This is a genomic window from Thiofilum sp. (genome assembly GCF_016711335.1).
Lineage (GTDB): Bacteria > Pseudomonadota > Gammaproteobacteria > Thiotrichales > Thiotrichaceae > Thiofilum.
On record NZ_JADJTF010000001.1, the window covers coordinates 1 to 55,932 of the forward strand.

The 55,932-nt window shown below is 44.8% G+C and carries 66 protein-coding genes and 1 pseudogene (1 of these 67 only partly in view); 39 read left to right on the forward strand and 28 right to left on the reverse strand.

Annotation, left to right across the window (positions count from 1 at the left end):
• The 3 genes from IPL34_RS00005 to ndhC form a co-directional block, all read right to left on the reverse strand.
• Positions 1-495: NADH-quinone oxidoreductase subunit C (locus IPL34_RS00005; protein WP_296835772.1), on the reverse strand; the 495-nt coding region annotated here is incomplete at its 3' end.
• Positions 496-503: 8 nt separating this feature from the next.
• Positions 504-980, reverse strand: a complete 477-nt coding sequence (locus tag IPL34_RS00010) for an NADH-quinone oxidoreductase subunit B family protein (RefSeq protein WP_296835775.1) — start codon at positions 978-980, stop codon at positions 504-506.
• Positions 971-1,327, reverse strand: a complete 357-nt coding sequence (gene ndhC, locus IPL34_RS00015; RefSeq protein ID WP_296835778.1) for an NADH-quinone oxidoreductase subunit A — start codon at positions 1,325-1,327, stop codon at positions 971-973. Before ndhC ends, IPL34_RS00010 begins: the two co-directional genes overlap by 10 nt.
• A gap of 390 nt (positions 1,328-1,717) precedes the next feature.
• Here ndhC and IPL34_RS00020 point away from each other — a divergent pair, with 390 nt between their 5' ends.
• The 7 genes and pseudogenes from IPL34_RS00020 to IPL34_RS00050 all read left to right on the forward strand — a co-directional run bounded on the left by IPL34_RS00020 (position 1,718) and on the right by IPL34_RS00050 (position 7,017).
• Positions 1,718-2,701: a tripartite tricarboxylate transporter substrate-binding protein gene (locus IPL34_RS00020; RefSeq protein ID WP_296835781.1), complete on the forward strand. Its 984-nt coding sequence runs from the start codon at positions 1,718-1,720 to the stop codon at positions 2,699-2,701.
• A 17-nt stretch (positions 2,702-2,718) separates the two neighbouring features.
• Positions 2,719-3,159: a tripartite tricarboxylate transporter TctB family protein gene (locus IPL34_RS00025; RefSeq protein WP_296835783.1), complete on the forward strand. Its 441-nt coding sequence runs from the start codon at positions 2,719-2,721 to the stop codon at positions 3,157-3,159.
• Positions 3,160-3,171: 12 nt separating this feature from the next.
• A pseudogene (locus tag IPL34_RS00030) lies at positions 3,172-4,643 on the forward strand (tripartite tricarboxylate transporter permease).
• Positions 4,644-4,717: 74 nt separating this feature from the next.
• Positions 4,718-5,041, forward strand: a complete 324-nt coding sequence (locus tag IPL34_RS00035) for a hypothetical protein (RefSeq protein WP_296835786.1) — start codon at positions 4,718-4,720, stop codon at positions 5,039-5,041.
• Positions 4,957-5,574, forward strand: a complete 618-nt coding sequence (locus IPL34_RS00040; protein WP_296835789.1) for an IS4 family transposase — start codon at positions 4,957-4,959, stop codon at positions 5,572-5,574. Before IPL34_RS00035 ends, IPL34_RS00040 begins: the two co-directional genes overlap by 85 nt.
• Positions 5,571-5,855 carry a hypothetical protein gene (locus tag IPL34_RS00045; RefSeq protein ID WP_296835791.1) on the forward strand — a complete coding sequence of 95 codons (285 nt, stop codon included), beginning with the start codon at positions 5,571-5,573 and terminating at the stop codon, positions 5,853-5,855. Before IPL34_RS00040 ends, IPL34_RS00045 begins: the two co-directional genes overlap by 4 nt.
• 130 nt (positions 5,856-5,985) lie before the next feature.
• Entirely contained in the window at positions 5,986-7,017 is a 1,032-nt protein-coding gene (locus tag IPL34_RS00050; RefSeq protein WP_296835793.1) for an AbrB family transcriptional regulator, read from the forward strand.
• A 2-nt stretch (positions 7,018-7,019) separates the two neighbouring features.
• Here the strand turns inward: IPL34_RS00050 and IPL34_RS00055 are convergent, their stop codons facing one another.
• Both IPL34_RS00055 and IPL34_RS00060 read right to left on the reverse strand, forming a co-directional pair.
• A complete protein-coding gene (locus IPL34_RS00055) occupies positions 7,020-8,216 on the reverse strand; it encodes a hypothetical protein (protein WP_296835795.1) in 1,197 nt (398 codons plus the stop codon).
• A 180-nt stretch (positions 8,217-8,396) separates the two neighbouring features.
• On the reverse strand, positions 8,397-9,452 hold the full coding sequence (locus tag IPL34_RS00060) for a cupredoxin family protein (RefSeq protein WP_296835797.1): 1,056 nt from the start codon (positions 9,450-9,452) through the stop codon (positions 8,397-8,399).
• 193 nt (positions 9,453-9,645) lie between these two features.
• Between IPL34_RS00060 and IPL34_RS20695 the strand changes: the two genes are divergently transcribed.
• The 3 genes from IPL34_RS20695 (at position 9,646) to IPL34_RS20705 (ending at position 10,772) form a co-directional block, all read left to right on the forward strand.
• A complete protein-coding gene (locus IPL34_RS20695) occupies positions 9,646-9,774 on the forward strand; it encodes an NAD(P)-binding protein (RefSeq protein WP_366931010.1) in 129 nt (42 codons plus the stop codon).
• A 40-nt stretch (positions 9,775-9,814) separates the two neighbouring features.
• Entirely contained in the window at positions 9,815-10,048 is a 234-nt protein-coding gene (locus IPL34_RS20700; protein WP_366931011.1) for a hypothetical protein, read from the forward strand.
• A 208-nt stretch (positions 10,049-10,256) separates the two neighbouring features.
• The gene (locus tag IPL34_RS20705; protein ID WP_366931012.1) at positions 10,257-10,772 is read left to right on the forward strand and encodes an FAD-dependent oxidoreductase; all 516 of its coding nucleotides are present in this window, start codon (positions 10,257-10,259) and stop codon (positions 10,770-10,772) included.
• A 32-nt stretch (positions 10,773-10,804) separates the two neighbouring features.
• Here IPL34_RS20705 and IPL34_RS00070 read toward each other — a convergent pair whose 3' ends face one another.
• Positions 10,805-12,361 carry an ATP-binding protein gene (locus tag IPL34_RS00070; protein WP_296835802.1) on the reverse strand — a complete coding sequence of 519 codons (1,557 nt, stop codon included), beginning with the start codon at positions 12,359-12,361 and terminating at the stop codon, positions 10,805-10,807.
• 99 nt (positions 12,362-12,460) lie between these two features.
• Here IPL34_RS00070 and IPL34_RS00075 point away from each other — a divergent pair, with 99 nt between their 5' ends.
• Both IPL34_RS00075 and IPL34_RS00080 read left to right on the forward strand, forming a co-directional pair.
• Positions 12,461-12,868, forward strand: coding sequence for a PaaI family thioesterase (locus tag IPL34_RS00075; protein WP_296835805.1), 408 nt, complete (start codon positions 12,461-12,463; stop codon positions 12,866-12,868).
• A gap of 52 nt (positions 12,869-12,920) precedes the next feature.
• The gene (locus tag IPL34_RS00080) at positions 12,921-14,300 is read left to right on the forward strand and encodes an FAD-linked oxidase C-terminal domain-containing protein (protein ID WP_296835808.1); all 1,380 of its coding nucleotides are present in this window, start codon (positions 12,921-12,923) and stop codon (positions 14,298-14,300) included.
• A gap of 166 nt (positions 14,301-14,466) precedes the next feature.
• Here IPL34_RS00080 and moaB read toward each other — a convergent pair whose 3' ends face one another.
• The 5 genes from moaB to corA form a co-directional block, all read right to left on the reverse strand.
• The gene (gene moaB / locus IPL34_RS00085) at positions 14,467-15,012 is read right to left on the reverse strand and encodes a molybdenum cofactor biosynthesis protein B (RefSeq protein WP_296835811.1); all 546 of its coding nucleotides are present in this window, start codon (positions 15,010-15,012) and stop codon (positions 14,467-14,469) included.
• Between the two features lie 236 nt (positions 15,013-15,248).
• Entirely contained in the window at positions 15,249-15,482 is a 234-nt protein-coding gene (locus tag IPL34_RS00090) for a hypothetical protein (RefSeq protein WP_296835815.1), read from the reverse strand.
• 118 nt (positions 15,483-15,600) lie between these two features.
• Complete coding sequence (locus tag IPL34_RS00095) at positions 15,601-16,923, reverse strand: ATP-binding protein (RefSeq protein WP_296835818.1); 1,323 nt, start codon at positions 16,921-16,923, stop codon at positions 15,601-15,603.
• On the reverse strand, positions 16,923-17,576 hold the full coding sequence (locus IPL34_RS00100; protein WP_296835821.1) for a response regulator transcription factor: 654 nt from the start codon (positions 17,574-17,576) through the stop codon (positions 16,923-16,925). Before IPL34_RS00100 ends, IPL34_RS00095 begins: the two co-directional genes overlap by 1 nt.
• A gap of 64 nt (positions 17,577-17,640) precedes the next feature.
• Positions 17,641-18,594 (reverse strand): magnesium/cobalt transporter CorA, encoded by a 954-nt coding sequence (corA, locus tag IPL34_RS00105; RefSeq protein ID WP_296835826.1) that lies wholly within the window; start codon positions 18,592-18,594, stop codon positions 17,641-17,643.
• Positions 18,595-18,827: 233 nt separating this feature from the next.
• On the opposite strand from corA, the gene IPL34_RS00110 reads away from it, so the two are divergent.
• The 4 genes from IPL34_RS00110 (at position 18,828) to IPL34_RS00125 (ending at position 21,315) form a co-directional block, all read left to right on the forward strand.
• Positions 18,828-19,481, forward strand: a complete 654-nt coding sequence (locus tag IPL34_RS00110) for an outer membrane beta-barrel protein (RefSeq protein ID WP_296835832.1) — start codon at positions 18,828-18,830, stop codon at positions 19,479-19,481.
• Between the two features lie 109 nt (positions 19,482-19,590).
• A complete protein-coding gene (locus tag IPL34_RS00115) occupies positions 19,591-20,298 on the forward strand; it encodes an outer membrane beta-barrel protein (protein WP_296835838.1) in 708 nt (235 codons plus the stop codon).
• 213 nt (positions 20,299-20,511) lie between these two features.
• Complete coding sequence (locus IPL34_RS00120; protein ID WP_296835841.1) at positions 20,512-20,904, forward strand: DUF333 domain-containing protein; 393 nt, start codon at positions 20,512-20,514, stop codon at positions 20,902-20,904.
• 96 nt (positions 20,905-21,000) lie between these two features.
• The gene (locus IPL34_RS00125; RefSeq protein WP_296835846.1) at positions 21,001-21,315 is read left to right on the forward strand and encodes a metalloregulator ArsR/SmtB family transcription factor; all 315 of its coding nucleotides are present in this window, start codon (positions 21,001-21,003) and stop codon (positions 21,313-21,315) included.
• On the opposite strand, the gene arsN2 is transcribed toward IPL34_RS00125, so the two are convergent.
• From arsN2 to IPL34_RS00140, 3 genes are all read right to left on the reverse strand, one after another.
• Positions 21,312-21,773, reverse strand: coding sequence for an arsenic resistance N-acetyltransferase ArsN2 (arsN2, locus tag IPL34_RS00130; RefSeq protein ID WP_296835850.1), 462 nt, complete (start codon positions 21,771-21,773; stop codon positions 21,312-21,314). The two genes, IPL34_RS00125 and arsN2, sit on opposite strands and share 4 nt — an antisense overlap.
• A 56-nt stretch (positions 21,774-21,829) precedes the next feature.
• Positions 21,830-22,306: an ArsI/CadI family heavy metal resistance metalloenzyme gene (locus tag IPL34_RS00135; protein ID WP_296835854.1), complete on the reverse strand. Its 477-nt coding sequence runs from the start codon at positions 22,304-22,306 to the stop codon at positions 21,830-21,832.
• A 253-nt stretch (positions 22,307-22,559) separates the two neighbouring features.
• Entirely contained in the window at positions 22,560-23,426 is an 867-nt protein-coding gene (locus IPL34_RS00140; protein ID WP_296835860.1) for an AraC family transcriptional regulator, read from the reverse strand.
• Between the two features lie 178 nt (positions 23,427-23,604).
• Between IPL34_RS00140 and IPL34_RS00145 the strand changes: the two genes are divergently transcribed.
• The 4 genes from IPL34_RS00145 to IPL34_RS00160 all read left to right on the forward strand — a co-directional run bounded on the left by IPL34_RS00145 (position 23,605) and on the right by IPL34_RS00160 (position 27,509).
• On the forward strand, positions 23,605-23,826 hold the full coding sequence (locus IPL34_RS00145) for an aldo/keto reductase (protein WP_296835865.1): 222 nt from the start codon (positions 23,605-23,607) through the stop codon (positions 23,824-23,826).
• A gap of 78 nt (positions 23,827-23,904) precedes the next feature.
• Entirely contained in the window at positions 23,905-25,182 is a 1,278-nt protein-coding gene (locus IPL34_RS00150) for a transposase (protein WP_296835870.1), read from the forward strand.
• On the forward strand, positions 25,163-25,921 hold the full coding sequence (locus IPL34_RS00155) for an aldo/keto reductase (protein WP_296835875.1): 759 nt from the start codon (positions 25,163-25,165) through the stop codon (positions 25,919-25,921). The genes IPL34_RS00150 and IPL34_RS00155 overlap by 20 nt, the downstream gene beginning before the upstream one ends.
• A 367-nt stretch (positions 25,922-26,288) precedes the next feature.
• A complete protein-coding gene (locus IPL34_RS00160; protein ID WP_296835881.1) occupies positions 26,289-27,509 on the forward strand; it encodes a DUF1615 family protein in 1,221 nt (406 codons plus the stop codon).
• Here IPL34_RS00160 and rsmD read toward each other — a convergent pair.
• From rsmD to IPL34_RS00175, 3 genes are read right to left on the reverse strand one after another with little or no spacing between them, the layout of a single operon-like run.
• Positions 27,506-28,096, reverse strand: a complete 591-nt coding sequence (gene rsmD, locus IPL34_RS00165) for a 16S rRNA (guanine(966)-N(2))-methyltransferase RsmD (RefSeq protein ID WP_296835885.1) — start codon at positions 28,094-28,096, stop codon at positions 27,506-27,508. The two genes, IPL34_RS00160 and rsmD, sit on opposite strands and share 4 nt — an antisense overlap.
• Positions 28,074-29,540 (reverse strand): pitrilysin family protein, encoded by a 1,467-nt coding sequence (locus tag IPL34_RS00170; RefSeq protein WP_296835890.1) that lies wholly within the window; start codon positions 29,538-29,540, stop codon positions 28,074-28,076. Before IPL34_RS00170 ends, rsmD begins: the two co-directional genes overlap by 23 nt.
• 27 nt (positions 29,541-29,567) lie before the next feature.
• Positions 29,568-31,010, reverse strand: a complete 1,443-nt coding sequence (locus IPL34_RS00175; RefSeq protein WP_296835893.1) for a pitrilysin family protein — start codon at positions 31,008-31,010, stop codon at positions 29,568-29,570.
• A gap of 49 nt (positions 31,011-31,059) precedes the next feature.
• Here IPL34_RS00175 and ftsY point away from each other — a divergent pair, with 49 nt between their 5' ends.
• From ftsY to ftsX, 3 genes are read left to right on the forward strand one after another with little or no spacing between them, the layout of a single operon-like run.
• Positions 31,060-32,100 (forward strand): signal recognition particle-docking protein FtsY, encoded by a 1,041-nt coding sequence (gene ftsY / locus IPL34_RS00180; protein ID WP_296835896.1) that lies wholly within the window; start codon positions 31,060-31,062, stop codon positions 32,098-32,100.
• On the forward strand, positions 32,097-32,744 hold the full coding sequence (gene ftsE, locus IPL34_RS00185; RefSeq protein WP_296835899.1) for a cell division ATP-binding protein FtsE: 648 nt from the start codon (positions 32,097-32,099) through the stop codon (positions 32,742-32,744). The genes ftsY and ftsE overlap by 4 nt, the downstream gene beginning before the upstream one ends.
• Positions 32,745-33,767, forward strand: a complete 1,023-nt coding sequence (gene ftsX, locus IPL34_RS00190; RefSeq protein WP_296835902.1) for a permease-like cell division protein FtsX — start codon at positions 32,745-32,747, stop codon at positions 33,765-33,767.
• On the opposite strand, the gene IPL34_RS00195 is transcribed toward ftsX, so the two are convergent.
• The 5 genes from IPL34_RS00195 to IPL34_RS00215 are packed head-to-tail and all read right to left on the reverse strand — an operon-like array spanning position 33,764 to position 41,159.
• Positions 33,764-34,786, reverse strand: a complete 1,023-nt coding sequence (locus IPL34_RS00195; protein ID WP_296835905.1) for a hypothetical protein — start codon at positions 34,784-34,786, stop codon at positions 33,764-33,766. The genes ftsX and IPL34_RS00195 overlap by 4 nt on opposite strands.
• Before the next feature lie 13 nt (positions 34,787-34,799).
• Complete coding sequence (locus tag IPL34_RS00200; RefSeq protein WP_296835907.1) at positions 34,800-36,593, reverse strand: ABC transporter ATP-binding protein; 1,794 nt, start codon at positions 36,591-36,593, stop codon at positions 34,800-34,802.
• Positions 36,590-37,867, reverse strand: a complete 1,278-nt coding sequence (locus IPL34_RS00205) for an ABC transporter permease (RefSeq protein WP_296835910.1) — start codon at positions 37,865-37,867, stop codon at positions 36,590-36,592. The genes IPL34_RS00200 and IPL34_RS00205 overlap by 4 nt, the downstream gene beginning before the upstream one ends.
• On the reverse strand, positions 37,860-39,236 hold the full coding sequence (locus tag IPL34_RS00210; protein WP_296835913.1) for an ABC transporter permease: 1,377 nt from the start codon (positions 39,234-39,236) through the stop codon (positions 37,860-37,862). Before IPL34_RS00210 ends, IPL34_RS00205 begins: the two co-directional genes overlap by 8 nt.
• Before the next feature lie 15 nt (positions 39,237-39,251).
• Positions 39,252-41,159: a peptide-binding protein gene (locus tag IPL34_RS00215; RefSeq protein WP_296835915.1), complete on the reverse strand. Its 1,908-nt coding sequence runs from the start codon at positions 41,157-41,159 to the stop codon at positions 39,252-39,254.
• 168 nt (positions 41,160-41,327) lie between these two features.
• On the opposite strand from IPL34_RS00215, the gene IPL34_RS00220 reads away from it, so the two are divergent.
• Positions 41,328-44,519, forward strand: a complete 3,192-nt coding sequence (locus IPL34_RS00220; RefSeq protein ID WP_296835917.1) for a TaqI-like C-terminal specificity domain-containing protein — start codon at positions 41,328-41,330, stop codon at positions 44,517-44,519.
• 19 nt (positions 44,520-44,538) lie between these two features.
• Here the strand turns inward: IPL34_RS00220 and IPL34_RS00225 are convergent, their stop codons facing one another.
• Entirely contained in the window at positions 44,539-44,841 is a 303-nt protein-coding gene (locus IPL34_RS00225; RefSeq protein ID WP_296835921.1) for a Txe/YoeB family addiction module toxin, read from the reverse strand.
• Positions 44,813-45,091 carry a type II toxin-antitoxin system Phd/YefM family antitoxin gene (locus IPL34_RS00230; protein WP_296835924.1) on the reverse strand — a complete coding sequence of 93 codons (279 nt, stop codon included), beginning with the start codon at positions 45,089-45,091 and terminating at the stop codon, positions 44,813-44,815. The genes IPL34_RS00225 and IPL34_RS00230 overlap by 29 nt, the downstream gene beginning before the upstream one ends.
• A gap of 232 nt (positions 45,092-45,323) precedes the next feature.
• Between IPL34_RS00230 and IPL34_RS00235 the strand changes: the two genes are divergently transcribed.
• The 6 genes from IPL34_RS00235 to IPL34_RS00260 all read left to right on the forward strand — a co-directional run bounded on the left by IPL34_RS00235 (position 45,324) and on the right by IPL34_RS00260 (position 49,302).
• Complete coding sequence (locus tag IPL34_RS00235) at positions 45,324-45,770, forward strand: helix-turn-helix domain-containing protein (protein WP_296835927.1); 447 nt, start codon at positions 45,324-45,326, stop codon at positions 45,768-45,770.
• A gap of 1 nt (position 45,771) precedes the next feature.
• A complete protein-coding gene (locus IPL34_RS00240) occupies positions 45,772-46,344 on the forward strand; it encodes a PIN domain-containing protein (protein WP_296835930.1) in 573 nt (190 codons plus the stop codon).
• A 269-nt stretch (positions 46,345-46,613) separates the two neighbouring features.
• Positions 46,614-47,849: a tyrosine-type recombinase/integrase gene (locus IPL34_RS00245; protein WP_296835933.1), complete on the forward strand. Its 1,236-nt coding sequence runs from the start codon at positions 46,614-46,616 to the stop codon at positions 47,847-47,849.
• Positions 47,850-48,276: 427 nt separating this feature from the next.
• Positions 48,277-48,525, forward strand: coding sequence for a hypothetical protein (locus IPL34_RS00250; protein ID WP_296835936.1), 249 nt, complete (start codon positions 48,277-48,279; stop codon positions 48,523-48,525).
• Between the two features lie 155 nt (positions 48,526-48,680).
• A complete protein-coding gene (locus tag IPL34_RS00255) occupies positions 48,681-48,977 on the forward strand; it encodes a hypothetical protein (RefSeq protein ID WP_296835939.1) in 297 nt (98 codons plus the stop codon).
• 19 nt (positions 48,978-48,996) lie between these two features.
• Positions 48,997-49,302 carry a hypothetical protein gene (locus tag IPL34_RS00260; RefSeq protein WP_296835942.1) on the forward strand — a complete coding sequence of 102 codons (306 nt, stop codon included), beginning with the start codon at positions 48,997-48,999 and terminating at the stop codon, positions 49,300-49,302.
• Positions 49,303-50,194: 892 nt separating this feature from the next.
• Here the strand turns inward: IPL34_RS00260 and IPL34_RS00265 are convergent.
• The 4 genes from IPL34_RS00265 to IPL34_RS00280 form a co-directional block, all read right to left on the reverse strand.
• Complete coding sequence (locus IPL34_RS00265) at positions 50,195-50,524, reverse strand: type II toxin-antitoxin system YafQ family toxin (RefSeq protein ID WP_296835944.1); 330 nt, start codon at positions 50,522-50,524, stop codon at positions 50,195-50,197.
• Positions 50,496-50,762 carry a type II toxin-antitoxin system RelB/DinJ family antitoxin gene (locus IPL34_RS00270; protein ID WP_296835947.1) on the reverse strand — a complete coding sequence of 89 codons (267 nt, stop codon included), beginning with the start codon at positions 50,760-50,762 and terminating at the stop codon, positions 50,496-50,498. The genes IPL34_RS00265 and IPL34_RS00270 overlap by 29 nt, the downstream gene beginning before the upstream one ends.
• Positions 50,763-50,898: 136 nt before the next feature.
• Positions 50,899-51,345: a DUF29 domain-containing protein gene (locus IPL34_RS00275; protein ID WP_296835950.1), complete on the reverse strand. Its 447-nt coding sequence runs from the start codon at positions 51,343-51,345 to the stop codon at positions 50,899-50,901.
• 86 nt (positions 51,346-51,431) lie between these two features.
• Entirely contained in the window at positions 51,432-51,653 is a 222-nt protein-coding gene (locus IPL34_RS00280) for an Arc family DNA-binding protein (RefSeq protein ID WP_296835953.1), read from the reverse strand.
• A gap of 110 nt (positions 51,654-51,763) precedes the next feature.
• Between IPL34_RS00280 and IPL34_RS20710 the strand changes: the two genes are divergently transcribed.
• From IPL34_RS20710 to IPL34_RS00320, 9 genes are all read left to right on the forward strand, one after another.
• Complete coding sequence (locus IPL34_RS20710) at positions 51,764-51,931, forward strand: Arc family DNA-binding protein (protein ID WP_366931014.1); 168 nt, start codon at positions 51,764-51,766, stop codon at positions 51,929-51,931.
• Between the two features lie 86 nt (positions 51,932-52,017).
• A complete protein-coding gene (locus tag IPL34_RS00285; protein WP_296835958.1) occupies positions 52,018-52,248 on the forward strand; it encodes a hypothetical protein in 231 nt (76 codons plus the stop codon).
• Complete coding sequence (locus IPL34_RS00290) at positions 52,249-52,509, forward strand: hypothetical protein (protein ID WP_296835963.1); 261 nt, start codon at positions 52,249-52,251, stop codon at positions 52,507-52,509.
• Positions 52,502-52,711, forward strand: coding sequence for a hypothetical protein (locus tag IPL34_RS00295; RefSeq protein WP_296835967.1), 210 nt, complete (start codon positions 52,502-52,504; stop codon positions 52,709-52,711). The genes IPL34_RS00290 and IPL34_RS00295 overlap by 8 nt, the downstream gene beginning before the upstream one ends.
• Positions 52,702-54,123, forward strand: coding sequence for a hypothetical protein (locus IPL34_RS00300; protein WP_296835972.1), 1,422 nt, complete (start codon positions 52,702-52,704; stop codon positions 54,121-54,123). Before IPL34_RS00295 ends, IPL34_RS00300 begins: the two co-directional genes overlap by 10 nt.
• 12 nt (positions 54,124-54,135) lie before the next feature.
• Positions 54,136-54,411, forward strand: coding sequence for a hypothetical protein (locus IPL34_RS00305; RefSeq protein WP_296835976.1), 276 nt, complete (start codon positions 54,136-54,138; stop codon positions 54,409-54,411).
• A gap of 249 nt (positions 54,412-54,660) precedes the next feature.
• Positions 54,661-54,873, forward strand: a complete 213-nt coding sequence (locus IPL34_RS00310) for an AlpA family transcriptional regulator (RefSeq protein WP_296835979.1) — start codon at positions 54,661-54,663, stop codon at positions 54,871-54,873.
• Between the two features lie 65 nt (positions 54,874-54,938).
• Entirely contained in the window at positions 54,939-55,871 is a 933-nt protein-coding gene (locus tag IPL34_RS00315) for a toprim domain-containing protein (RefSeq protein ID WP_296835983.1), read from the forward strand.
• 13 nt (positions 55,872-55,884) lie between these two features.
• Positions 55,885-55,932, forward strand: partial view of a DUF927 domain-containing protein gene (locus IPL34_RS00320; protein WP_296835989.1) — the start only. 1,746 nt of this gene lie beyond the right edge of the window; only the first 48 of its 1,794 coding nucleotides appear in the window; its start codon is at positions 55,885-55,887; its stop codon lies beyond the right edge, outside the window.

The following is a 55,932-nucleotide window of genomic DNA, read 5'->3' on the forward strand; positions in this document are numbered from 1 at the left end:
AAATAAATCAAACGCTTCACGCTCGTACCAATTAGCTGATGACCAAACCTTAATCAAAGACGGAATACGCGGAAAGCGATCACTCTCACACCAAGTCCGTACTCGAATACGTTGATTTTTCGTGACTGACAATAAATGCACTACTACCGCAAAGCGTCCGGGGAATTGCTCTGGCACTGTTAATTCGACCGCTTCCTCTTCTGCAAAATCAAAAGGGTCTGGATCATTAGAGGTTTGTACTGCGCGACTGAAGCCGCTACCCGTAGCATGGGTTACATCCCACTCACTATTGCCATAAGCGAGATAGTCCACCCCACACAAATCAATCAACTGCTCAAACTGTGTGGCATTGTCATAGCGGAGGAAATTACAGACTTCTAACCATTGCTCAGGAGGCACATCTAAGGTCAGCTCATTTAAGACTAATTTGGAACGTAAAATACGTGCACCCAAACCATCCTTTAAATACTCATTGAGTTTCTCTAAGTAATTCATAGTCAGGGCTACCGCGCAATCGTATTAGTACGACGAATTTTATTTTGTAACTGGATAATGCCATAGAGCAATGCTTCCGCTGTAGGCGGACAACCGGGTACATAAATATCGACAGGAATAATACGATCACAACCCCGCACTACTGCATAGGAATAATGGTAATAGCCCCCACCATTCGCACACGACCCCATAGAGATAACCCAGCGCGGTTCCGCCATTTGGTCATAGACTTTACGTAAGGCTGGCGCCATTTTATTAGTGAGTGTCCCCGCTACAATCATTACATCCGATTGGCGCGGACTAGGACGAAATACAATACCAAAGCGATCAAGATCATAACGCGATGCACCCGCATGCATCATCTCAACCGCGCAACAGGCTAAACCAAAGGTCATGGGCCACATCGAACCTGTCCGCGCCCAATTGATCAACTTATCGGCTGAGGTGGTGACAAACCCTTTTTCTAGAACGCCTTCTATTCCCATTCCAGCGCTCCTTTTTTCCATTCATAAATAAAGCCAACAATTAAAATGCCAAGAAAGATAGCCATAGCCCCTAAACCAGCCATGCCAATCTCTTCTAAAGCCACAGCCCAAGGAAATAAAAAAGCGATTTCAAGATCAAAAATGATAAATAGGATAGCAACGAGATAATAGCGCACATCAAACTTCATCCGTGCATCATCAAAGGCATCAAAGCCACATTCAAACGCGGAATCTTTAGCAGCATCGGGGCGGCGGGGTCCCATCAATAAACCTAAACCTAAGAGCACTACAGCTAAGGCTAGACCAACCCCTAAAAACAATAAGATAGGTAAATACTCTGCTAACATGATCACTCCTAGTGATGCTGCAATCCAAATGTTGGGGGCAACAATAGTATTGACTATAAAGAGAACTCGTAAGACTGCCTATTCATCTGTATAGATAGACATCACTGACTCTTAGAGCAGCCCTAATATACCCTATTTTATATAGGCTATTATGCTTTTATCCAGCCCAGCTAACTTACGGTAAGAGATGTACCGTTTGGTATATCCAATAGACGCTAACATAACAATAAACGCAGCTAAATATAAGTTAGTGAACCTAAAAAAACTAGCGTACTTACCTCCTTCTCACTCAGTCATGACAGGTTAATGACAGCTTAAGACCTTAGACTAAGCACCAAGGCACTACTTTGGCCTGACGTGTCGTGAATATATGTCTAAGAGGAGAATCTAATGAAACGTTTAGTACTGGCAAGCGTACTTGCCCTCGCCTATTTGAATCCTTTCTCAGCCTTTGCCGCTAATCCTGAAAAACCTGAATGTGTGGCTCCAGCCAAACCGGGCGGTGGCTTTGACCTTACCTGTCGTATTATTCAAACCGGCATGTTAGAAGCTAAAACCCTTGAAACACCTATGCAAGTGACCTTTATGCCAGGTGGCATTGGTGCAGTTGCTTATAACCTATTTAATACCACACGTACCGATGATCCTAATGCGGTTGTAGCTTTTTCAAGTGGTTCTTTACTCAATATTGCTACCGGTAAATACGGTGAGTGGACTGAAAAAGATGCGCGTTGGGTCGCTATGGCAGGAACGGATTACGGTGCGGTAATTGTTAAAGCAGATAGCCCCTATACTGACCTCAAAGGCCTGATGGAAGCACTCAAGGCAGATCCTGCTAGTGTGGTAGTCGGTGCAGGTGGCTCGGTTGGCTCGCAAGATTGGATGAAAGCCGCATTACTAATGAAAGCAGCCGGTGCTGACCCGAAAAAAATGCGCTATGTCGCTTTTGATGGGGGTGGTGAGTCTATCGCAGCTTTACTCGGTGGCAATATTGGCGTCTACACCGGCGACATCGCGGAAATGGCGGCACATTTAGAAGCTGGCACGATGCGCGTTTTAGCGGTCATGCACAGTGAACGTCTTGGTGAACCTTTTGACAAAGTACCGACCGCTAAAGAGCAAGGCTATGATGTGCAATGGGCTATTATTCGTGGCTATTACATGGGCAAGAATGTATCGGATGATGCTTACAATGCTTGGGTAGAGCTATTTAAGAAAAGCTATGAAAGCGATGCGTTCAATAAGACGGTTAAAGACAAAGGCTTATTTAAGCTCAATTTAGCTGGCAAAGAAATGGAAGAGTATGTCATGCAAGATGTGGCTAAACTGCGCACTATTGCAACGGAAATGGGCTTACTAGAAGCACCTAAATAATTAGGGAGTAACTCACTATGGCAGACAGAATATTTGCCGCCATTACTCTCCTAGTAGTAGTGGCGTATGGATGGGCAGCTTTTATGCTGATTAAAGCGCCCTTTCAATATGACCCTTTAGGTCCTGAGTCTTGGCGGCGTATTCTGTCCGTCATTGCGGGCTTATGCTGCCTTTGGATTATCTTTAAACCCGATGTTGCTCACTTTGATATTACCCATAATGCTTTAGTACGTATTACCCTGATGGTTTTACTACTGATTGGTTATGCTTATCTGTTTGAACATTTGGGCTTCATTTTGGCTACGGCTGGTTTTTGTATTGGAGCTGCCTACTTATTAGGAGCAAAACCCGTATCAGCCCTCATTTTTGGTGTGGCTACGGGGATTATAGGTTATGTAGTAGGTGCTAAATTGCTCGCTCTTAATCTACCTGCTGGCATTTTTAAAGGCTTGTTCTAAGAGGATTATGCGATGGATGTTATTTTATCCGGCTTAGGTCAAGGCTTTGCCGTTGCCTTACAACCCTTCAACTTATTTTTAGTTCTGATCGGATGCTTTTTGGGCACTCTGATTGGAGCGTTGCCGGGCATTGGTCCAATTAATGGGGTCGCCATTTTATTACCGATTGCTTATGGCTTAGGTTTCCCCCCTGAATCGGCATTAATTTTATTGGCCGGTATTTATTACGGTGCTGAATATGGGGGACGTATTTCCTCTATTTTGCTCAATGTACCGGGGATGCTGGAGCGGTAATGACTACCTTAGATGGTAGCCCCATGGCTAAGCGCGGCGAGGCAGGTCGAGCATTATCTTTATCCGGTGTAGCCTCTTTTGTGGGCGGTTCTATATCGATTATTTTAATGACACTTTTTGCCCCTGCTTTAGCTGCTTTTGCGGTGCAGTTTAGCCCCGCTGACTATGTGGCTTTAATGGTATTTGCATTCACCTCCTTAGCTTCATTAGTGGGTAAAAATGGTATTAAAACCCTTTTAGGGGCAATTATAGGATTAATGATTGCTTCTATTGGTATTGATGCCAATACGGGTGTGATGCGCTTTACTTTGGGCAGCCCTGATCTGATGGCGGGGATTGACTTTCTTGTCATAGTAATTGGTCTATTTGGCATGGCGGAATTACTCCATCTAGTAGAATCCTATGCACGCGGAACTTTAAAAACGCTCCCCGTTGATAGCACCTTTGTTTCATGGGCCGATCTTTTTAAAGTTAAATGGGTAATGCTGCGCTGCTCTATTATTGGCTTTATTGTAGGGGTATTACCCGGAACGGGTGCATCAGTGGCGTCTGCGGTTTCCTATGGGACAGAAAAACGCTTAGCGGGTGAGTCTGGCAAGAGCTTTGGTACGGGTGATATTCGTGGATTAGCCGCTCCTGAGTCAGCTAATAATGCCTCTGCAGGTGGCGCTATGGTTCCTATGCTCACCTTAGGGATTCCGGGGTCTGGTACGACGGCTATCTTATTAGGCGCGTTATTACTGTTTAATATCACCCCAGGCCCTATGTTATTCCAGCAAAAGCCTGAAATTGCTTGGGGTCTTATTGCCTCGATGTATATCGGTAATGTGGCTTTATTAGTGATTAATCTACCGCTTGTAGGACTATTTGCTCGCTTACTCACCATACCACAACAATATCTCACACCTATGATTGCTGTGTTAGCATTCATTGGGGTTTATTCGGTAGTGGGTAACCCTTTTGATCTATATCTAGCTGTCGGTTTAGGGGTATTAGGTTGGGTGTTAAAGAAACTAGAGTTTTCATTAGCTCCGGTCATTCTAGGCGTAGTATTGGGTCATTTATTTGAAGACAACTTACGCAGAGCACTCTCTATTTCAGGAGGGGATTGGTCTATTCTAGTGCAATCGACTAATAGCATTATACTCTATGTCTCTGTACACGACAAAACCACTAACTTATTGATTTAGCATGTTTGTCATGGAGATGGTGAAAGTCCACCGCTCCTATGTTTTACTCTCTAGTTACCACACAGGAGAGCAAAATGGATCTGAGCGATGGACTACGTGACAGTTTAAAAGCCCACTTGAGTTGGGGCAAGCCCCGTTTGGATTGTTTTGTGGGAATGCTGCATACTTTGCTGAGTGCGCGACAAATGAATTTGGCGTTGTTGGCGGTACACATAGATTCTGACACCGACATTGGTTCCCGCTATCGACGGATGCAACGCTTTTTAGCCAAGTGTTCTTTAATTACAATGACATTGCCCATTTTCTTATGGGAATGTTCGCCTTTAGTGGTCAACAATACTACCTCACACTCGACAGAACCAACTGGAAATGGGGCAAATCCAACCTCAATCTCCTGACTTTGGCGGTTGTTTACCAAGGTGCGGCTATCCCCGTTTACTGGATGGTGTTGAACAAACGCGGTAATTCTAACCAACGTGAACGTATTGCCCTGCTGCAACGATTTATCAGCCAATTCGGGCGCAACAACATCTTGGGTGTGTTGGCTGACCGTGAGTTTATTGGTGGTCAATGGTGGAAGTGGTTGTCTTCCAAAGAGATTCCCTACTTGATTCGTATCAAGGGTAATCAGTTGATGACCGACAAACACAAAAAAGAGGCGCATGTCCGCTCGCTGTTTGCCAACCTCAAGCCGGGTAAACGGCGCGTTCTCCGTCACCGTCGCGACGTTAGCGGGGAATGGGTTTGGCTCAGTGGCTCAAAGCTGCCCAGTGGTGAGTTGTTGATTATCGCCAGCAACCACTACACGGCTGATCCCATTGGCACTTATCGGCTACGTTGGGAAATTGAAAACCTGTTCCAATGCTTGAAAGGGCGTGGTTTTCACATGGAAGCCACTCACTTCACCAAACCCCTCGCATCAAAAAGATGATGGCGTTGCTTGCCATTGGCTTCTGTTGGGCGCACAAAGTCGGCGAATGGAAGGAAAAAGCCGTCAAGCCTTTGAAGACGAAAAAACATGGACGCAAAGAGCAAAGTGTCTTCCGTTACGGCTTGGACTACTTGACCGATTTATTGAATGGAAGGGTACGGGAAAAAGTGGATAGGCTTAGGCTGCTGCTTCTGTTCCTTTGTCCACCACAATTCATGGCGATCGAGGATGGACGGATGAAACTCAGGCGATTTTCTTTTGAAAAAGATTCAATGAGTTAAGCGAATTGTCGTGTACAGAGACTCTATGTATTTGCCGTACTGGTCGTGGCTTTACCCATTGTTATTAGCCGTGTTATGCGAGCACGTCAGTCACAACGCCCTTAACTAATGTAGTATTATCAATATAATTATGAAGTTACCTTCCCGCATCATTTCGCAAACACTACTATTGGGTTTGTTAGGTGCGGGACTAGGAACACTACTCAAGCTCCCCGTCGCTCCCCTGCTGGGGAGTGCTATTTTAGTGTCTATTGCAACGCTGGCGGGGCTTAAGACCGCTAGCTCGAATCTGTTACGCAATATCAGCTTTGTGGTTTTAGGTTGCTCGCTAGGCAGTGGGATTACACCGGAAAATCTAGCGCTGGTGGGACGTTGGCCTCTAAGCTTACTGGCGCTTACTATCACCGTTATCTTAATGATGTATGCCAATACTTGGCTCTTAGCACGATTCTATGGGCATAGTGTAGAAACAGGTTTACTCGCCTCCAGTCCGGGCGCCTTGTCCTCGGTCATTGCTTTAGCACAAAGTGGTTACGGTAATGAACGCGCCATTATTGTCTTGCAGGGATTACGCCTGATATTAGTCATGGCGGTTTTACCTGTGATTATTGGAGGCTTAGATTTACAAGGCACTAATAATACTGCTGCACTACAGGGGGTAATGGCTTATGCACTATTACCTAGTTTATTTGCCAGTGCTTTTCTATTGGCTTTAGTCCTAGACAAAATTCACTTCCCTGCTGCTTATATTATGGCGGGCTTAGCTCTCAGTGCTTTAGGGCATGGCACTAGCCTCATTAAAGGTATCATGCCACAACCGCTTATTGTGGCTGCCTTTATTGTAATCGGTAGCAGTGTAGGTACTCGTTTTAACGGTATGCAACGCCATGAGTTAAAGCTCTACACCGGAGCTGCGATAGCGAGTGTCACATTAAGCAGTATCATTGCGGCTATGATGGCTTATGGGGTCGCCCTATTATTGCAATTACCGTTTGGACAGGTATGGGTTGCTTATTCTCCGGGGGGCGTTGAGGCGATGGCGGCGGTGGCAATGGCTCTACACTACGACCCTGCTTATGTAGCTATACATCATCTATCACGTATTGTGGGGCTGGTGCTCACGTTACCGTGGATTATGACTTGGCTGAAGCGTAGTTCTTAGGCTCAATAGGGCATTACCATCACCCGCCCTACCATGCCTGCTCCATATTGACCAGGTTGTAAGGAAGCAAAATCCACATTGCCTACCTCCGTAAATTGCCAAATCAACTCTCCACTGTGTCCGGGGGCTAACGTCAAAAGTGGATTGACAGGAGTACTAGGCTCTAGCACTAATTGCTGTGCTAAAGTGCGTAAGGGAGCACTTTGCCCTAGAGTCCAGTCTTGTTTCACTAAGCCTCGGTTATGAATCACAAAGCGGATGGTTTCATTTTGCCTTACCATAATCAGATTAGGCTCATAGCGTAATGAATCCAACATGGTAATTTCGACCACACGATCCACATAAGCCGCCTCACCATAGCGCCCAATCGCTGGAGCACTATAATGATCTTGTGCGGAGCTAAAGCTAGGTATTTTGCTTAAATGACGGCTTGATGAGGCAACGGTTGCCTGTGGTGGTACAGAAGTGAGTATTGTGGGTTCTAGGGGTGCTTGACCTGTTAACTCTGCACCGACTAGCTGTTCTAACTGCTCACGCTCAGCCGCTTGAGCCACTACTTGTTCAGGGGTGGGAAGTGGACTTGGTATAAATTGAGTTGTTAAAGCAGTACTAGAGTCATTAGAGGCTGGTGCATGAGGATGATTTACGGTAGAGACCAGCGTAGGAGAATCATGGACTATAGTCTGAGGGTTTAACGCGACAGGGTTAATGTCTTGCTGTTCATGGGCTAAGGGGTCAGGATAGGCTTTAAAGTACTGATGCGCGGCTAAAGACCCCGCCCCCACTAATACTACAGCAGCGGAAGCATAACTTTTCCAATGCCCTAACGTGTCTTGCTCCACACTCCACAACAAAGCCACTAATGACATAATAAAACCTAAGGGCACTACCCATAAGCTACGATCCGGTGAATCAGGAAAGTGCTGTAATCCTCCGGTAAATAATCCCAAGCCAATAGCTAACACAGTACCTAGGATTAAGGATTTGATTAAACCATTATGATTGAAACGCTCCGCAGTAAAATACTCAATCATTTGTCCCAAAACGAAAAATACTACGCCAATGCCTGCGGTCATCAAGGAACGAGTATTGCTAAAAGCGCCATGACTGACAGCACCGGCAATAAAGCTGATGCCGATATAACGGCACAACATCGCAATATGTTGTAAAGACAATGTAGTAGATGAACCCGCAAACATACCAACCCCTGCACTATCATTATTACTATGCAATGAGGATAATCTGTCCTCATTTTTAATAACTCAGATTGTGCCGCTAAGTGGGTAGTTAATAAGAGCAGGTTTTGTGCTAACGGCTATAGTTAGCAGACTGAAATCGGAGTGTTTAGTAATAGCCGTGCACTTAATAGCTTTTGAGTATTAAGAATCTTTTTTCACCGTCACCGCGCCCCTCATGCCTGCTTCAAAATGTCCGGGCTGTAAACATGCAAAATCCACTGTACCGGCTTGAGTAAACTGCCAAATGATTTCACCCTTTGCTCCCGCTTCTAGCGCTACCATATTAGGATCATTGTGCTCCATATTGGGAAACTTAAGCATTTGTGCCGCATGCTCTTTTAAGAATGCTGGATCACCTAAAGTCAGCTCGTGTTTTAATTGCCCTTTATTTTCCACAATCAAAAGTACTGTTTCACCTTCTTTAACATTAATAGAGCTAGGCTCATAACGCATCGTGTCATCCATAGTCACATGAATAACGCGCTCGACCTTAGCTGGATCACCTGCTTGACCAATAGCACTAACTTGGGTTCCATGGTCGTGTGCACTGTGATCGTGGGCTGAGTGGTCATGAGACGGAGTAGCGCTCGTATTGCTAGCTTGTGCTACGACTGGTGCAGATGGCGCTACATGATCATGAATTGAGTGATCGTGTGCGGCTGATTCTTGCCCTGTAGTAGATTCTTGTGTGACTACCTCACCATGACTGTGACCACCATGATCATCTACCCAAGGGTTCGCTGTAAAATACTGATGTGCCCCTAATGAAATCGCCCCTACCACCACAAACGAGGCGGCTGCATAGCGCTTAATATTACCCGTGAGTTGCTCCTTATTCATCCAAATCAAAGCCGCTAAAGTCATAGCAAAACCCAGTGGTACGACCCATAAACTACGCTCTGGTGAATCGGGGAAATGCTGCAAACTTCCCGTAAAAAAGCCCATCCCTATGGCTAAGAGTGCGCCTAATAACAGCGATAACCCCAAACCTCTGGTATCTCCCTTTTGGCGTGTCTCAATAAACTGCCCTATGAGAAACATAACAACCCCAATACCCGCCGTCATTAGGGAGCGCAAACCCGAAAACACGCCATGACTCACTGCCCCTGCGACAAAGCTAATGCCAATATATTTGCAAATCATCGACAAATGTTGACTCGCAAAACTACCTTGGTGCGCTGGCTCCGTACTTGCCATAGTGGACTCCTATTTAGATGGATAGCTTAATTTATAAGCCCAATGTTGGGACTTTAGCCAGTCAGTATTGTGAGTTATCAAGGTTGATTGTCAATTATCCCACTAAAGTACTCCCCTATTGTCATACTTGACTTTCAAGGGTCTGCCCTGCATAACCCTTTCCATGCATACATCTTTTTTCTAAGGTAACAACATGACTCATATCGCCGTGATTGGTGCAGGTTTTGCGGGACTAACCGCGATTCGCACCCTGCGCAAACTAGACAAAACCATTGATATTACCCTCATTTCACCTAAAGGCCGAATTACATTACCTGCCTAGTACCATCTGGATTCCTAGCGGCTTACGGACTCGTGAAGATGTGGTGATTCCACTCGATAATTTTCTCAAACGTATGAATGTGCAATTTAAAGCCGCAAAAGTAACGGGCTTAAAAGACGGTGGACGCACTATCGAAACCGATCAAGGTATGGTCACTAGCGACGGCGTTATTATTGCCTCCGGTGGACAATTTATAAAAAAGCTCCCGGCATTGAACACGCTATTACGCCCTGTGAAGGGGTCGATGCAGCGGAAAAAATCCGTGATCGTTTAAAAGCACTGCAAAGCGGCACGATTGCTATTGGTTTTGCAGGTAATCCTAATGAGCCTACTGCGATGCGCGCGGTGCCGATGTTTGAATACCTATTTGGCATTGATACCTTATTACGCAAGCAAGGTCGCCGTGACCAATTTAAATTAGTCTTTTCAGTCCCGCAGAGAAACCCGGTAATCGCTTAGGCGAAAAAGCGGTAGCAGGCTTAATGGCTGAAATGGAAAAGCGCGGTATAGAGCGTCATTTAGGACATAAAATGAAAGGCTTTGAGGCGAATAAAGTCAAAACCGAGGGTGGTGAATTTGCTGCTGATTTGATTTTATTTATGCCGGGTATGACGGGTAATTCGTGGTTTGATAATAGTGAATTACCGCGCTCTGCGGGCGGTTTAGTACAAGCCGATAAGCATTGTAAAGTAGCAGGCTTGGATAAGGTTTATGTGGCGGGCGATTCGGGTAGTTTTCCGGGACCTGATTGGATGCCTAAACAAGCGCATATGGCGGACTTACAAGCAGAAGCGGCTGCAAAAAATTTACTAGCTGAAATCAAGGGTAAACCTGCCGATCATACGTTTAAAGTCGAGCTGATTTGTATCGTGGACTCGAATGAAAAAGGTATGTTGATTAAACGCACTGAGACAGGTAGCACACTATTACCTAATTGCCGTGCATTCCATTGGGCAAAACGTGGCTTTGAAAAAGTATATTTGCGCAAATACCGTTAATGCACTTGAGCAGGGTTAGGTATTTAACACGCCTAATCCTGCTCAATGGCAAAGCCGACAATATTACGTGTGACCTTACTAAACTCCACACCAATTAAGTATAAGGGCTGATTCAATGCCCGATACTTGTCCGCATAGCGCTTGTCATGGATTTGTCTAAGCGCTTCGCCCTCTGAGCTATGCTCAAGCACTTTGAATTCAAATAAGTAAATGCGCCCGCTGAATTTCACCGCCATGTCTAGACGCCCCAAGCTCGAACTATCTTCGACTATGGTGTCAATCCCTAGCGCGGCAAAATGGGAGTAAAAAATGGAAGCATAGTAGCCTTCATACTGCGCTAATACCCCTCGGCTGCTGTCATACCATTGATGCGGAATACTGGCGAAAAAGGCGTGGAATAAGCCTTGGAGTTCTTCTACCGCATTACGTTGCAGGATTTTAATCAGGTTAATACGATTGCGTAGAGCCAAGCTTTCATTCACCCCATAGGCACTCAGTAGGCTGCTATTGAGACTGCTTTTCACTTCATGATTGGGGTAGCCCAAGGTGTAAAACCAATAGCCGAGCAGGGGTTGTTCGACTTGATGAATAGTTAAATAGCCCGTTTGAAACAACAGCGCTTCATTACTGATATGGTCAATATCAAAGGCTGAGAGTAGGGCTTCATCGGATTGGAGTTGTTCTAAATTGGGAGTGAAGAATTGATTATTGGCTAGGTGGCGAATCAGGAAGGTGGGTGTTCCCGTTTCAAACCAGTAGTTTTTAAATTCGCGGCGATCAAACAGATTGAGGACATCAAAGGGATTATAAACGCCCTCCCCTAGCCAGTTATATCCGTTATACCAATAGCGAATACTGTCTCGGTCTAAGCCCTCCAACTCTGGGGCAAACACGGTGTCTATATCCTGATCGGTATACCCGCATAGGGTGCTGTAGCGTTTATCAAGAGTAATATCTTTGAGGTTGTTCAAGCCCGAAAATAAGCTCACCTTGGAGAATTTAGTCACTCCGGTCAATAAACTAAATTTGATCTTGGCGTCATAGTCTTTGATCGTACTGTAAAAACCGCGTAGAAAATCTCGATTCGCACTCGCTAATTCACGATTTTCGAGCGCGTCTAAGATGGGTTTGTCGTATTCATCGATTAGAATCACTAAGGGTAAATTGGTTTGCTCGGTCAACCTATCAATCAAATCCGCAAAACGCCCCCCCACATCCTCTAATCGCGGTGGCATATCTAAAATACGCTCAAAATAACTTAATTGCTGATGCAGCGACTCTTTTAATGCAGAATGAACATTATAATTATTACGCCCAAAACTAAAGCGTAGTACTGGATATTGTACCGACCAATCCCATTGATCGTGGATGGCTAAGCCTCTAAATAGAAGTTCATTGCCTTCAAACAGTTCTTTAAGCGTATCCAGAAATAGGCTCTTACCAAAGCGACGCGGACGGGAGAGAAAATAGTGTTTACCTGACTCTATCAGACTAAGGGCTAACGCGGTTTTATCGACGTAGTAATAGTTATTTTCACGAATTTCGCGGAAGGTTTGAATACCGATGGGCAATTTTTTACGTGCTGTCATGGTGAGCTAAGACCTAATTGGACGTAAGCCTAGTTTAGCACGCTTCTCTAGGGCGCTAACTTTCTTTACTATCCCACTAAACTATTAGCGAGGATAGCTATGCTTAGTGCACAACAACTCAATACCTTTTTATCCCATGAATTCCCACAATGCCCAGCCGTAGTCGAGCAAGTCGGTGAGCGCAGTAGTACGGTGCGCTATAAAGTCGATGTTTCCGCATTGCGTCCGGGAGGCACGGTATCAGGACCTACCATGATGTTACTCGCCGATGTAGCCTTATATGCAGCCATTTTAGGAACTATTGGTTTAGTGCCTCTAGCCGTTACCACCAATCTCAATATTAATTTTTTACGTAAACCTCAGGCAGATAAAGACCTAATTGGCGTTTGTACCCTACTTAAATTGGGTAAAGTGCTGGCAGTGGGTGAGGTGAGTATTTATTCAGAGGGTGAAGACGAACCTGTTGCCCACGCAGTAGGTACTTATTCTATTCCGCCCAAGCAATAAACTGCGAATTACCGTAAGCTCTAACTCAATGCTTCTTTCTTGAGACACTATCATGACCGCTAGACACGCTGCTGCTCTACAAGCTTTTGCTGATCATTTTGGCAAAGACTTCTCCACGAATCTTACTACTCGCCAACAACACGCCCATACTCAGACTTGGCTGACTAACCAACCGGCGGATGGGGTGTTATTGGCTCATAATAAGCAGATGCTCATTGATGCGGTTAAACTGGCGGCGAACTATCAGTGTCCCATTATTCCTTTTGGAATTGGTTCGTCTTTAGAGGGTCATGTCAATGCACCGCTCGGTGGGGTGTGTATTGATCTATCCACTATGAATCAAGTACTCGAAATTCACGCTGAGGATTTAGCAGTTACCGTGCAACCCGGCGTTACGCGAGAAGCGCTTAATCAAACTTTACGTCATACAGGACTATTTTTCCCCATTGATCCTGGGGCTAATGCGACCTTAGGCGGTATGACCTCCACCCGTGCCTCAGGCACTAATGCAGTACGCTACGGCACAATGAAAGATGTCATTTTAAATCTAGAGGTGATCACGGCTACGGGTGAAGTGATTAAAACCGCCAGTCGTGCCAAAAAAAGTGCGGCAGGCTATGACCTCACACGCTTATTTATAGGTGCTGAGGGGACTTTAGGCTTGATCAGTGAATTAACCGTCAAAGTGTTTGGTCGCCCTGAAGTAGTCGCAGGTGGAGTATGTGCTTTTCCTAGTGTCAATGCCGCCTGCCTTGCCGTGATTCAAACCATTCAATATGGTATTCCGGTGGCACGTATTGAGTTGCTGGATGAATTACAAGTCAAAGCGTGTAATAACTATTCCAAACTCACTATGCCTGAACAACCCACGCTATTTGTCGAATTTCATGGTAGTGCCTTGGGGGTAGCAGAACAGGCTGACACCTTTGCCGAGATTGCGAAAGAACACGGCGCTGATACTTTTAATTGGTCTAGTGATGAGAGCCAATTATCTCAATTATGGAAAGCTCGCCATCAAGCCTATTTTGCAGTGCAATCGTTGCGCCCTGACTGTAAGCCTTGCGCCACCGATGCCTGTGTACCGATTTCAAGATTAGCCGATTGTGTAGCTGAAACCCGCGCCGATATTGAAGCAACAGGTTTAATTGCGCCTATAGTTGGGCATGTGGGTGATGGTAATTTTCATGTGTCGCTATTGATTGATGTAAACAACCCGCATGAGATTGAAAAGGCTGAAAGCTTCATGGCTCGCCTGAGCGAACGTGCTATTAAAATGGGCGGCACTTGTACGGGCGAACATGGCATTGGTCAAGGTAAACAAAAGTATTTAAGTGCTGAATTAGGAGAGAACACAGTGGAAGTGATGCGCCTGATTAAACGAGCACTGGATCCACACAATATTATGAATCCGGGGAAGATTTTTAGTCTTTAATGTAATACCTCTTTAATGCATATCAAGCTAAGCTGCTTTCTAAGGATAATGGGTAAGGGTTAACAGACCGTTTTGTCGCAGGGATGCGACAAAGAGCGTACAGGGATGTATTCACCGCGTGTCTGTTAAGCCTTACCCATTAGCCGCCTAGTGTACCACCAACCAATCACACCTCTAAAAATCGAGGCATTAACTCCACTAAATTGCACGGTTTATGACGGCTATCGAGTTGATGCACAATAATATGATCCCATCCGTCCTTACAAGCCCCCGGAGAGCCGGGCAAACTAAACAACACCGTACCATTAGCTAATCCAGCAATAGCTCTCGACTGTAAGCTAGAGGTCTTGATCAAGTTATAAGAAATCTGACGGAATAGCTCTCCAAATCCCTCAATTTCTTTGTCGTACAATACCTTAAGCGCTTCTGGCGTCACATCGCGTCCTGTTAAGCCAGTGCCTCCGGTAGTAATCACCGCATGAATCTCAGGATCAGCAATCCATTGCGACACAATGGCACGCAGCACATAAATATTGTCGGGAGCAATATGCTTAGCTGCCACCTGATGACCTGCCGCCTTAATACGTTCACACAATACTTGACCCGAAGTATCGTTTTCTTCAGTGCGTGTGTCGGATACTGTTAAGACCGCAATATTAATCGGTTTGAATGCGGCATTGGGGGAGTATGTGACATGAAAGGCTCCAAACATATAAATAACTCAGCATCATGTCATGGAGAAAGGAAGCCTGCCAATAGGCTCATTAGCAGACTCAAGAAGGAATGAAGCTATTCAAAAAGAAAGGGTAGTAGCAACCACTCTAGCCACTACCCTAGGGGCTTCGTCCCTGAAACCGAAGGGCTTCCATAAGCGGAGAAACAATACAAACCAACAAGATTATTACCCTAAGGTGAGAAATAAACTTAATTAGTATAATTTAATAACCCTTAAGCACGTTTAGCCTTTGATTTTTTAATTACTTTTTTAGCCTTAATATGTTTAGCAGGCTTTTTAGCAACAGATTTCTTTTTAACTTTGTGCTTTTTAGCAACATGACCCTTTTTCATGACTTTAGCTGTGGGTGATTTAGTCATAGTGCTAGAAGCTGCTTGAACTGAACTCATGCCTAATGCGGTAGCTAATGTAACTGCTAATGCCAGTGTTGCCATTTTGATTTTCATTGACTATTCCCTTTTATAACCTAAATTTTTCATCAACCCTGATTATGATAATCCATAACCTTGAGACATAGACTAACAAGCTAATTATTAAAAACGACTTAAAAGGTTAGCCCTTTTGTTATTTACAAAAGGGGAATAATGATAAAGGAAACTGTACTTGTACAATCAATCCCTTGCCGCTTACTGGTACACTCAACTGAATACTAGCCCCTAATTGCTGTACAATATTGTGCACGATGGCTAGACCTAGCCCTGTTCCAGCCGCTTGATGATTCGAGGCACGATAAAAACGTTCAAACACATAGGGGCGCTCAAGTTCTGGAATACCAATCCCGCTATCCTCCACCCACAACTTTATATGCAGCGGATTAGTAGCCAGTCCTACCTTAATCATGCCTCCGGCGGGAGTATATTTGATGGCATTATCTAATAAGTTTTTTAATAAGATAGTTAAAGCAGACTCATTAGCTAAAATAGTTAAGGGTTGTTGGGGCAACTCCAGTATTAACTCTAATTGATGGCTTTTAGCACTGACTTGATAGTCCTGAGTAATATAGGACACTAGATTATTTAAGGTCACCCATTCCTTTTCTAAATCAGGCATATCATGACGTGCAAGTGTTAATAACTGCTCCACTAGGTAAATAGCTCGCTCAATACGCTCACCTAGCTTTTGAATCGCCTGCAACCGTTGTGGCTCTGTTTTTGCACGCTCTGCTAATTGAATTTGCAATTTTAATGCGGTTAAAGGCGAGCGTAACTCATGTGACGCATCGGCAATAAATGTATGTTGAGCTTTTAATGTCTGCTCTAAGCGTGCTAGTAGCCCATTTAAAGCGTCCGTAATGGGTACTAACTCCTGCGGTTGATCTTGACTAGAAAGGGGTGCTAAATCATTTGAATTACGCTGGGTAATGGCAACCGTCATCTGTTTCAGAGGTCGTAAATTGCGTCTAACAATCCACCCTGTTAAAAACAATAATAAAGGAATCAATAATATAAAAGGAGAAAGTGAACGCAGTGCTAAGTTTTTAGCGAGTAAATCACGCTTGCTTTCGGGTTGAGCGACCTGAATATAATGACCTCGGCGGGAAGTAGTATAAACACGCCAATACGAATCAAAAGCCTGGACATTTTGAAAGCCTAAGGTTTTGTAACGCGGCATAGTAAAATCATTACTAGACGAATAAATTAACTCGCCTTCTGGATTCCAAACCTCAACAAAAATATCCTCACCTAGTAAATCTTTTTCAGAATACTCTGCATCTTCGTCAAGGCGATAAGGTATAAACAGTGCAGCTTGCTGGAGATAATAATCAAATAGTTTATTGGCCTCTTGTTGAGCCACATTATAAATAGCCCAACCTGCCAGAAATGCAGCCATTGACAAGCCCAAACTCAAACTAATAATTAATTGCCAATGAATACTGCGCTTCATCATCACACAGGTATTTTATACCCCACTCCTCTTACATTTTTAATAAAATCCACACCCAGCTTTTTACGTAATAAATGAATATAAACCTCTACCGTATTACTCTCAATTTCTTCATTCCAACCGTAAATTTTATCCTCTAAACGTGTTTTAGATACTACTTGACCGGCTGCTTCCATTAACACTTGTAATAATCCGAATTCTCTGGCGGACAAGTGCAGTAATTCACCGTGCCAATAAGCCTCATGCGTGGCTGGATTTAAGACTAAACCTCTTGCAGCCAGCTCTACTTGAGTACGCCCTGATTTACGCCGTAATAAGGCACGAATCCGCGCAAATAACTCATCTAAATCAAACGGTTTAATCAAATAATCATCCGCACCGCTATCCAGCACTTTAACTCTATCGGTAACTAAATCGCGTGCCGTTAACACCAAGACCGCTGCTTGCCCTCCCCCCCTACGATAATCTAGCAGTACTTGCTCGCCCTTCTTTTTGGGTAAGCCTAGATCTAATACCACCACATCATATTCTTGTAATAAGGCTAGCTCTGCACTATGCCCGTCACGCACCCAATCTACCGCATAATTTTCATTACGCAGACTTTCCTCTAGGCTTTCCCCAATCATGGGATCATCTTCGACAATTAATAAACGCATAGACTGTTAGTCCTTAGGGCTTACTGGCGTTTTTAGCTTTTACACATGGTGTTTTAGGGTTAGCCTATAACCAGCCTTTGTGCTTAAAGAACAGATACGGCGCTAGCCCTGCTAAAATCATCAATCCTAATGCCCACGGATAACCCACTAACCATTCTAGTTCTGGCATGTGTTTGAAGTTCATACCATAAGCACTCGCCACTAAGGTAGGAGGTAAAAACACCACGGCGGCAATAGAGAAAATTTTAATGATTTGGTTTTGTTTAATATTGATAAAGCCTTGGGTCGAACTCATCAAAAAGTTGATTTTGTCAAACAGAAAAGCGGTATGTGACATCAAACCCTCAATATCGCGCATGACCTCGCGCAGCGTTTCATGTGAGTCTTGATAATCGCGTAAATGGCGTAAGAGAAAAGATATACCCCGCTGGGTATCCATCAAACACAGACGGATTTTACCATTCCGATCCTCAAGCTTGGCCAAATCACTAATCGCATCCTCCAGCTCCGAGTCCTCCTCTTCGAGCACTGAATGGCTTACATCTTCGAGCTTATGATGAATATCCTCTAGATAGTCTGCGTGATTTTCAACCTTTTGCTCTAATAGCGTCACGAGCAAATCAGCTACATGACTACACTTGACTTGTCCGCGTCTAGCTCTCAAACGGAATAATCTAAAATCAGCCAGCTTTTCATCCCGAATTGTAATTAAGCGCTCACCCTGCAAAATGAAAGCGACTGAGACCGTGCTATAACGATTGTCCTCTTGATACATAAACAAAGAGTGCACATGAATCCCTGCCTGATCCACAAAGCAACGGGCAGAGGACTCAATCTCCTCAACATCATCAAACTCCGGCAAGTCGGTATGTAACATTTGCTCTAATAGCGAATGCTCATCCTCTTCTGGCTCACAAATATCGACCCATTGCGCTTCTTGGAGTTGTCGAGTTAATTGATCCTTATCTGCTTTGATTTCCCGAATGAATCCGCCATCTAATTTAAATAAGCGCAGCATACGACTCTCCTAAGTATTGGTCTTAGCGCCAAGAGACCGCGATTCTAACAGAATCTAAGGTGTGACTAGCTATTTTACATTTGTACAATCTTTTAGCACTTTAAGGCTTAAAGTGGTGTTAAATAACCGATTAGCGGCTAAAAGAGACAGGAACTTGCTAGATCTCGTATAGTCATACAGGCTGAGATAGATAATTGATGTCCATAGAATAAAAAGTAAGAGGGACTAATTGAATGAAAACCACACGTCAACACTGGGCTGCATGGTTAGTACCTGCGGCGGTGCTGTTGTCTAACCCCATCTATGCAGCTGACACCACCTCACCTTTTGATAGTTTACTAGGGTTGTTTAAACCCAGCCCCCAGTCTAAAGCCACACTTAGTGGCTCACGCGCTAATGCTAATTACATCGGCGCGAATATTGGCTCTGCGAATACTGAAGGTTTTTGCACGCAATTAGAAAATTGTGAAACCAGCAGTAATGCGTGGAAACTGTATGCTGGAGTACCACTCCAAAACGGTTTGCTCTTGGATGGTGCTTATGTGAACTTTGGGGAGCAACAAGGCAAAGCCACTAATGGCTCTACCACCAAAGCGCAACGTAGTGGCTATACGGCGGCTGGGGTGGTGACTTTACCGATGAGTGATAGTTTACATCTTTATGGTAAGGGCGGGATGTTATGGTGGACTAGCGAGGAATCTCACTCGAATAGTCATCAAGCAGTCGATGGCAAATCCACTTTTTATGGTATTGGTGCTGATTACCGACTCAATGGTAACTTAGGGGTTCGCGCTGAGTGGGAGCATTATTCCGATGTCGGCAGTGAGCAATTAAGTGATCGTAATATTAATTTACTCAGTGTTGGCGTTTCGATGTCCTCACTGTGATAGGTTTTTCTCTATTTTGAGGGTAAGCCTTTTACCCTCAAATGCTAGTTGAGCTAGCATTTACACTAATAAGTTCAAAAATAACAATGAATAATAAAGGGCTAACTTTATGAAACACTCTAAACTATTAATAGCTTATTGCCTCATGGCTCTTGCTCCACTCACACAAGCCGATTGGGTAGTACGCAATCCTTTGCCAGTAGTGATTGGAGCCAACAATCCTAATGCGGGCTATGGTGATCCTATTAATGATTTTAGTCAGGGACCGAAACTGTACGCAGGGGTTAGTGCAGGCTATTCTAAACAAGGCGATATTTGTAACGATCCGTTTTTCTCTGGCACTTGCTCTAATGGTGATCTAAATTGGAAAGTCATGGCAGGCGCTCGTTTTAGTCCTATGTTTGGTGCGGAAGTCTCTTATAACGACATGGGTGAATCAAGTATGAGTGGTACTCAAAATGGTAATCCCGCCACCATGCGTAATGAGGTCAAAAGCATTAATTTAGCGGGTATGGGCTATATGCCTGTCACCCCACAGATTGAAGCGTTTGGTAAGGCAGGGGTTTCTTTTTGGAAGCGTGACTCTGAACGCACCACACCTGATACCACTACGACTATTCCTAATAGTAAATTCATTACCGAGCAAACGAATGATAATGGTCAAAGCCCATTATTAGGGGTTGGTGCTCAATATCGTATGAGTCCTAATATTCATTTACGTGCTGAGTGGGAACATATGTTTAATGTAGGCTCAGACTCTAATTATGAAACGGATGTGGATAATTATAGCCTTGGTTTAACCTATTCCACTCTTTAATGTCACCACACACACTGATTGAGGCTGCAAGGATGCAGCCTTTTTTGTAGCCCTTCTCCACCTCACCTCATTGAACACTCGCTTAGCTATTTATTCCCACTTAACCCTATTGAGCTAAACTAGCAATCGTCTATAGTTCGTTAGTTAAGTACCTCTCGTGCACCTAACTACAGGCAATTCAATCTAGCAAAACATTCTATTAGTGGAGTCAATATGCGCAAAATAATCAGCGGCTTAACCTTAGCTTTTTTAGTAACACTATCAGGTGCAGCAACCGCTATGGGTAATCCAGCCTCAATCAACTGCATTAAACAAGGCGGCAAACTACAAATCGTGGGTAGTGTGGGCTATTGCCAATTACCTAATGGGGTGAAATGCGAAGAATGGGCGCTATTTCGTGGCGAATGTCCTGCTAAAGCACCAACCCCATCCAAGCCCCCTATCATTGGTGGCGCACGCGATGCACACGGCTGTTTAGTTGCAGCGGGTTATGCATGGTGCTCTAGCACTAAAAAATGTGAAAGACCTTGGGAATTAGCTAAACAAAAACGCTTCCCCAATACTCCAGCAGGCTTTAATCGTTTCTGCCGTAATCCTGCTCGCTGATACAGCGCTAAGCCCGAATACCCCTTAAACACTGTCAAAGGTAACCGTTGACAGTGTACACTTCCTTCATCCTCTATCATCAATCGTACCCTGAATATGGACTCAAAAATCATAGTCACACGCCTCGCGGCACTGGCTCAAGAATCGCGTTTGGCTATTTTCCGTGAATTAGTGCAGGCCGGAGCATCGGGGTTAAGTGCAGGCAAAATTAGTGAACTGACCCAAACTGCGCCCAACTCAGTCTCCTTTCATATGAAAGAATTAGTCCATGCTGGATTAGTTACCTCACGGCAGGAAGGACGCTATGTGATTTATAATGCCCAATATGCGGCTATGAATGAGTTAATTGCCGCCCTCACCGAAGATTGCTGTAAGGGCGACACTTGTGGGACAGAAGGGAGTTGCGGTTAGGTTAGTGTCTTTACCAAAATAGAAGCCGAGGCAGGACAAACCCCTTGTACTTGGCTAGAGCTATAGAGCGCAGGTGGCAAATCGTTACGCTCTAAGCGCTCATATCCCAATGCTTCAAAAAACGTAGTGGCACTGGTTGTCAATAAATAGAGCTGCTGCAAACCTGCTTGCTGTGCCTCTTGCTCCACCCACTGCACTAACCGCTGCCCTAATCCTTGGCGTCGATAAGGCTGTGCAACCGCTAAAGAGCGCAATAAACCCAGCTTCTCATACCGCTCCAAACCAATCACAGCATAATACTGCGGCGCACCTAAGCCCCAGAACTGGCTGTGCGTAGCAACTGCTAAATCCTCATAGGGAAGCTGTGTGTCCTTCAATAATGCTTGGATTAACCCTAGTGCTTGAATGGGTTCAGGTTCATTATTAACTATTGAGACTTTTTCACTTGCTAAAAACATAGGCTACAACCTCAAATATTAATGCTGGCTACCAAAAGTATTTAAACCCGCAACATTTAACAGCAGCTAGAACCCTGTGACGGAGTACAACACGCCTCTGCTGATTTAGATTGCCCCAATACAGGCACACAACACGGGGTAGCAGTAGTTTTGTCAGCCTCACCAAACACTGGAATACTCTCTAGAGTATGGAACTGCTCCCACGCAATACCTTGCGGATCATTAATCCAATACTTATCCGACATGGCATAGCAACAAGCAGTCCCTTGCTCTGCGGTAATCGTGACATCAATAGTTTTAAGCTGGTGATTCAGTTGCTCTAGTTCCTCATTAGAGTCCACTTGAAATCCTAAATGATTCAATCCTAGCGGCGCACCGCGCCTAGAAATAGCAAAATTGACTCGTGGATCGTCCAACATCCATTTGGCATAGTCCTGTTTTTGCACCGTAGGATTAGCACCAAAGAGTTGCGAATAAAACTGAATATTGGCGGCTAAATCTTCGACTGACACATGCACATGAAAACGTTTCATACTATAAACCTCTTCGTTAATTTCAATATTTCAACTATTATTGAAACAAAGATTTAAAGCAAGCTATTTTTCTACCTACAGTCGTCTGTCTGCTGCTTGCTCTACTAGGTTTAGCTTTAGCAGAGTTTAATAGATGATTAAGACCCTTAAGTTTAAGCAGCTTTCAGTAAACGGTTAGGTAATCACTAAATGGGATGACACTCTTATCAAACCTAGTATACAGCACTTCATTAAACGCACATTTGTTTGGTCTTTATACTTGTCCCGCCCATTTGGGAGGCAATCCAAAATACGCTTTAAAGTCACGGCTTAACTGTGCCGCACTGCCATAACCCAACAATTCCGCAACTTGCTTTACGCTTTGACCTTCTACTGCAAGCATGTGACGCGCACGCATCAGCCTCATAGTTTTGATGTATTGCACTACTGAGCGGCCCGTTATTTGTTTAAAATGCCGGTTAAAACTGGCAATGCTCATATGGGCATACTGCGCAAGCTCATCAACAGGTGGGTTGCGGTATAGATTTTGTTCCATGTATTCGAGGGTTTGTGCGACACGGTTTTGTGGGGTGGATCTATTCAAATGACTGAGAAGTACCGCACTATTATCCTCTTGCAGTACGTGGTAGCACAGTTCACGTACATAAAGCTCACCTAGTACAGCTCCTTGCTTGGGTTGATTGATGACATTTAGCATCCGTCCAAGCACTTCATAAATGGGTGCGCTGATACTCAGCGGTTCAACCCCTGAACGCTCTACGATACCAGTTGACAATGCTTTGCACGACATCATTTGTGCAGCCAGACGCGATAGCTCGGACACCTCTAACTGAATGAAAATACCCAATAACGGGGTATGATTTTGAAGATGAGTTTCGCATTCAAAATGCATAGGAAACCCAACCGCTAAATACTGTCCCGCACCATACTGAAAACGGCGAGCACCCAAATAGCCAATTTTGTATCCCTGAAGAATAAACACTAAACCAAACAAGTAGGCTTGCAGGTGTCGCGGCATCGCCTTATGTGACCAAAAAACCTGAACATTGGGAATGGAGGTTTCGTTAACTCCTTGAGGCGCATTTGTTACAAAGGTTTCGAGAGCTTGGAGATTTAACATGCTGATAATAAAACATCTAAATATGATCGATTATAGCATTTTTCACCGCACTTTTTGCTCTTATTCTCACTTTATTGATTTAATTTGTCATGTTATTGCACGACACTGTTATTCGGGATTGAGGGTTTATTCGGCACAATAGTGCTTCTTAATTTACCTCGTCAGCTCAGGAGAAAAAATGAAACTTTCGCATTTCACTCGTCACTCATTAGGAATTCCTCTTATCGGCTTTGGCACCTATCAGCTTTCTAACGATCAGGCAGAGGTATGTGTTCGTGAAGCACTACACGCAGGCTATCGGCATATTGACTCAGCCGAGGGCTACAATAATGAAGAGGGCACAGGCAGAGGAATAAAGACCAGTGGTATATTAACAATACTTCGGACAGTTTGGGCATGATTGAAAAATAGGCTGGAAGCCTCCAGTGTGGGAAGATGTCGTCAACCACGATAACAACCCCTCACCCCAGAAGCTTCCATGTCCACAATAGAAACGATTCTGAGCCAAATGTCCAGTGTGGCGAAACCGCAGCGCCAGTTTTTGCTGACCTTGTTCAATGCGCTGATGTACCTGCCCAGCCGTGTCAACTTCCGCAACCTTGGACGTTACAGTGACTGCCATGAAAAGACTTTTTCACGCTGGTTTTCACGTTCCTTTGATTTTCTAGCGTTCAACCTGCTGATCTTACAGGATGTCCTGCATGGCAAGGGGGAACGTATTGCGGCTATTGATGCCAGTTTCGTGCCTAAAAGCGGGCGCAAGAGTTATGGCCTAGACTGGTTTTGGAACGGCTCACAGGGGCAGGCGCAACGCGGACAAGAATTATCCTTGTTAGCGCTGGTGGACGTGACCCACAACACGGCCTACACCTTATCCGCCCGCCAAACGCCTACGTTGCCGCGCTCAACCCGCAAGGGTCAAAGCCAACCCGCCAACACCAAAGACAAAACCAAGGTGAAACACCCACCCTTCGTTGGTGCGCCGCTCCCCACGCGGATGGATAGCTACCTTGGACAGCTTCAACACGCCATCACAGTCCTGCTGGGGTGTGGCATCCGTTATCTCGTCGCGGATAGCTTTTATGCCAAAACTAAGTTTGTCAGTGGCATCAGGGAACTCAACTTGCATTTGATCAGCAAGTTACGTCAGGACGCCGACTTACGGTGGCTGTACACGGGCGCACAAAAACCCAAGGGTCGTCACCGCCAGTACAGCGGCAAAGTCAGTTTTGACGACTTATCACGTTTTGAACGGGTCGGAGAGCTGGACGGGCAGCGTGTTTACACCGCTACTGTTAACAGCCCGACGTTCAAACAGATAGTGCGCATCGTCTATCTGGTGCGCGAAGCAAACGGCAAGACCGCTAGCGCACTGCTGTTCAGTACCGACACGGATTGCCCTGCATTAGACATCCTGCGTTACTACCAAGCGCGTTTCCAGATAGAATTTTTGTTCCGGGATGCCAAGCAACACACCGGGCTGTGTGACTGCCAAACGACCCGCAAAGAAAAGCTGGATTTCCACTTCAATACCTCACTGACGGCACTTAACCTGCTCCGGCTGGAAGATCGCCAGCAGAACTGGGATGCCGGGGGCAACGGGCGCAGTGTCCTCTCCGTTGCCAGTGGGAAGATCCGCCACTTCAATGCCCATCTGCTCGAACGCTTTTCTCGCCACTTAAAACTCGACTTCAGCGCCATAAAATCCAGCCCAGCCTTCGCAGACCTATGTAATTATGGTGCTATCGCCGCGTAAACTGTCCGAAGTGTTAATATTAAGAGATGAGCTATTCATCACAACCAAGGTTTTCCCAGGCTATACACCATGGGGCTCTGTCGAAAAGAATTACGACGCCACCATTGCCACATTAAAAAGACAACTGCAACAATTACAGCTCGATTATGTTGACCTGTATCTGATTCATGCGCCATTTTCTGCATTAAGATTGGAACAATGGTCTGCTTGCATCGAGCTAAAAAAATCTGGTCTGGTAAAGCATATTGGTGTCGCCAACTATAATGCAATACGACTCCAAGAAATTTTGGATGCAGGTCTAGATAGCCCAGAGGCCAACCAAATTGAATTTCATCCTCTGTGTGCGCAAATTGACTTAACCCAATTTATGAACAAACATGCCATAGTGCCTATCGCATATAGCTCACTCGCCCCACTATCAAGCTGGCGGGTCGAGGAGGGACAAGGCGGAGAGACCCTTGCCGAAACCAAAGCCCAAGCCCAAATCGTTATCCGTGACATTGCCAACAACATGGGAGTGCCAGAGGCTAACTTGTTACTAAGATGGGGAGTACAGCATGGGTACTGCGTTCTAACCAAAAGCAGCAAGCCAGAACGCATCCGAGAAAACCTCAATATTTTTGATTTCGAGATTTCTGTGGATGATATGGCGCAGCTTGATGCGCTCAACCAAAACCAAGCATTAGCTTGGGCAGCCAATGGTTTGAACCCTATGGAGGTGGCGCCTACGCTAGTATAGTGTTGGAGGATTAACAGGTGACACAGCCTACCGGTGGGCATGTATTTTGGCGTACTCAGCACAAAGGTATTTTTCGCGGTATGTGTCACTATTGTTCTGCGCGACAAAACTAAACGATGTCGAAATCACCCACGCAAAATCTGTACCATACATGCTTATATCGAGAAGCCATTTATTGGTTTATGTAGGACGATAAGCGAATGGCTGGATAAAAAATGGGGTGTTAACTTAATTCTGTGAAATTTTTTTCTCAACATCTATATGATCATCAATCTGCTGCTTGCTCTACTAGGTTTTATACTCTCTACTGCTAAACTCGACTACACTGAGTAGCCTTAAGACTAGACAGCTAGATAGGTTGAAAGGCATGTTAGATGATCTCATTGATGGGCTAAGAAAAATCGCACTGTGGGTGTTAAGTGCCAGTTTTATCGGCTTGGGTTTTTGGGCTTACCCCACGATCAAAGATCATCTGAATGCTACCCAACAAACCAATATAGCTAATCCTAAGCCCACTATTGCAGTCAACCAAGTCACAGCACTCATTAAAGCCGCCGAACCTCAACGCCCTGATCCTAAAAGCTGGGCTATTGATATGCTAGATGTATTAAAACAACATGGTCTGGCTCAAAGTAAAGAAAATGTTTGCTCTATTATTGCGGTCGTTGATCAAGAGTCTGGCTTTGTGGCTAATCCTGCCGTGCCTAATTTAGGCAAACTATCTGAAAAAGCCGTCATTAATAAGCTCAATCAAATCCCTATTTTAGGCGGACAAGCTGAAAAATTTTTAAATACCTTTCCTGATCCTAAGCAAAGTTTTATGGCACGCATTCGCAGTGCACGTACTGAGCGCGATTTAGATTTAGCCTATCGTGATTTAATCACCGAATTATCTAAGCGTTATAAATTCGATTTTTTGATCAAAAATAGTCTAGCGCGTAATTTAATAGAGGGGCAAAATGAAATTGATACCATTGGGTCTATGCAAGTTGCGGTGAGCTTTGCGGTACAATATGAAAGGGAACAACGCCAAGGTAAAGCCTTAAGCTTAGAGGAAATATATCAAGTGCGTGATAAACTCTATACTCGAAAAGGAGGGCTATTTTACGGTACTTTATTATTATTAGGCTATGAAACGGGTTATGATCGTAAAATCTATCGCTTTGCGGATTTTAATGCGGGACGCTATGCCAGTCGTAATGCTGCTTTTCAAGCACTGATTAGTGAATTAACCGCACAAAAACTCATGCTGGATGGTGATTTACTCATTTATAGCTCATCAGGCACTATTACTAATACCCTGAGCCAAACTGAAAATGCTCTGCGTCTATTAAACCTTAAATACTCATTGAATTTAACCGACAAAAAGATTCGCAGCGATCTGATGTTAGAAAAGTCACAAAACTTCAAAGACACTCAAACTTATAAGCTAGTGCGCGAGCTTTACCAAAAACAAACTAAACACAAACCCGTCTATGCCATTATTCCGACTATCACGCTCAATAGTGAAAAAACTTCACGGATTCTCACTACCGAACGCTTTGCTATTAATGTGAATCAACGCTATCAAACTTGTATGAAACGCTAAGCACTTGATAACTGAGCTAATACACAATGCACTTGACCTGCATGCAATTGCTTATGAATCGTTAAATTCCACTGGCTTAAATCTAGCTCCAGCTCGCGCTCGTATTCTAAATAAATATACCCCTGAGGGGCTAATAGTTGCTTGTCTTGAATGCGTTCTAAGACCATTGGCAGCCAATTATGATGAAATGGAGGGTCAAGAAAAATAATATCGAAAGGAATAGTGGCTTGATCTAAATAACTTAAAGCCTCTTGATGATAGACCTCGGCATTTAATGCTTTGAGCGTATTGATATTAGTTTGCAAGGTAGCTGCCGCTTTAGGGTGCTTTTCCACTAGGACTAACTCACTCGCCCCGCGTGATAAGGCCTCTAACCCTAATGCACCACTACCCGCAAACAAGTCTAAACATCTAGCGCCACGTACCGGAAACTGCAACCAATTAAATAAAGTTTCACGCACCCGATCAGGTGTGGGACGTAAGCCTTCAAGGGCTAAAATGGGCAAGCGGCGACTGCGCCACTGCCCAGCGATAATACGTAATTGATGCGCACCCGCGTGCTGCTTAGGAGGCGGGTTGGGCTTCATCCGCTTTCGGCTCAGTGGGTTGATCCTTAGAGGGAGCTGTAGTGCTAGGATTGTTATTCTCACCTTGCTCTGGCTTTTTGGTCTCCGAAGCTTCTTCTGCCTTCGGCTCCTTGGCTTCTGCTGTGGCAGAAGGACCTACCACCACGGTAAGCATTTTATCTAGCTGGAGGCGGCGCTTAAATACTTCGATTACCTGCTCACGCGTGATGGCATTGACCTTATCGGTAAAGGTATCTAAATAATCTAAGGGCAAACCATAAAAACCAATCACTCCTAAATACTCGACGATATCGTCATTACTCGCAGTCCGTAGCGGGAAGCCACCTGTAATATCTTTTTTTGAGGCTGATAATTCAGTCTCGGTAGGTCCCTCTTCTTGGAATTTTTTCAGAGTGTCCAGCACCACTTGCAAGGCCTCAGCGGTTTGGTCTTGTTTAGTTTGCAAACCTACTTGGAAAGGACCTAACTGCGCTAAGGGCATAAAATAGCTATACACGCTATAACTTAAACCGCGTTTATTGCGCACTTCCTGCATTAACCGCGATGTAAAACCGCCCCCACCTAAAATATGATTACCTAAATACATCACATAAAAATCATCGTCACCGCGTTTATTACCGGGCTGACCCACTAAAATATGAGACTGTCCCGAAGGAAAATCGACCGTAACCGCTTTAGGCTCGGTTAAAGCAGCGACTTCAGCTAAGGGAGCAGCAGCTTCGCCTTGCCCTAATACCGCTGCAATTTTCTGGGCAATCGCTTCAGCTTGCGCTCGATCTACTGCCCCTACGATGGCTAATACCGCGTTTTTACTGACATAGTATTGTTGATAGAACTCTTTCAAGTCATTAATGGTGAGTGAGTTGATACTATCTTCTGTGCCATTTTTAGGTATTGAGTAGGGGTGTGTACCGTATAAATTGCTATAAAAGGCTTTACTAGCAATGCTTTCAGGTGACTGCTTTTCAGCCGCTAAACTGACTAAAGTCAGCTTTTGGAAGTTTTTAAATTCTTTGGCAGGAAAAGTAGGCTTACCTAATACTTTGAGCCAGGTGTCTAATGCCTTTTGTTGTTGCTCCGGCAAAGTAATAGTGCGCAACGCTAGCCATGCCATATCTAGACTCGTACCATTAGTAGCAATAGCACCAACTGATTCAAAGGCTTCAGCAATTTGATCAGCATTTAACTCATCAGCCCCTTGATCCAAAATACCATTGGTAAAACTCGCCATTCCCGGCCGATCACCGTCGCGTGCCCCTCCGGCATCGAATACTAAGCGCAAATCCAGCATAGGCAGCGTAGGTGCTGCTACAAAATAGACTCTTAAACCTTCAGGTGTTGTCCAATGCTCGATTTTAGGCGCTGCCCAAGCAGGGTAAGCTAATAGCGCCATCAGGGCTATTAGCAGCCATTGACCTATCCAGCGTATTGTTATGCTCTTCATTATTATTTAGCCCTCAAACCTTAAGAGTTAGCGCACAAAAGTTGGTGCAAAGCGCGGTTTAGATTTATCAATGGGTTGAGGCACTAATTCAGCGATGGTCAAATGATCCTCGATCAAATACTTTTGCGCCACTTGCTGAATTTGCTCAGGTGTAATAGCCAGTATTTTGTCTACATACTCGTCCATCACTTTATACCCCAAACCCACGGTTTCTAAAGAACCTAATACAGTCGCCTGATGCTGAAGTGAATCACGCTCATAGATTTCGCTCGCTATCACCTGAGCTTTTACCCGTGCTAGTTCTTCCGTGGAGACCTGCTCTTTACGTAGACGCTCGACCTGCGCTAAGAGTTCGGCTTTAACCGTATCAATCGGCACATCTTTAGCGGGCGTACCATTCATAACTAATAAATGCGGCATACGACCAAAGCCGTTATACCAAGCACCCGCCGAAGCTAATAGCTCTTTACCGCGCACTAAGTCACGACTTAAACGCGAGCTACTTCCACCATCTAAAATACTGGACAATACTTCTAAAGCATAAGGCTCCCAAGCCTCATCGGCTTTAGCACTCACCAAAGCAGGGGTTTTATAGCCCAACATAATATAGGGCAACTCAGCAGGCGCTTTGACTTGAATGGTGCGTAAACCTTTTTGTGCTGTCTCAACCTGAGGTTTTTGTGGCACTAATTCACTAGGCTTTAATGACCCATAATACTTTTTAGCCATTTCAAACACTTGATCCGGCTCCACATCCCCCACTACGACTAGGACTGCATTATTAGGGGCATACCAGCGCTCATACCACGCTCTTAAGTCTTCTACCTTAAGATTTTCCAAATCAGTCATCCAACCAATCACCGGATTATGATAGGGACTATTCATAAAGGCCGTCGCCATGAATTGTTCATAGGTTAATGCATTAGGATTATCTTCAGTACGCCAACGGCGTTCTTCTTGTACCACTTTTAATTCTTTTTTGAACTCATCAGGCGGTAAAGTTAGCCCCCTCACTCGATCGGACTCTAAGTCCATCGCTACTTCTAGGCGGTCATTAGCAACTACTTGATAATAGGCGGTGTAATCCTGTCCAGTAAATGCATTATCCTCCGCACCATTCTCACCAATAATGCGATTGAACTCACCGGTGGGGTATTTTTTGGTTCCTTTAAACATCATGTGTTCGACCACATGGGAAATTCCCGTGATCCCACCGTGCTCATAACTCGAACCGACCTTATACCACAGTTGGGAAACAACAACGGGCGCACGCTTATCTTGCTTTACAAGAATTTTCAACCCATTATCAAGGTTAAACTCATAAATAGGCGCAGATACCTGAATACGGTCGGCCGCCTGAGTCAAGGGTGTGACCGTGCATAACCCAATGATTAATGCTACTTTTGATAGAGAGCTTAATAGGCTGCTGGTCTTAATGTTTTCGCTGGCAAGTGATAGTATTCGTTGCATTTGTGATTCTAGCTTGTTTAGCGGATAAAATTTTAATCTGGATTGTACGATGTTTGGTTTCGGAAAGAAAAAAAAGCAGGACGCGACCCACTCGGTTTCCCCCGAAACTGAGTCTAGTATCGCCCCATCCACGCCTCAAGTCGAGGAACCCATCAAAAAAGAAGGGCTGTTTGCACGCTTAAAACGCGGCCTTGCCAAAACAGGCAGCTCGATTACTGAGGGCATGAGTACCCTATTTCTTGGCAAAAAGAAAATCGATGATGAAGTACTCGAAGAACTCGAAACACGCCTATTAATGGCCGATGTGGGTATGGAAGCCACGAGCGCTATTATGAAAAATCTCACTCAGCGCGTGAGCCGTAATGAGCTAGCGGATCTCGATGCTTTAATGCAAGCACTAGAAGCTTTAATGAGCGATGTACTCAAAACTTGCCAAGCTCCTCTAACCATTAAAACAGAGCATCAGCCCTTTGTTATTTTAATGGTGGGTATAAATGGCGCGGGTAAAACCACTACGGTTGGCAAACTGGCTAAAAAATTCCAGCAGGAAGGCAAATCAGTGATGCTAGCCGCAGGTGATACCTTCCGTGCAGCCGCTGTCGAGCAATTAAAAATTTGGGGTGAGCGCAATCAAATTCCCGTGATTGCCCAAGGTTCAGGGGCTGACTCTGCCTCAGTCATTTTTGATGCAGTGCAAGCCGCTAAAGCACGTCACATTGATATATTAATTGCTGACACCGCCGGACGTTTACATACCCAATCTAACCTCATGGAAGAGCTGCGAAAAGTAAAACGCGTGATGCAAAAAATTGACGCTCAAGCGCCACACGAAGTCATGCTGATTCTCGATGCGAGTATTGGTCAAAATGCGTTAGTACAGGCTAAACAATTTAATGAAGCTTTAGGGGTGACAGGGCTAACTGTTACCAAATTAGATGGTACAGCTAAAGGCGGTATTTTGTTTGCTATTGCACAACAACTCAAAATTCCAGTGCGCTATATTGGCGTGGGTGAAAGCATTGATGATTTACAAGTCTTCGATGCTAAATCTTTTACCCAAGCACTACTCTCTGGAGCCGAGACTAAGTGATTGAGTTTACGAAGGTAGGCAAACGTTATCCCACGGGGCAATTGGCACTGTATAATGTCAATTTGAGTCTTGAAGCGGGTGAGATGATCTTTATTACCGGACACTCTGGGGCTGGTAAAAGTACCTTATTAAAGCTGATTGCTCTGTTAGAGCGCCCCACGACAGGGGAAATTATTGTCAGTAATACCCCTCTAAGCAAAATGCGCCCTAGCCAAATTCCCGCCTATCGACGCCGCATTGGTTTTATTTTCCAAGATCCCCATCTACTGCATGACCGCAATGTGTTTGATAATGTAGCTCTCCCCCTAGTCATTTCAGGCATGGGTCAAGCCGAAATTCGCCGCCGCGTGAATGCCGCCTTAGATAAAGTCGGATTACTCAATAAAGAACGCAGTTATCCCCTAATGCTTTCGGCTGGGGAAAAACAACGGGTCGGTATTGCGCGGGCGGTGGTCAATCGCCCTACGATTATTCTGGCGGATGAACCAACAGGTAATCTGGACCCCGAATTAGCACAAGATATTATGTATACTTTCTCACAATTCAATGAGTTAGGTGCTACGGTACTCATTGCCAGCCACGATCATCAGTTAGTAGAACGGATGCAAAAACGCACGATTGTGTTGCAAAAGGTCGACCCCTAAATGGCTAAACGTCAGAAAAATGCTACCCCCATGCCCACCAACACGACACCCGAAACTAAAAAACCCCGTACTCAGACACGCCCCTCTGGTTCACGTTTAGTTTCTGCTTGGTGGAATCAACAAAAGCATGCGATGCAATTTAGTTTGCAGCGTTTATGGTTTAACTCCATTTCTACTTGGATTACTTTAGCCACTATTGCCATTGCCTTATCGCTACCTACTAGCATGCACCTGTTATTAAAAAATTTACAAACCCTCACCGATGATAAGCGTGAAGTCCCCACCATTACTTTATTTTTAAAAAAATCAGTGAATGAACAACAAGCAAAAGATCGCGCCGAATTACTCTCTGAATTAAACGAAGTTTATCGCGCTCAAGTCATTACCCGCGATGAAGGCTTAGCCGATTTTAGGCAAATTAGTGGCTTTGCTGAAACACTAGAAAGCCTTAAAGATAATCCTTTTCCCCATGTGATTGTGGTTACCCCTAAGTTGGATGCGATTGGTGAATTAGATGAGGATATTGATCGCTTTACCCGTAAACTAAAGGCTTATCCTGAGGTGGATAATGTACAAATTGATATTGAATGGGTACAAAAATTACGTACTATCTTTGATATTGTTGAGCGTATTGTATTAGTAGTTTCCATTTTATTAGGCTTAACTGTGTTATTAGTCATTGGGAATACTATTCGCCTTGATATTGAAAACCGCAGAGAGGAAATAAAGGTAACACGCCTCATTGGAGCTACTAATGCTTATGTACGTCGCCCCTTTTTATATGGGGGCATTTGGCTAGGGTTATTCGGAGGCATTTTAAGTTTAGCTATTGTACAAATCGCTTTTATGTTTTTAATTAACCCCGTGCAAAAATTGGCTACCCAATATGGTAGCACCTTTACCTTAAGTGGGTTAGCGCCCTCAATGACCCTTAATATTTTACTGGCTAGTATTATTTTAGGTCTAATAGGGGCATGGATCGCCGTAGGTCGACATTTACGTAAAGCCGAGATGAGCGACTAATCTAAAGTCGGCGCAAACACTTTGCCATACGCAGGTGGTTCTGGTGCGAGTGGCTCGGCAGGAGGAAGCGGCTCAGATACGACAGCCGGAGGGTCGGGTGGCGCAGGTGGAATCAGTGGCAGCGGAGCTAGAGGAGCCAAAGGCGGAGGGGGGACATTATTCGGATTAGTATAATTAGCGCCGTCAAATGCTTGATAACCCTGATAACTAGGCGCAACTGGTGCTGGGGGGGGAGTGGGAATAGTCCAAGTTAACTGTGGCGCGGCGGGCGCTGTCCAAGTGGTAATAGTATTACTCGCCCAATTAGGATAAATGAGTGCCTGATTAGGGTTAGCTCTAGCAGTCGGTACACTCAGATAAGATGAATGAGTAGTAGGCGCTGTCACATTGGGAACCTGAGCACTCGCGCTACTGCCATTATACAAGGGTACTAAAGGGTTAGCGGCAATCGCAGCCGCAACCGGATAAGCACTACTACGCGGTAACTCATACGCGGTTAAGGGCTTTACCGTTGGCACGGTAGCTAAGTTATTAAACCACGGATTATAACCCTGTGTGACGGGCGGATAGACACCTTGAGCTATAGTAGGCTGATTGAGCGTTTGCCAATGAGGATAATTAAAACCATTCCCCCAAGCCCCTCCCCAAGGTCTAAAACCTTGCATCCCCTGATTACCCCAAGCATTCAAGGCGGTGGCGGCATGATTAGCCCCCCAAGGATTCATATAACTCAAATAACGATTATTAGCCCAAGCGCCTGATGGCATAGGCATGGCTGTCCAAGGATTAAATTGATTTCCTGCATAGTTATAGTGAGTAGCTGGGGTAGGTAAAGTTCTCCTTTGAGTAGCAGCATTCACATTATAATTAGGATAGCTTGCCACCACCGTGCGACCATAAACCGGATAAGTGGTAACTTTTAAGCTATCTTCAAAAGGTAAATCGGTAGGCCACTCAATTGCCCATGCAGATTGCAAGGCAGGGGCTACCATACCCACGAGGGTAGCTAAAACACGCATGCTCCATCGTCTCCTAAGCTAGTTTCAAGCGCGGTACGGCGGCCAGTAAAGTCTGGGTATAAGGGTGTTTAGGTGCACCACATACTTGGGCCGTTACGCCCTGCTCTACTATTTGACCTTTATACATTACCACGGTTTCATCACTTAAATATTCGACGACGCCAATATTATGAGTTATGAACAATAAAGTCAGGTTTTGTTGTGCTCTTATATCTAATAATAGTTCTAATATTTCTGCTTGTACCGATACATCCAAGGCGCTGGTGATCTCATCACACACAATAAAACGCGGATTAAGCACTAATGCCCGCGCTAAACCAATACGTTGGCGTTGACCTCCCGAAAACTCATGCGGATAACGCCACAGATACTCACGCTTTAATTGTACTTGCTCCAAAATTTGCGCAGCACGCTCAATACGCTCTTCTTGGTTATGACCTATACCATGCACTTTCATCGGTTCGGTCAAAGTCGTTTCAATTAATAAGCGTGGATTAAGTGAGGACTGAGGGTCTTGAAAAGCAATCTGCATTTTAGGCCGCCATTTACGCAGCTCACTTTGTGAGAGTTGGGTTAAATCAGTGCCTTCTAAAAGGATTTTACCCGCACTCACGCGCTCTAATTGAATAATTGCTCGTCCTAAAGTGGTTTTACCGCACCCTGACTCCCCGACTAAAGCAACAATTTTACCCTGCTGAATATTCAGACTGACATTATCTACCGCTTTGACATAATCTACGGTGTGCCGCCACAAACCTTTTTTAATCGGGAACCACACACTAGCATTTTGCACTTGAATCAATGGTTCTGGCTCATTAGCGGCTTTCTTTAAATCAATCGGATAGCGAGGAGTTAGCGGTTTAAATTCTACTACCACTGACTTTTGTTTAATCAAATTATCGGGCACAGCGGCGAGGAGTTGTTTGGTATAGCTGTGTTGGGGCTGAGTCAGTACTTGTTCCTTAGAACCTAACTCCACCATACGCCCCTGCTGCATCACTCCTACTTGATGCGCCATTTCCGCTACTACCCCAAAATCATGGGTAATAAATAGCATCGCCATCCCCATGTCATCTTGGAGCTTACGCATCAGCTTTAAAATTTCAGCCTGCACTGTAACATCGAGAGCGGTAGTGGGTTCATCAGCAATGAGCAAACGCGGCTTACAAATCAAAGCCATAGCAATCATTACACGCTGCCGCTGCCCTCCTGATAGCTGATGCGGATAGGCATGAATACGCTCTTTAGGATTAGGTAATTGGACTTGTTGAAGTACCGTTAAAACGCGCTGCTCTACCTCATTAGGGGCTAACTCTGGTTCATGCAGCAAGAGAGCTTCCGCAATTTGTTCACCAATAGTGAATACCGGATTGAGTGAGGTCATAGGTTCTTGGAAGATCATCGAGATTTGCGAACCGCGAATGTGACACAATTGCTCTTCGGTTAATTGCAATAAATCCACGCTCTCAACAGGGGCAGTACTCTCACTCTCATCTCGATAATAGCTCACGGCACGCTTAGCATAACCTAAACGTTTAGCGGCTAAGGCAGCCTCAGGCGTGGTAGGTGTATGGATTTCAATTCCTGAGCCTTGCCACCACACTTCACCGGTGGGATGCGAGACTAAGCCCTGAGGAAATAAACCTAAAATCGATAAAGCGGTAATAGACTTACCACTACCCGACTCACCGACGAGACAAAGCGTCTCGCCTTGATTGATTTTAAAACTAATGCCATCCACGGCCTGTATGCTACCGGAATGGGTATTAATATAAGTGCGTAAATTTCTTACTTCTAATAGGCTCATGTTTTAACCCCCGCACGACTGGACATTTTGGGATCAATCGCATCGCGTAAGGCTTCCCCTATCAGGTTGTAGGCAAATACGGTCATAAAAATAGCGCCCCCCGGAAATACGGCCATCCACCAATTAAAGGTCGAAGATTTCACTGCTTGATCAAGCATTTGCCCCCACGAAGGATCATCGACTAAGCCTAAACCTAAAAAGCTTAAAGTCGCCTCCGCCAAAATAGCCGAAGCTACCCCAAAACTGGCTGCAACCAATAAAGGCGCTACCCCATTAGGCAGCATATGGCGAAACAGAATAGAGCTGAGCGGTAAACCGGAAGCCACAGCAGCCTGCACATAATCTTGCTTACGTAATTTTAAAAATTCAGCACGAATATAACGCGCATAGCCAGACCAACTCGTGACTCCAATAATGACCATCATGATATAAAGGCTTGGTTTAAAAAAGGCTACGAAGGTGAGGAGTAAGAACAAAGTTGGTATGGCTTCAAAAATCTCAACCAAACGCATTCCTAACATATCAACCCAGCCCGCAAAATAGCCCATTAACCCGCCAATAATAATCCCCAACACCATAGCAATACTGGTTGCGACCAGACCAATACTCAAAGCAATCCGTGAAGCATGGATCATACGGCTCAATACATCCGCACCATTTTCCTCCGTACCCATTAAATGAATACGCTGGTCTTTAACTTTTAGAGGAGCCTCTAATCCGGTATCACCATAATCACGTAAATAATCTTTAGGGGCATAAGGAATAGGCGGCATAATGCGCCAATCAGCTTGGGTATAAGGAGCAGCACGAAATTGATCATAAATAACAAGGGGCTTAGTAGGAAAATAAAAATAGGCTAAAACACCCACTGTAGTACAAACTGTTAATAATAGAATAATAGCTGCGCGAATATAGTATTTTAAAGGTAGGAAATAAATGAGTACTACTACCAAAAAAGCACTTAATACCACCCAATCTTCAATGGTTAAATACTCAATAACCGGAAAGCTAATCTCACCCTTGAGACTCATAACTAAGGGCATACTATTCGCTAAAAAGGGAGCAAACACCGCTGCTATCACTAAAATCCCGACCCAAACCAAGCCCACTTTAATCCCCATACCACTCAATGCTTTTTTGAGTACGCGCTGGGTTAATGTTTCTGGGGCTTTGGCTTTAGTCGGTACTATCGGTACTTGCTTATTAAAATTAGGACGATTCACCTGTAGTTTTTTAGGGGCGGGTTTGCGCCAACGCTGGAGTAATTTAGTCATACGCCACCCGTGGATCAGCAAAGGTATAAAGAATATCGGCAATCAAATAGCCAATCAGGGTCAGAAAACCACTAATCAGAGTAATGGAGAGCACTAATTCACGATCACGGTTTTTTACCGCATCAATCGCTAATTGCCCCATACCATTAATACTAAAAATATTTTCTACAATTAAAGAGCCTGCCAAGAGACTAGGTAATAAACCTGCGATAATGGTAATTAGCGGCAATAAACTATTGCGGAACACATGCGTCCACAAAACATCTTTTTGGCTTAAGCCTTTGGCTCTAGCAGTACGGGCATAATCAGCGTGCAGATTTTCTAAGACTGAGGAGCGTGTGATTTTCGCTAGGGCAGCACCCGCTCCATAAGTCAAACAAATGATCGGTAAAACTAGATGCCATGCTCGATCTATTAAAAAGCCTCGAATATAGCCCTGATCTAAGGTTTGATAAGCCAATGCGCCACCGACTATTAAACCAAACAGCGCTAAGCCCATTACCCGTAGCGGTGCATAATCAATAGCGGCAATCGCCCCCACACTTAAAGCACCGAGCAAAGGAATTAACACCCATACCAAAGTGGATTGTTGGCCGTGGTCTTGTGCCATAGCCACTCCAGCGACTAAGCCAAATAAGGCGGCAATCGCCACTCGAATTTTGGTTTCAGGCCAACGACTCAACCACACCATGAGCATCGTACCGAGCATCATACCGCCAAAAAACTTTAAGGCGTCTATAGCTGAACCCCAATGCGGCATATAGGGCATATCTTGCGCGGCGCGGCTCCCTATTCCAGCAGTGGGGAACCATTGCCAATGCTGCACATTGGCAAAAAAACCTAGTAATAGTACCCCTGCTAGCATGACTGGAATCGACCACAAAGCGAGCATAATCACATTAGAACTAACATCAAAACGACTGCCGCTTTCATTAGCGGCTTTAACGCCTAATACGATGGCACCGATATAAATTAAGGGGATAGTAATCACATTAAGCAGTAAGGTAATGGGGATACGCTCGGCTAGTACTTCAGCAACGGGGCGGTTATAGGCAAAACTGGTTCCTAAATCAGAACCTTTAGTGAAAGAAAATCCACTCAACTCGTGTTGCTCATTGGTGGTAAAACCAATCGGTGACACATTATTCAACCAGCGCAAATACTGCACCGGAGCTGGATCATCTAAGCCATAACGCTTATTGTAATAATCTAAGAGTGCCTGTCTTTCATTCGGCTTCATAGAGCCTTCCACCAACGATTGAGGCGAAATGCCACCGGGCGATGCCGCCATGACCGCAAATACTACGATGGTAATTCCCAATAACGTCGGAACCATCAGCAAAATACGACGCATTAAATAGGTCAGCATGCCCCATGATCTCCTTTATTGGCTATAACGCTGCATAGGTTTAGGCACGTAGGTTTCTCCCGGAATCAAACCTAAATTGAGTCCTATCTTAGTCATTTGCACGTTTTGAATACGTTTATCAACAAATAACAGGGTCTTGCGTCTAAATAAGAAGGTATACGGTTGATCCTCATGTAACAGCGCCTCTGCCTCTTTCCATAAGGGCATACGTTTAGCTTCATCCACGGTAGCACGCGCTTGATCAATTAACTTATCCAGTGCTGGGTTTTGGTAGTTAATAAAATTATCTCCACCCGTTTTAGTTTGTGAGCCGTGGAACATTTGATAAATATCGGTCTCAATACCACTCGTCCAGCCTAAAGTAATCGCTTCAAAGGTGCGCTTGTCCAAGGCTTCTATCATGACCGGCCACTCTTGAGGGAAAGGAGTCATGCGGATTCCGGCTCTGGCGTATAAATCTTTGAGCAGCAATACCATACGTTTAGTGTCTTCATTAGCATCATTGTAGCTGAGCTTAAACTCTAGGGGCTGACCGTCTTTATCGAGTACACCGTCATTATTACTATCGATAAACCCTGCTTCTTTTAATAGTGCTTGCGCACGCGCTAAGTCATAAGGCCAAGGACTAATGGTAGGATTATGTTGCTTACTGGTCGGGCTAAAAGGACTGACTGCAATCTCACCATACCCTAAAAATATATCCTTAATCAGACGCTCACGATCTGTTATCAATGTCATCGCCTGACGCACGCGCTTATCTGCAAATAGCGTGGGTTTACCATTGATTTGCTGATTCCACGCAATATAGGTATAGCCCGCGACTGGTGGCATATATTCAAAATTTTGGCTCTTAGACATAATCTGAGTATCTTCTTTTAGTGTTTGATACTCTTTCGGACGCGCTCCATAACTATCAATTTCACCATTACGATAGGTCGTTAAACGGGCACTGTCATTTTTAATAATGCGCCACAATAACCGATTATAGGTCGGTGCTAAGCCCCAATAGCGCTCATTACGTACTAACTCAACCGTACCCTTATCAGGTGTCCAATTCGCATTATCCGGTAATTTATACGGACCACTGCCGACTAAAATGGCTTTAGATTCATTAAACTCTAGCGGCTTTTTGAGATAAGGCTCATAAATATGCTTGGGCAAAATAGACAAAGAACCCGCTAGCTCAAACGCTTCAAAATAAGGCTCTTTAAAAATAAATTCGACGGTGTATTTATCTAAGGCTTTGACACTGGCAATTTTCTCTAAATATGCCCGCGAGCGTGCCGCTGCAATATCCTCTGTCATAATAAAGGTAAAGGTAAAAGCCACATCCTCAGCCGTCAGTGCTACTCCATCTGCAAAGCGCACATCGTCACGCATCTTAAAGGTAATGGTTAAACCGTCGGGGCTAGTCGTCCAGCTTTTAGCAATCAAGCCCTGCCACTCTAAGGTGTCGGGATTACGATTAATTAAGCTTTCTAAAATATAACTTTGAATCTCAGACGCATACGCATCACTGGAGACTAGAGGCGTTAATGTTTTTAGTTCCTGTCCAAATGCATCGACTTGCCAATCACCTTGGGCATAATCGGGTTTTTGAGTGGCTGCCAGCGCCCGTTGAAAGGCTGGAGCGATGGACTCATTAGAACGTGGTGCATTGGTGCTACTCATACTACTGGCACTCGCCTGCGCTGTAGCTGTGGTGGGTGCAGAATTAACTACCGGAACAGGAGCACTCACTACACTCGCACTATTACGCCAAGTTTGTAGTTCTCTAGTTTGATTCGCTAAAGTGGTTTGGATGGTTTTTAATTCCTTCCATTGGCGATCTACTTGGTACATGAGACTCAGTAGTAGTGTGACTAAAGTGATTAAAATTAAGTATAAAATTAAGTCACTGGCTGTGAATTTTTTCTGCATCATTGTTCCACTCAACCGTATTTACTAGGGACTATAGAGCATTCTAGGGGTCTTTGGGTAGAGGATGAACTATTAGCAGGGTATAGCAGAGCTATGCAAGCCTGCTTATGCCCTATCCAGTTGCTTAGACTTCAGGTTAAGATTCAGCTTTGCCCCTACCCCAGCTTACCTATGTCTACACCGCCCCTATTCCATCCGCGTGCTTTACAAAAAGCCCTGAAATCTGCCTCGATTCTCAAAGACGGCGCGATTCCCGCTAAGCATTTAAAGCTCTTAGAAGGCTGGCATAAGGTGATTACGGATGGTTCGATTCACAACCTGAGTGAATTGAGTTTGCAGGCTAATGTTTCTAGTAGTCTGTGTGAGGGCGTTTTAGGGTATAGCAGCTTTACGAATCGCCATAAAAAGACCGGAGTTTGGACGCTAGCGAATGAGAAAACTATCAAAGGTATCGGGCGGGTAGATTTAGGCTTTGGCAAATTCACCCAAGAAAGCCAACGGTTGATAGCGCCCTTTGAATTAAAATCACCTAAAACCACGAATATGGATATTCCCCTCTTGGGGCGCAAACTCTCGACCGTCGACCAAGCCGCTAAATATGCACAAAACAGTGAAGGACAAGCACAATGGTTTTTAGTCTCTAACTGTCTTGAAATTCGGCTGTATAAATACCCCTATTCGGATAGCGTTTATCAACGCTGGCTAATTGCCGACTTGATTAAACCGGAGGTGTACGAAACCTTTATTTTATTATTGAGTGCGGACTATCTACTCTCTGGTAAAACGCAAAAGCTGTTTGAAGCCAGTCTACAAGTTGAAAAGGATATTACCAACCAGCTCTATACCGATTACCGACATATTCGGGTCAAGCTGATTAATGGGATGAAGCGCGAAAATAACCGCATCCGCCGTGAAAGCATGGTAGCCCGCGCTCAAATGCTGTTAGACCGTGTGCTGTTTATTGCCTATGCCGAAGATTGTGGTTTATTGCCAGAACGTACTTTAGTCACCTACCTCAACACAGGGGGCGTGATTAGTGCGTGGGATATGTTGAAGCTACTGTTTAAGTACATTGACCAAGGCAATAAAGATAAACACATTCCTAAATATAACGGTGATCTGTTTAAACCGAATGACGACCTCGACAGCCTCTCGATTAGTGACGAACTCTTAGCAGAACTCAAAATACTCAGTGCTTATGACTTTGCTACCGATGTGAGTGTGACCATTTTAGGGCATATCTTTGAGCAATCGATTGCCGATTTAGACCAGATTTATGAAGCGGTCACGGAACATGACGATTTAGAACTCAATACTCAGCAGCAAGGTACAAGCGGCAAGCGTAAACAAGATGGGGTGGTCTATACGCCTGATTTTATTACGCAGTGGATAGTTGAGAATACCCTAGGCGGCTACTTAGCTAAACGTAAGGCTAGTATGGATGCGCCCCCCGATTCAGCAGCATGGTGGCTAGCCTATCGGCAACTTCTAGCCACGACGCGCATTGTTGATCCGGCGTGTGGCAGTGGTGCGTTTTTAGTAGCGGCGTTTCAGTACTTAAAGACCGAGTACCAGACGGTGAATACCCGTTTAGCCGAATTAGGGGAAAAAGGCGATTTATTCGGGCTGGATTTAAACCATGATATTTTGACTAATAACTTATTCGGGGTAGATATTAACGCCGAATCGGTCGAGATTGCGCGGCTCTCACTCTGGTTAGTCACGGCTGAAATCGGTAAGCCTTTGACCTCACTCAAAGACAATATCAAGCAAGGCAATAGCCTTATTGCGGATAAGACCCTAGATAAGCGTGCTTTCAGTTGGCAAGGCAATTTTAAAGAGTTTGATGTGGTGCTAGGGAATCCGCCTTATGTGCGTCAAGAGCGTTTGAGTGCGATTAAGCCCTATTTAGAGGCGCATTATAAGACTTATCATGGGGTCGCTGATTTATATACTTACTTTTTTGAGTTGGGTGTAGGTCTACTGAAAAAAGGCGGGATGATGGGCTTTATTAGTTCCTCGACCTTTTTTAGGACAGGCAGTGGTGAAAACTTGCGACGCTTTTTGCAGGTAGAGGCGAATTTAAGAAGTATTGTGAATTTTGGCGATTTACAGATTTTTGAAGGGGTGACGACTTATCCGGCGATGGTAGTGCTAGAAAAGCCTAGCGGTAAAGCACGAAAAAGTGCACCCGCTCAAGCGTTTGATTTTCTGAATATTACTTCACCCAACCTAGACGCATTAGGGGCGGAACTGCAAGAGGCTAGCTTTGGCTCGATGTTGCAAAGTGACTTAGGGCTAGAGGGGTGGCGTTTGGAGGATGAACGCTTGCAGGCTTTAAGGGAAAAGATTGCAAAAGGTAAGCCTACTCTTAAAAGTCTGAATAAGCAGCCATGTTACGGCATAAAAACCGGACGTAATGAGGCTTTTGTTATTGATAAACTCACCCGTGATCAACTAATTAAAGCGGACTTCAAGTCAAATGAAATCATTAAACCCTTTTTAGAGGGTAAAGACTTTAAAAAATGGCACATAGAACCTAGAGAACTGTACTTAATATTCACTAGACGCGGTATCGATATAAACGCCTACCCTGCTATTAAAAAACATCTTGAACAATACCGTACTATATTAGAACCCAAACCCTCTACTTTTAAGGGAAACAATTGGGAAGGTAGAAAAGCCGGAAACTATCAATGGTATGAAATACAAGATCCTGTTGAGTATTATAGTTACTTTGAACAACCTAAAATAACCTATGGTCATTTTTCCCCAAATGCCTTATTTAGCTTTGATACAAAAGGCTATTACTCTAACGATAAGTCATACATTATCCCTAATGCAGACTTTTACTTATTGGGCTTACTCAATTCGTCAGTGCATTGGTTTTTAATTAAAGCCCTATGCCCAGCGGTAAGAGGCGGTTTTCATGAAGTCAGAGTCTATTACATCGAAACCCTACCTATTCCTACCCCCACCGATACCCAAAAGAATACGATTGCTACCCTAGCCCAAACCTGCCAAACCCTAGCAGAACAACGCTACCAACTCCAAGACACCCTACGCCGTCAAATCATTACCCTGTGCCCTAAAGACCAAGACGCTAAACTCTCCACCAAATTAGCGAACTGGTGGGAACTCGACTTCACCGACTTCAAAGCCGAAATCAAAAAAGTCTTTAAATACGCCCTGCCTATTAAAGAAAGTATCGATTGGGAACAAGCACTAAACCGCCTCAAAACCGACATTGAAACCCTAAGCCTAACCCTAGCCACCACAGAACGAGAACTCAATCAAGCGGTCTATGAACTCTTTGAATTGACACCCGATGAAATTGAATTACTAGAGGCGAATTTGAAGTAACCTAAAATAGTTGGTTATTTCATTCATAATGAAAACGACAAGCCGCAATATAAATACAGCCATCTTCGGGCAAATAAACCAAGCGGTGCTCTTTATCAATGCGCCGCGACCAATAGCCAGTCAAATTGCCCTTAAGTGGTTCAGGTTTGCCCGTTCCCTTAAAGGGATCAGTACGGCATTCCGCTAATAAGGTATTAATCTTAGCTACTTTCTCAAGATCATTATCTTGCCAATACAAATAATCCGCCCACGCATGATCCGTCCACGCGAATACTACTTGCTTAGCTTCTTGCTTATTTTTCGCTTTTTGCTTGGCGTTCAAGATCAACCAACTCCCGAACCTGCGTTTTCCCTGCTTTAATTTGCGCCACAGACTCCATTAAACGCTGAGCATTTTTCGGAGTACTCAACAGATAGAGCGTCTCCTGCATACTATTAAAATCCTCTAGGGACATCATCACCACATGCTCACCGCGCTGGCGTGTAATGACTGTAGGCTCGTGGTGGATACAAACACTGTCCATAGCTTGTTTAAAATTAGCTCGCACCTCAGTGTAAGTTAGTACATTCATCCGTATTCACACTATTGAGTAGTTACTTAAAAGCGACATTTTGATCGAGTAATGCCATGAGTAATCGTACAGAACATTGTACTACTATTCAAATCAAAGTAGGAATTTAGACATTTACCGAGAGGGTTGGGGTTGGTGCTAAGTAATTTACCTAAAAGATGTTTCGTTCGTTTCGTTTAATAGCTGCTTACACTATACTGAGCACTGTAACAAAACCCGGTGGAACAGACCTATGACTGCCTTAAGAAGCTACCAAATACCTACCCAAGAGGAAGCCGCACTTGCTGTCGAAAGCAGTCGCTTATTGGCGGCTTGCATCGGCAAAGGAGATAACGCCGCTCTCCCTCTACAAAATGGCACTGACGTATTGCAAATACCTGTGAAAGCTATTCGCTTGCTAGTTGACATCTTGGAGGCGATGGCACGCGGTGAAGCTATTTCTCTCATTCCCATACATGCTGAGTTATCCACTCAAGAAGCAGCTAACCTACTGAATGTTTCACGCCCCTACTTAGTTAAATTACTGGAAAATGGGACTATCCCTCACCATAAAGTAGGCGTTAGACGTAAAGTCCTCTTCAAAGACCTCATGGAGTACAAACAAAAAAGTAACCAAACCAGCCGCGAGCTATTGAATCAGTTGACAGAAGAAGCTCAAGAACTGGAAATGGGGTATTAGTTTGGATGCTCAATTAACTGTTTTGCTGGATGCTTGTGTCTTATATCCTGCGCCATTACGTGATTTTCTAATGCGCTTGGCACTTACTGGAGTAGTTCGTGCGCGGTGGACTGCACATATTCATGAAGAATGGATACGCAATGCTATCAAAAACCAACCACAGTTGACCCGCGAACGCCTTGAAAAAACCGCTGCCCTGATGAATCAGGCTATTGAAGATTCACTGATTAGCCACTATGAGCCTTTGATTACAGGTCTAACGCTACCCGACGAAAATGATAGACATGTGCTAGCGGCTGCTATTAAAGGCAATGCCCAAGTTATTGTAACCTTTAATTTGAAAGACTTTCCGAGTAGTCATTTAGCGCCCTTTGAGATAGAGGCATTACACCCTGACAACTTTATTAGTCACTTGATAGAAAACTATCCAGAAGCGGTTCTATTAGCAGCACGGGAACAAAGGCGTAGCCTCAAAAAGCCACCTAAAACCGTTGAGGAGTTTTTAGACACTCTATTACGCCAACAACTACCTAGTACTGTGTCTTACCTCAATCAGCACCGTGAGCTGATTTAGTAGCTTTTTAAATCTTACCCTCAAAAGCAAAAAGCCCTGTAAGCTATTCACTTACAAGGCTTTTAATTTGGTGCCGGCAACCGGAATCGAACTGGTGACCTACTGATTACAAGTCAGTGAGTACCTTGTTTTTAGACTGTCACACTGGTTTTCATGCCCCTCTACTAAGCCCACTCTATAAGCCTTTCTTGTTTCCTGAGTGTTTTAGATGTAGCGTAATTGTTCCTATCAAAAGTACACCGTAAGGTACACCGTAAAGGAATTTCAGCGTGACCAACACCTACACCAACCATAAAGGCATTAAAGCCGCTCTAACATCGCCCCCTAGTACTGGACACCTTGAACATAAGGACACCTTAGCCACGGGTTTATATTTGCGTGTGTATAGCACAGGACTAGGCAACTTCATTCACAGATACAAGATTAAGGGCATTAGGCGGGTTTACACTTTTGAAGGGATAGCACTGAATGCCAAAAGCACCGAGAAGGACATAGCCAGCGCACTAACTAAAATAAGGGCATTACACCAAGAACAACGTAATACCCTAGCCACGGGCTTAGATGTAGCCATAGAGCGCGATTTAAATGCTAAAGCCATTAACGCTATACCTACCGTCTCAGAGTTCGCTACTACCTTTATAGAGCGCTATGCCAAACCCAAGAACAAGGCATGGCAAGAACAAGAGCGCATACTAAAAGCCGATGTATCAATCATAGGTACACTTAAAATCAATGCAGTGGAACGTAAGCACATTATTAGGCTACTGGATAAGAAAGAGGATGCAGGCGCACCCGTGGCACGTAATCGCCTCTTATCCTTACTCTCTAAATACTTTGGCTTTGCCCTTGAGCGTGGATTAATCGAAGTAAACCCAGCTAAGGGCATTAAGAAGCTACCTGAAAAGGCAAGAGATAGAGTACTCAGTGATAATGAAATACGCTTATTCTGGCAGTGGTTAGAGTCGAATAAATGTGAACTTGCCACTAATAGCGCTCTTAAGCTGGCACTACTCACAGGACAAAGGGTAGATGAAATCTGCACGATACAGGAACGCTATATACAAGGCGATTGGTGGCTAATACCAGACCCCAAGAACTCAATACCTCATACCGTGTTCTTAACGGACACTGTGAAAGCCATTATTGAAACCTTGCGCCCCCATAGTCATGAAGGCTATTTAATTACAGACCTTAAGAACCAACCTAAAGACGCTGGCACATTAGCGGGGGCGATGTATGACGCGGCAATCACTTGGGAGTCAGAACCAAGACCAACCCCACACGACTTAAGACGCACCTTTACCACGGGCATAAGCAAGCTAGGCTTTAATCGTCTAGTACAGGACAAGGTGACTAACCATAAAGATAACTCAGTAGGTGGCATATACGACCGGAATGACTACCAGAAGGAAAAAAGGCAAGCGTTAGAGGCATGGGAGCGCCATATACAAGAAATACTGACAGGTGAACCAGTGTCGAATGTCATAGCCTTTAAGACTGCCTAATCGCTCTCAATTACCCCTTAATCTGCTAGCCACTGTTACAAGTGGCTTTTTTACGTCAAAAAAACACTAATAAAAACAATCATGTAACCGATGTAACCGATGTAACCGATACTTTTAGGGGAACTCGACATTCACTTAGAGGCAGTGAATTAGAGAGAGAAATAACCAAAAGAAAGAGAAGCAAGAAAAGAGTAAGTAATATAAGAAACTGATTTATAAATATTTTATTATCTTTCTTACTATTGGGTATCTCTTACTTCCTAAGTGAATGCAGAGTTCCGTAAAAAACGCGGTTACATCGGTTACATCGGTTACAACTTTGATTTATAAGGATATTTTTAGCCTATTTTTGTAACCGCTGATTTTTACTATCGGTTACACGGTTACATGACTTAGGCTTATGTTTTAACCACTGGACTGCTTACCCATGAAAGCCCCTCAAACGCTCTTAGAAACGATTACCCGCTTATGGCTAGGTGGCATAGTTTTAGTAGTATCTATGCTGGCTATCGTGCCTAGAATTGGCTTAGTGCTAACCCTGTTACTGATAGCAGGCTTGCTGATATTGCCTAAACCTATTGGGGGCGATGCGTACCAACAGCGGATAGATACCTATGGACTCCTACTAGGCTTGATGCTGTTGGTAGTGTTGGCGGGGTATTGGTTAGTGAACTGATATGAAACCGCCTTTTTTATAGGCGGGAAAAACGGGAAAATGACCTAATAACCCGCCCCCAACGAGAGCGGGAATTGATCAATGAGTGTAGGCAGCATTTTATCACTACACTTTAAAATAGTATAATCAAAGCATTGATCAAGTGAGGTTTTATTATGGCAACCCTTCAAATTATTAACTTAGAACAAGGCATTCAGACCGCTAATAATCTCCTAGCTCCTAAAGTACAACGCGGGTACGTGCACTACTCCGATGCGGTCGAGGTATTGCGTAAAGCGGGCATTAAATGTCCCCAACGGCAACCCGATGCGTTACAACGTATGCACGGTGATAATTACATCAATGTTTCAAGCGTCGCTACGTTCCTAGGTGAGGCGCTTTTATCCGACGCGCTCAAAGCCGCTAAGGACGCTAAGACCGTACCTGCAACCAACCCGACACCGTGGGCATGAATCGGACAAATCAGACACTATGCAGAAAAAAAGCGATCTTTTTAAGGAGTTACCCGCTTTCGCGTTTGAGCTGTTCGAGTTTGAGCTGTTCGAGTTGCCAGCGTTTGAGCTGTTCGAGCTGCCAGCGTTTGAGCTTGACCCCTCAGCTTGGGAGTGGGAACCAAACCCTGATTTTAACCTAGATGCTGCCCTTGCTTGGGAGTGGGAACCAAACCTTGATCTTGCGCCCCCTGATTTTAACATCGACCTAGGTGTCGACTTTGACCTAGACGCAGCATTCAAAACTTTCTGCGATACCCCGTTTTTTTGGGAAAAAAAGCCCTAAAACCTAATTGCGAGGGTATTGTGAGGCAATTGTTGAGCGGTCAAGCACTGGTTAAACCTTGGCAAAACCCCATGAGAGCTAATTGTGAGCTAATTGGTGAAGCAAAGAACCTGACAAAACCTGACATTCGACCTGAAAAATCAGCACGGAAACTAACAATTACTAACAGGTGCATCCAAAACGGGAGGCGCACCGCCTGAACGATACTGGTAACCTCACTCTAAACAGCGTCCCCAATTTTGGGGGCGCATGTGGTCACTTCATTTGACGTTTTCCCCTGAATCCTGCTATCTATCAAGCGCTTAACGTGGTCACTTGGTGGCAACTTCCTGCACGGTTTTGGCGGGAATCCCTTTAGCTATCAATGGGCTAAGGTGGCAACTTGCGATGGTGACTTATTGCCTATCTTTTGCCTAAAACCCGTGATTAATCATGAGGCTAGGTTGGTGACTTAATCTTTTCAATGTCAACAAATGTCAACAACCCTAGGGGCGTGATTACCCCAAGATTACCCCAAGATTACCCCAAGATTACCCCAAGATTACCCCAAGGTTTTACAGCAAGATTACAACAAGGTTTTACCCAATAACGGTAAGTTTACGGTAAGGTTTTTAGCGTTCCTGAATAATCAGGCGCGTACTCCTGAATAATCAGGAGATCACACTGGTTTAGGCGAATTAGTGCAAGGTTAGTACAAGGTCTTTGCCTCATAACGTCAAGGTTTGGGCAACCTAAGACCGGATACAACCCGCCCCCACCTCTAGGCTTATCAAGCACTTGCACCCTGATTAGGGGCAAAATAGACCGTATTTAAGACCGGATACCACCCTCAGTCTGTGCCTTGTTACGAAATAGCAGTACTGTTAATTCGCAACACCTAGGGAGCTGCACCTTATTCAAATAATTCTGAGTGTGTACCTGTTCGCACAAACACTATCAACTCTGGTGTGGTTAAGCTCTCTAGGCGGTAAATGAGTAAAAAATCTCCCCCTATGTGACATTCTCTATGGTCTTTCCATTCGCCTGTTAGCTCATGGTCTAACCATTCTTCACCCAAAGGCGCATCATTCGCTATCAGCAATAACATAGCCTCTTTTAGCTTATGCAAATCGTAGCGACCAGAACGAGATAAACGCTCCCAGTCTTTGAGAAAGCGCTTGGTATAATCGCACGCTCTAGGGAATGAAGCGCGTTTAGTGTTGGCTGGTTTTTTCAATGTCATGGAATAAATCCTGTGCATTGTTAAAACGTGCCTTGGTAATCAATCTAGCTTCCTCCATAGCCTCGCGTGTCTCTGCATTAGGAACTTTCAGGGTAAAGGGTATTTGCTGTTCAGCGACCACACGGGTTAAGAATACCCGTACCGCCTCCGATACAGATAAACCCATAGAGGCTAAGGTTGCGTTAGCAGCGTCTTTTAAGTGCTCATCAATGCGTATATGCAGCATGGTAGTAGGCATAATGCCCCCTTTATAGGCTTAGTATTCACTACATTGTATCTCAAATGAGTAACACTTAGAGCGCTTTTTATCGGAATTATTGCAAACAACATACCGACACAAGAGAGAACTCTAGCCTAGTGGGGAGCTGCACCTTTTACTCATGAGCTTCTGGGAAGTACTCCACGTCCATCAATTGCTCAAAACTCCAAGGATTTTCAGACGGGAATGTGTGACGGGGTAAGCCTGTTTCATCTTCTGCATCATCTAACGCCAAGTCATAAGCGCGATTCAGTACCTTATCTATATCGACTTTAAGGCTTGGGTTATCCTCAAGGTGAAAGCCTAGTTCTTTACGCTGCACCTTGATGGTTTTTTCCCAGCTACGTTTACCAATGTAGTGAGGCTGATATTGCCATTTGAGCAAGTGCATGAGTAATACCCGTAGCCGACTTAATAACTCACGACGCTCTCTGGCTCCCATTAGCTGAAGCTCCCTAACTAAGTGTTCAATATCAACGTGTTCAAAGCGTTTATTTTGTAGTAAGTGCGCTTGCTCTTGCGTCCATGAATAATAATCCTGCTCATAGAGAACTGTTCCCATGATGTGCTTACCTCCGGTTATAGTAATCGTATCCTCTCACTAAACGTCTACGCTCTCTGAAAAATCATTTTCTTACTCTTTTACTCCTACCCTTTGCCTGCTTTGGCTAGTTCTTCTTTGATTAATGCACGAATACGCTGTTCTGCCATATCTTGAGCAGGCTCTTTAATCCCTAGACCTAGAGACATTAGGTAAACCATTTCAGCATTAATACTCCTACCGCTTTCTTCTGCTGATAAGCGTATAGCCTCATAAATTGTTGTAGGTATTCTTATCTGTGTTCTAAAGAAATCGTCCTGTTTACCCATTGCCAGACCTAAATTAATTACTTATGACATTAGTCTATCACTAAAATAGTTGCTTACTTTTTATGTCACTGTTATAGTGCCATTTTTAGTGACTATATAGTGATATTACAGTGACAAATAAAGATACTGAAATTAGAACTCAGATACGCATACCCAAAAGCGTACACACATGGCTTGCAGACCGTGCCAAACAAAACGATAGAAGCATGAATGCTGAATTAGTGCGGATATTGCGGGAACGAATGGAGGCTGAGAAACAAGCCAAAGATGCAGCTTAAGTTTTATTAATCGCCCTACAACTGGAAATTGAGCCTTCCAGCGTAGGACTTCACCTAATCGACCAACACTTTAAGGAATCGACCAAATGCTAGAGAAGCATACCAGTACCTTTACGCCTATTCAAAATACAGGCGCTCAAAAATCACCTACCCTACAGGGGCTTAAAGCCGCTGAATATGAAGCCATCGCCCTAGCTTGCGCCGCGCATCTTTCCGGTGATCCTGCACTAGCGGAACGTGCAGCCTTGAGCCTTAAGCAAGCCTTTGCGCCTAGCCCTGAATTAAACCGCCTTTTAACCATGCTGGGGGGCGTTTAAATGGCAAAACCTAGCTATTTTCAGGTCAAATTGTTGCAGGCTCAATTAGATAGCAATAGCACTTCTATCGAGCTGCTAAACGAACTGAGCCATTTAGTCATAGCCCTTCAGCACACGCATTCAGCAGGCACAAGCCCCGACACGGTAGCGTTCTTGTTGAATTACCTGCTGGAGGAAGTGCGCGGTCTAACCGATATGTTTGACGCGGAAAACGACCGATTAACTCAAGAAATGGCAAAAAAGGGGTTTAACCATGAATAAGCCCACCTCTACCCTTGACCAATACGACTTATTCGGGGGCGTGGCGCAAGTTGCGCCCCCTGTCATTGGTGCGCCTAAAACCGAGAGTTACCGCGTTAGTTATCGCGTGGAATCCTTACCCGATGGTAGCCAGCGCATCTATAACTATTCCCACCTACCCGCTGAAAAGCGCCCGATTCGTGAGGTGCAATCATGGGCTTAGATACCCTCATTCCCACATTAGGGACTATTGCCGTAGCTCTTGCTCTCATTGCATGGCAGACACGCGGGAACCGATACAAAACCCGTGCATGGTTGGGATGGAGTGCCTTAACGCTGGAACTGCTAGCGGGGGCAATGGCGATTTATTGGGCTGCCACCAATGGGCAAGGCTTATTAGTCTGGATTTTCGTTTTAGGCTTTGTCGGACTAGCGTTGGGTAAAGCGACCATTGTAAGCGCGGTAGTCGATGCATATGAGCGCGGGTTAATGGGTGCATTAGGTGTAGGTATTCTTACTCTCTTAGGTGCTTATGCCGTGGTGTATGCAGCGGGTTCGTTTAGTGGTGTGATTGAAAGCACCGGAAAGGCTGCACAAGCCGCTGAACAGTCTGCACCGATACAAGCCCTAGATGCTCAAATTGCAGCCGCTCAAGGCAAATTAGGCACACTCTCCCAATATGCCGATGCAGGTCGTGCCAGTGCTGAAAGCGCACAGGCAACGCAGCTACAAACGCAATTAACCGCTGCTAGGGACGCACTCGCTAAATGTCCGCCTACCTATATCACTAAGTGCGTGAATCCCGCTCAAAGTCGTATTGATGCGCTCCAGCGTGAACTCTCTACCCTCACCTACCACGGCAATAACCAAGCCTATGCAGGCACTCAGCAACTCATTGCGGATTTACAAACCCAACGCGCTACCCTCTTGCAATCCGGTACAACCACAACCAGCGGACTAGGTGCGGATGATAAGTTAATAGCGTGGTTATTGGGCGTGGAGGTAGAGCAAGCACGCTCTCTCAAATGGCTGATTTTCGTATTTGCCTTTGACGTGTTAAGCCTAGCCTTTCGTTTGACCGGTGATATGGTAGCCAGTGGTATCCCGGACCACAAACGCGCCGCTAAGCGTTTAGAGGTGTTAATGGAGTCGGGCTATTCCCTACCCCAAGCCGCTAATCTATTGGCTCATTCACCGGATACTAAGCAACCCACCACGTTACCCGCGCCTGAAGTGTACGCGTACAGTGCGGACACTCTCAAACCCTCAGAAACCGCATTAGACCCCGTTTTGAGCGCTACAGACAACCCCACTTCTCACGCATCGGAAGTGTACGCGTACAGTACGGACACCTCCGACAATCCATTGTCCTTAGATGATGTTTATGCCAGTGCTGAACCGCTTTATAGGGAGTGGAAGGAATTAGTGGCTAGTAAAACCATTAACCCCACTGTGCGACCTGCTAAGGAATTTCTTAATGAAAGACTATGCCAAGGCAAACAGAAAACCACGATTACCCCTGTTCAAATGGATTCGATTGCTAACCGCTGGCTAGAAAGGGCAAGGCTGCAAGGCGTCTTGAAATATAACCCTGAATCAGGGGTAGGGAAGCCTAAGTATGTATTAAATGATTAAGGGATTTTATCAATGAACCATCATCTTATTTATTCACCGTCAGAATTAGAACCCTACTACGGACAATGGCTAGACAAGGTACAGCTTAAAGCAATTGCACCTACTGTTAGACCTGCTTTTAGCTTTATCTCTAGTGAACTATGCAGCGGGGGCAAGCCCTATACTCTGACACCTCCACAGATACGCGCCATTATCGACACATGGTTAGAACGTGCAACCAGTGAAGGCGTATTGGTACGCAACACGGTAGGCGGAATAGGGAAACCTAAATACTTATTGAATGAATGATTAACCAATGGGGGCGGTGTGTTTTTAGTCGTGTTTTGCTTGTTTTTTTTGTTGACACTCACGCTCCGGTGCAGTAAAGTTTTGGGTGTGGGAGAGTTGCGTCTAAAGCAAGCCTACACCACAAAGAGATTTAAGAAAGCTGCCAACTTTAGCGAGTTAGGCGGCTTTTTTTACGTCTGCAAAATTTATAGCCGCCCCCTTGTGGCAGAGGGGAGCGGCTTTTTTTACGCCCATAAAAAGGTAAAAAGCATGACAACAACACTAAAAGCCCTTGATTTTAAAGCCGTTAAAGAAAAAACCAGCTTAAGCCGTAGCCATGTGTGGAAGTTAGAGCAAGCGGGGCAATTCCCTAAGCGTTTTAACATTGGTGCGCGTGGGGTACGCTGGATTGAATCGGAGATAGATGAATGGCTTTCCAACCGAGCACAGGCAGGCGATAGCCGTGCAGACAAAACCGCTTAACCCCTCAAATGAAAAAGCCCGCTATCGCTACCAACGAAACGCGGGCTTAAAAGGAATCTCAAGATATGAATTATATACCTTCTTATTACGAAAGTCTCGACAATCTAAAAACCACTATGCACAACCTATTAGGTTTTGCGCCCCCTGCATTAGTGGATAGTGGGGCATTAATCCGCTTTGACACCGACAAGCCACGCAATAAAGCCGGATGGTACGTACTCCACCGCTTGAGTATAGGCGGACTGGTCGCCACCTTTGGTGATTGGAAGCAAGGTATTAGCCATAAGTGGACCAGCTACACCAAAAGCGATTTAAGCCCTAAGGAACGGGAAGCCATACGCCAAGCCCGACTAAAACAAGCCGCAATCCTCAAAGCTGAAACGGAACGTAACCACGAAACCGCAAGGCTTAAAGCCGTGGATAGGTGGACTAAATCCCCACCCGCTAGCACTGCACACCCGTACTTAATGCGCAAGCAAGTAGGGGCGTATGGGATAAAGCAATCAGGCAACCTACTGTTAATCCCTCTTATGGATGCAGCCGGATACTTGCGTAACCTCCAAACCATTGCACCGGATGGAACAAAGCGCTTTTTAAAAGGCGGTATCAAGCGCGGCATGTTTGCCCCACTAGGTACATTAAGAGGTGCTAACCATGCGTATCTATGCGAGGGATACGCCACGGGTGCAAGCATCTATGAAGCCTATCAAGCCCCTGTTATTTGCGCCTTGGATGCAGGAAACCTGCTACCCGTAGCGCAAGCAATACGCGCCAAATGCCTAGACCTCCCTCTTATCTTGGTAGCCGATAACGACCGCGCCACCGCTCAAAAGACAGGCGTTAATATAGGTATCACCAAAGCCCAAGCCGTAGCCGAATCAGTGCCCCTAGTCACCGTACAAATACCCTACTTTGAGGATAGCGCCCCCCTCGACCTCTCAGACTTTAACGATGCCGTGAACTACTACCGCACCCAAGACAAGCCAAAAATCGATTAAAAGGAATTTCACCATGACGACTAATAAACAACACAAAGCGCCTGTTATTCCCATGACGACC

Bases quoted from the DNA above. Each gene is read 5' to 3' on its own strand.
- IPL34_RS00315 (WP_296835983.1), top strand. From the start codon at position 54,939: ATGAATTATATACCTTCTTATTACGAAAGTCTCGACAATCTAAAAACC.
- ftsX (WP_296835902.1), top strand. From the start codon at position 32,745: ATGGCTAAACGTCAGAAAAATGCTACCCCCATGCCCACCAACACGACA.
- IPL34_RS00275 (WP_296835950.1), bottom strand. From the start codon at position 51,345: ATGGGAACAGTTCTCTATGAGCAGGATTATTATTCATGGACGCAAGAG.
- IPL34_RS00045 (WP_296835791.1), top strand. From the start codon at position 5,571: ATGATGGCGTTGCTTGCCATTGGCTTCTGTTGGGCGCACAAAGTCGGC.
- IPL34_RS00060 (WP_296835797.1), bottom strand. From the start codon at position 9,452: ATGGCAAGTACGGAGCCAGCGCACCAAGGTAGTTTTGCGAGTCAACAT.
- arsN2 (WP_296835850.1), bottom strand. From the start codon at position 21,773: ATGTTTTTAGCAAGTGAAAAAGTCTCAATAGTTAATAATGAACCTGAA.
- IPL34_RS00135 (WP_296835854.1), bottom strand. From the start codon at position 22,306: ATGAAACGTTTTCATGTGCATGTGTCAGTCGAAGATTTAGCCGCCAAT.
- IPL34_RS00270 (WP_296835947.1), bottom strand. From the start codon at position 50,762: ATGCCTACTACCATGCTGCATATACGCATTGATGAGCACTTAAAAGAC.
- IPL34_RS00280 (WP_296835953.1), bottom strand. From the start codon at position 51,653: ATGGGTAAACAGGACGATTTCTTTAGAACACAGATAAGAATACCTACA.
- ftsY (WP_296835896.1), top strand. From the start codon at position 31,060: ATGTTTGGTTTCGGAAAGAAAAAAAAGCAGGACGCGACCCACTCGGTT.
- IPL34_RS00210 (WP_296835913.1), bottom strand. From the start codon at position 39,236: ATGCTGACCTATTTAATGCGTCGTATTTTGCTGATGGTTCCGACGTTA.
- IPL34_RS00160 (WP_296835881.1), top strand. From the start codon at position 26,289: ATGTTAGATGATCTCATTGATGGGCTAAGAAAAATCGCACTGTGGGTG.
- IPL34_RS00260 (WP_296835942.1), top strand. From the start codon at position 48,997: ATGCAGAAAAAAAGCGATCTTTTTAAGGAGTTACCCGCTTTCGCGTTT.
- IPL34_RS00200 (WP_296835907.1), bottom strand. From the start codon at position 36,593: ATGAGCCTATTAGAAGTAAGAAATTTACGCACTTATATTAATACCCAT.
- IPL34_RS00215 (WP_296835915.1), bottom strand. From the start codon at position 41,159: ATGATGCAGAAAAAATTCACAGCCAGTGACTTAATTTTATACTTAATT.
- IPL34_RS00310 (WP_296835979.1), top strand. From the start codon at position 54,661: ATGACAACAACACTAAAAGCCCTTGATTTTAAAGCCGTTAAAGAAAAA.
- IPL34_RS00095 (WP_296835818.1), bottom strand. From the start codon at position 16,923: ATGATGAAGCGCAGTATTCATTGGCAATTAATTATTAGTTTGAGTTTG.
- IPL34_RS00265 (WP_296835944.1), bottom strand. From the start codon at position 50,524: ATGACATTGAAAAAACCAGCCAACACTAAACGCGCTTCATTCCCTAGA.
- IPL34_RS00150 (WP_296835870.1), top strand. From the start codon at position 23,905: ATGTCCACAATAGAAACGATTCTGAGCCAAATGTCCAGTGTGGCGAAA.
- IPL34_RS00010 (WP_296835775.1), bottom strand. From the start codon at position 980: ATGGGAATAGAAGGCGTTCTAGAAAAAGGGTTTGTCACCACCTCAGCC.
- IPL34_RS00205 (WP_296835910.1), bottom strand. From the start codon at position 37,867: ATGACTAAATTACTCCAGCGTTGGCGCAAACCCGCCCCTAAAAAACTA.
- moaB (WP_296835811.1), bottom strand. From the start codon at position 15,012: ATGTTTGGAGCCTTTCATGTCACATACTCCCCCAATGCCGCATTCAAA.
- IPL34_RS00100 (WP_296835821.1), bottom strand. From the start codon at position 17,576: ATGCGTTTATTAATTGTCGAAGATGATCCCATGATTGGGGAAAGCCTA.
- IPL34_RS00195 (WP_296835905.1), bottom strand. From the start codon at position 34,786: ATGCGTGTTTTAGCTACCCTCGTGGGTATGGTAGCCCCTGCCTTGCAA.
- IPL34_RS00050 (WP_296835793.1), top strand. From the start codon at position 5,986: ATGAAGTTACCTTCCCGCATCATTTCGCAAACACTACTATTGGGTTTG.
- IPL34_RS00170 (WP_296835890.1), bottom strand. From the start codon at position 29,540: ATGAAGAGCATAACAATACGCTGGATAGGTCAATGGCTGCTAATAGCC.
- IPL34_RS00120 (WP_296835841.1), top strand. From the start codon at position 20,512: ATGCGCAAAATAATCAGCGGCTTAACCTTAGCTTTTTTAGTAACACTA.
- IPL34_RS00070 (WP_296835802.1), bottom strand. From the start codon at position 12,361: ATGACAGCACGTAAAAAATTGCCCATCGGTATTCAAACCTTCCGCGAA.
- IPL34_RS00035 (WP_296835786.1), top strand. From the start codon at position 4,718: ATGGATCTGAGCGATGGACTACGTGACAGTTTAAAAGCCCACTTGAGT.
- IPL34_RS00305 (WP_296835976.1), top strand. From the start codon at position 54,136: ATGAACCATCATCTTATTTATTCACCGTCAGAATTAGAACCCTACTAC.
- IPL34_RS20695 (WP_366931010.1), top strand. From the start codon at position 9,646: ATGACTCATATCGCCGTGATTGGTGCAGGTTTTGCGGGACTAACCGCG.
- IPL34_RS00140 (WP_296835860.1), bottom strand. From the start codon at position 23,426: ATGTTAAATCTCCAAGCTCTCGAAACCTTTGTAACAAATGCGCCTCAA.
- rsmD (WP_296835885.1), bottom strand. From the start codon at position 28,096: ATGAAGCCCAACCCGCCTCCTAAGCAGCACGCGGGTGCGCATCAATTA.
- IPL34_RS00250 (WP_296835936.1), top strand. From the start codon at position 48,277: ATGAAAGCCCCTCAAACGCTCTTAGAAACGATTACCCGCTTATGGCTA.
- IPL34_RS00125 (WP_296835846.1), top strand. From the start codon at position 21,001: ATGGACTCAAAAATCATAGTCACACGCCTCGCGGCACTGGCTCAAGAA.
- IPL34_RS00040 (WP_296835789.1), top strand. From the start codon at position 4,957: ATGTTCGCCTTTAGTGGTCAACAATACTACCTCACACTCGACAGAACC.
- IPL34_RS00255 (WP_296835939.1), top strand. From the start codon at position 48,681: ATGGCAACCCTTCAAATTATTAACTTAGAACAAGGCATTCAGACCGCT.
- IPL34_RS00230 (WP_296835924.1), bottom strand. From the start codon at position 45,091: ATGAATGTACTAACTTACACTGAGGTGCGAGCTAATTTTAAACAAGCT.
- IPL34_RS00025 (WP_296835783.1), top strand. From the start codon at position 2,719: ATGGCAGACAGAATATTTGCCGCCATTACTCTCCTAGTAGTAGTGGCG.
- IPL34_RS00115 (WP_296835838.1), top strand. From the start codon at position 19,591: ATGAAACACTCTAAACTATTAATAGCTTATTGCCTCATGGCTCTTGCT.
- IPL34_RS00175 (WP_296835893.1), bottom strand. From the start codon at position 31,010: ATGCAACGAATACTATCACTTGCCAGCGAAAACATTAAGACCAGCAGC.
- IPL34_RS00285 (WP_296835958.1), top strand. From the start codon at position 52,018: ATGCTAGAGAAGCATACCAGTACCTTTACGCCTATTCAAAATACAGGC.
- IPL34_RS00155 (WP_296835875.1), top strand. From the start codon at position 25,163: ATGGTGCTATCGCCGCGTAAACTGTCCGAAGTGTTAATATTAAGAGAT.
- IPL34_RS00090 (WP_296835815.1), bottom strand. From the start codon at position 15,482: ATGAAAATCAAAATGGCAACACTGGCATTAGCAGTTACATTAGCTACC.
- IPL34_RS00300 (WP_296835972.1), top strand. From the start codon at position 52,702: ATGGGCTTAGATACCCTCATTCCCACATTAGGGACTATTGCCGTAGCT.
- IPL34_RS00080 (WP_296835808.1), top strand. From the start codon at position 12,921: ATGACCGCTAGACACGCTGCTGCTCTACAAGCTTTTGCTGATCATTTT.
- IPL34_RS00290 (WP_296835963.1), top strand. From the start codon at position 52,249: ATGGCAAAACCTAGCTATTTTCAGGTCAAATTGTTGCAGGCTCAATTA.
- IPL34_RS00295 (WP_296835967.1), top strand. From the start codon at position 52,502: ATGAATAAGCCCACCTCTACCCTTGACCAATACGACTTATTCGGGGGC.
- IPL34_RS00020 (WP_296835781.1), top strand. From the start codon at position 1,718: ATGAAACGTTTAGTACTGGCAAGCGTACTTGCCCTCGCCTATTTGAAT.
- IPL34_RS00235 (WP_296835927.1), top strand. From the start codon at position 45,324: ATGACTGCCTTAAGAAGCTACCAAATACCTACCCAAGAGGAAGCCGCA.
- IPL34_RS00110 (WP_296835832.1), top strand. From the start codon at position 18,828: ATGAAAACCACACGTCAACACTGGGCTGCATGGTTAGTACCTGCGGCG.
- IPL34_RS00145 (WP_296835865.1), top strand. From the start codon at position 23,605: ATGAAACTTTCGCATTTCACTCGTCACTCATTAGGAATTCCTCTTATC.
- IPL34_RS20705 (WP_366931012.1), top strand. From the start codon at position 10,257: ATGGCTGAAATGGAAAAGCGCGGTATAGAGCGTCATTTAGGACATAAA.
- IPL34_RS00075 (WP_296835805.1), top strand. From the start codon at position 12,461: ATGCTTAGTGCACAACAACTCAATACCTTTTTATCCCATGAATTCCCA.
- IPL34_RS00055 (WP_296835795.1), bottom strand. From the start codon at position 8,216: ATGTTTGCGGGTTCATCTACTACATTGTCTTTACAACATATTGCGATG.
- ndhC (WP_296835778.1), bottom strand. From the start codon at position 1,327: ATGTTAGCAGAGTATTTACCTATCTTATTGTTTTTAGGGGTTGGTCTA.
- IPL34_RS00220 (WP_296835917.1), top strand. From the start codon at position 41,328: ATGTCTACACCGCCCCTATTCCATCCGCGTGCTTTACAAAAAGCCCTG.
- corA (WP_296835826.1), bottom strand. From the start codon at position 18,594: ATGCTGCGCTTATTTAAATTAGATGGCGGATTCATTCGGGAAATCAAA.